50 protein-coding genes (2 of these 50 only partly in view) are annotated in these 57,671 nt (G+C 53.9%); 18 read left to right on the top strand and 32 right to left on the bottom strand.

Translation table 11 applies throughout. From position 1 onward, the window contains the following. From fadD to tsaB, 6 genes are all read right to left on the bottom strand, one after another. On the bottom strand, window positions 1–869 hold the 5' portion of the coding sequence (fadD, locus tag ACSHSR_RS09630) for a long-chain-fatty-acid--CoA ligase FadD (RefSeq protein ID WP_418070418.1). Its footprint begins 805 nt before the window's first position; the window shows 869 of its 1,674 coding nt (coding positions 1–869); it begins with the start codon at window positions 867–869; its stop codon lies beyond the left edge, outside the window. Between the two features lie 204 nt (window positions 870–1,073). Continuing rightward, complete coding sequence (locus tag ACSHSR_RS09625) at window positions 1,074–1,967, bottom strand: alpha/beta fold hydrolase (RefSeq protein WP_045283831.1); 894 nt, start codon at window positions 1,965–1,967, stop codon at window positions 1,074–1,076. A gap of 21 nt (window positions 1,968–1,988) precedes the next feature. Continuing rightward, window positions 1,989–2,834 carry a class I SAM-dependent methyltransferase gene (locus tag ACSHSR_RS09620; RefSeq protein WP_208149597.1) on the bottom strand — a complete coding sequence of 282 codons (846 nt, stop codon included), beginning with the start codon at window positions 2,832–2,834 and terminating at the stop codon, window positions 1,989–1,991. Window positions 2,835–2,960: 126 nt separating this feature from the next. Further along, entirely contained in the window at window positions 2,961–3,668 is a 708-nt protein-coding gene (locus ACSHSR_RS09615) for a M50 family metallopeptidase (RefSeq protein ID WP_071237448.1), read from the bottom strand. Next, window positions 3,655–3,957, bottom strand: a complete 303-nt coding sequence (locus ACSHSR_RS09610; protein WP_144380398.1) for a hypothetical protein — start codon at window positions 3,955–3,957, stop codon at window positions 3,655–3,657. Before ACSHSR_RS09610 ends, ACSHSR_RS09615 begins: the two co-directional genes overlap by 14 nt. A gap of 59 nt (window positions 3,958–4,016) precedes the next feature. Continuing rightward, window positions 4,017–4,733, bottom strand: coding sequence for a tRNA (adenosine(37)-N6)-threonylcarbamoyltransferase complex dimerization subunit type 1 TsaB (gene tsaB, locus ACSHSR_RS09605; protein ID WP_479631456.1), 717 nt, complete (start codon window positions 4,731–4,733; stop codon window positions 4,017–4,019). Window positions 4,734–4,902: 169 nt separating this feature from the next. Between tsaB and ACSHSR_RS09600 the strand changes: the two genes are divergently transcribed. From ACSHSR_RS09600 to hemB, 4 genes are all read left to right on the top strand, one after another. Further along, window positions 4,903–6,198 (top strand): MATE family efflux transporter, encoded by a 1,296-nt coding sequence (locus ACSHSR_RS09600; RefSeq protein ID WP_479631455.1) that lies wholly within the window; start codon window positions 4,903–4,905, stop codon window positions 6,196–6,198. Window positions 6,199–6,377: 179 nt separating this feature from the next. Next, window positions 6,378–7,313, top strand: coding sequence for a zinc dependent phospholipase C family protein (locus tag ACSHSR_RS09595; protein WP_479631454.1), 936 nt, complete (start codon window positions 6,378–6,380; stop codon window positions 7,311–7,313). 44 nt (window positions 7,314–7,357) lie between these two features. After that, complete coding sequence (locus ACSHSR_RS09590; protein ID WP_052678927.1) at window positions 7,358–7,792, top strand: hypothetical protein; 435 nt, start codon at window positions 7,358–7,360, stop codon at window positions 7,790–7,792. Between the two features lie 151 nt (window positions 7,793–7,943). Then, complete coding sequence (gene hemB, locus ACSHSR_RS09585) at window positions 7,944–8,954, top strand: porphobilinogen synthase (protein WP_062793790.1); 1,011 nt, start codon at window positions 7,944–7,946, stop codon at window positions 8,952–8,954. Between the two features lie 120 nt (window positions 8,955–9,074). Here the strand turns inward: hemB and ACSHSR_RS09580 are convergent, their stop codons facing one another. Further along, the gene (locus ACSHSR_RS09580; protein WP_096141878.1) at window positions 9,075–11,015 is read right to left on the bottom strand and encodes a DNA repair helicase YoaA; all 1,941 of its coding nucleotides are present in this window, start codon (window positions 11,013–11,015) and stop codon (window positions 9,075–9,077) included. A gap of 534 nt (window positions 11,016–11,549) precedes the next feature. Between ACSHSR_RS09580 and hisG the strand changes: the two genes are divergently transcribed. Genes hisG through hisIE form a run of 8 tightly spaced genes read left to right on the top strand, consistent with a single transcriptional unit; the run spans window position 11,550 to window position 18,903 of the window. Beyond that, complete coding sequence (hisG, locus tag ACSHSR_RS09575) at window positions 11,550–12,446, top strand: ATP phosphoribosyltransferase (RefSeq protein ID WP_025011635.1); 897 nt, start codon at window positions 11,550–11,552, stop codon at window positions 12,444–12,446. A 3-nt stretch (window positions 12,447–12,449) separates the two neighbouring features. Next, window positions 12,450–13,844 carry a histidinol dehydrogenase gene (gene hisD / locus ACSHSR_RS09570; RefSeq protein WP_479631453.1) on the top strand — a complete coding sequence of 465 codons (1,395 nt, stop codon included), beginning with the start codon at window positions 12,450–12,452 and terminating at the stop codon, window positions 13,842–13,844. Window positions 13,845–13,849: 5 nt separating this feature from the next. Next, on the top strand, window positions 13,850–14,953 hold the full coding sequence (hisC, locus tag ACSHSR_RS09565) for a histidinol-phosphate transaminase (RefSeq protein WP_479631452.1): 1,104 nt from the start codon (window positions 13,850–13,852) through the stop codon (window positions 14,951–14,953). A 43-nt stretch (window positions 14,954–14,996) separates the two neighbouring features. After that, window positions 14,997–16,064, top strand: a complete 1,068-nt coding sequence (hisB, locus tag ACSHSR_RS09560) for a bifunctional histidinol-phosphatase/imidazoleglycerol-phosphate dehydratase HisB (protein ID WP_345860662.1) — start codon at window positions 14,997–14,999, stop codon at window positions 16,062–16,064. Continuing rightward, window positions 16,064–16,726 (top strand): imidazole glycerol phosphate synthase subunit HisH, encoded by a 663-nt coding sequence (gene hisH / locus ACSHSR_RS09555; protein ID WP_208162301.1) that lies wholly within the window; start codon window positions 16,064–16,066, stop codon window positions 16,724–16,726. The genes hisB and hisH overlap by 1 nt, the downstream gene beginning before the upstream one ends. Then, complete coding sequence (hisA, locus tag ACSHSR_RS09550; RefSeq protein ID WP_479631451.1) at window positions 16,723–17,460, top strand: 1-(5-phosphoribosyl)-5-[(5-phosphoribosylamino)methylideneamino]imidazole-4-carboxamide isomerase; 738 nt, start codon at window positions 16,723–16,725, stop codon at window positions 17,458–17,460. The genes hisH and hisA overlap by 4 nt, the downstream gene beginning before the upstream one ends. Next, the gene (hisF, locus tag ACSHSR_RS09545) at window positions 17,442–18,215 is read left to right on the top strand and encodes an imidazole glycerol phosphate synthase subunit HisF (RefSeq protein ID WP_479631450.1); all 774 of its coding nucleotides are present in this window, start codon (window positions 17,442–17,444) and stop codon (window positions 18,213–18,215) included. Before hisA ends, hisF begins: the two co-directional genes overlap by 19 nt. Before the next feature lie 37 nt (window positions 18,216–18,252). Then, window positions 18,253–18,903 carry a bifunctional phosphoribosyl-AMP cyclohydrolase/phosphoribosyl-ATP diphosphatase HisIE gene (hisIE, locus tag ACSHSR_RS09540; protein ID WP_101055740.1) on the top strand — a complete coding sequence of 217 codons (651 nt, stop codon included), beginning with the start codon at window positions 18,253–18,255 and terminating at the stop codon, window positions 18,901–18,903. A gap of 195 nt (window positions 18,904–19,098) precedes the next feature. Here hisIE and ACSHSR_RS09535 read toward each other — a convergent pair whose 3' ends face one another. Then, the gene (locus ACSHSR_RS09535) at window positions 19,099–19,845 is read right to left on the bottom strand and encodes a DsbA family protein (RefSeq protein WP_479631449.1); all 747 of its coding nucleotides are present in this window, start codon (window positions 19,843–19,845) and stop codon (window positions 19,099–19,101) included. Beyond that, window positions 19,839–20,702, bottom strand: a complete 864-nt coding sequence (locus ACSHSR_RS09530; RefSeq protein ID WP_234504121.1) for an MBL fold metallo-hydrolase — start codon at window positions 20,700–20,702, stop codon at window positions 19,839–19,841. The genes ACSHSR_RS09535 and ACSHSR_RS09530 overlap by 7 nt, the downstream gene beginning before the upstream one ends. Window positions 20,703–20,811: 109 nt before the next feature. Here ACSHSR_RS09530 and ACSHSR_RS09525 point away from each other — a divergent pair, with 109 nt between their 5' ends. Next, window positions 20,812–21,693, top strand: a complete 882-nt coding sequence (locus ACSHSR_RS09525) for a LysR family transcriptional regulator (protein WP_144190645.1) — start codon at window positions 20,812–20,814, stop codon at window positions 21,691–21,693. A 54-nt stretch (window positions 21,694–21,747) separates the two neighbouring features. Here ACSHSR_RS09525 and ACSHSR_RS09520 read toward each other — a convergent pair whose 3' ends face one another. The 13 genes from ACSHSR_RS09520 to ACSHSR_RS09460 all read right to left on the bottom strand — a co-directional run bounded on the left by ACSHSR_RS09520 (window position 21,748) and on the right by ACSHSR_RS09460 (window position 42,576). After that, a complete protein-coding gene (locus ACSHSR_RS09520) occupies window positions 21,748–22,281 on the bottom strand; it encodes a cell division protein ZapC (RefSeq protein ID WP_025011151.1) in 534 nt (177 codons plus the stop codon). A gap of 186 nt (window positions 22,282–22,467) precedes the next feature. Then, window positions 22,468–23,487 carry a quinone-dependent dihydroorotate dehydrogenase gene (gene pyrD / locus ACSHSR_RS09515; protein ID WP_107004908.1) on the bottom strand — a complete coding sequence of 340 codons (1,020 nt, stop codon included), beginning with the start codon at window positions 23,485–23,487 and terminating at the stop codon, window positions 22,468–22,470. 61 nt (window positions 23,488–23,548) lie between these two features. Next, complete coding sequence (locus ACSHSR_RS09510; RefSeq protein WP_479631448.1) at window positions 23,549–28,396, bottom strand: NAD-glutamate dehydrogenase; 4,848 nt, start codon at window positions 28,394–28,396, stop codon at window positions 23,549–23,551. 265 nt (window positions 28,397–28,661) lie between these two features. Beyond that, window positions 28,662–30,971: an efflux RND transporter permease subunit gene (locus ACSHSR_RS09505; RefSeq protein ID WP_123116414.1), complete on the bottom strand. Its 2,310-nt coding sequence runs from the start codon at window positions 30,969–30,971 to the stop codon at window positions 28,662–28,664. Window positions 30,972–30,983: 12 nt separating this feature from the next. Beyond that, window positions 30,984–32,024, bottom strand: a complete 1,041-nt coding sequence (locus ACSHSR_RS09500; protein ID WP_107352035.1) for a WD40/YVTN/BNR-like repeat-containing protein — start codon at window positions 32,022–32,024, stop codon at window positions 30,984–30,986. A gap of 89 nt (window positions 32,025–32,113) precedes the next feature. After that, a complete protein-coding gene (locus tag ACSHSR_RS09495) occupies window positions 32,114–33,481 on the bottom strand; it encodes a DUF1329 domain-containing protein (protein WP_025887720.1) in 1,368 nt (455 codons plus the stop codon). 13 nt (window positions 33,482–33,494) lie between these two features. After that, window positions 33,495–35,549, bottom strand: coding sequence for a DUF1302 domain-containing protein (locus tag ACSHSR_RS09490; protein ID WP_028781454.1), 2,055 nt, complete (start codon window positions 35,547–35,549; stop codon window positions 33,495–33,497). A gap of 315 nt (window positions 35,550–35,864) precedes the next feature. Further along, window positions 35,865–36,080, bottom strand: a complete 216-nt coding sequence (locus tag ACSHSR_RS09485; protein WP_025011156.1) for a DUF2835 domain-containing protein — start codon at window positions 36,078–36,080, stop codon at window positions 35,865–35,867. 8 nt (window positions 36,081–36,088) lie between these two features. Continuing rightward, window positions 36,089–38,674, bottom strand: a complete 2,586-nt coding sequence (gene pepN, locus ACSHSR_RS09480; protein ID WP_479631447.1) for an aminopeptidase N — start codon at window positions 38,672–38,674, stop codon at window positions 36,089–36,091. Window positions 38,675–38,799: 125 nt separating this feature from the next. After that, entirely contained in the window at window positions 38,800–40,863 is a 2,064-nt protein-coding gene (gene prc / locus ACSHSR_RS09475) for a carboxy terminal-processing peptidase (protein ID WP_479631446.1), read from the bottom strand. 30 nt (window positions 40,864–40,893) lie between these two features. Continuing rightward, window positions 40,894–41,553, bottom strand: coding sequence for an RNA chaperone ProQ (gene proQ, locus ACSHSR_RS09470; protein WP_025011159.1), 660 nt, complete (start codon window positions 41,551–41,553; stop codon window positions 40,894–40,896). A gap of 263 nt (window positions 41,554–41,816) precedes the next feature. Continuing rightward, a complete protein-coding gene (locus ACSHSR_RS09465; RefSeq protein ID WP_044734609.1) occupies window positions 41,817–42,275 on the bottom strand; it encodes a GAF domain-containing protein in 459 nt (152 codons plus the stop codon). A gap of 13 nt (window positions 42,276–42,288) precedes the next feature. Beyond that, window positions 42,289–42,576 carry a YebG family protein gene (locus ACSHSR_RS09460; RefSeq protein WP_025011161.1) on the bottom strand — a complete coding sequence of 96 codons (288 nt, stop codon included), beginning with the start codon at window positions 42,574–42,576 and terminating at the stop codon, window positions 42,289–42,291. 196 nt (window positions 42,577–42,772) lie between these two features. Between ACSHSR_RS09460 and ACSHSR_RS09455 the strand changes: the two genes are divergently transcribed. From ACSHSR_RS09455 to ACSHSR_RS09445, 3 genes are read left to right on the top strand one after another with little or no spacing between them, the layout of a single operon-like run. Continuing rightward, window positions 42,773–43,420, top strand: coding sequence for a paraquat-inducible protein A (locus tag ACSHSR_RS09455; protein WP_037437264.1), 648 nt, complete (start codon window positions 42,773–42,775; stop codon window positions 43,418–43,420). After that, window positions 43,410–44,048 carry a paraquat-inducible protein A gene (locus ACSHSR_RS09450; protein ID WP_025887715.1) on the top strand — a complete coding sequence of 213 codons (639 nt, stop codon included), beginning with the start codon at window positions 43,410–43,412 and terminating at the stop codon, window positions 44,046–44,048. Before ACSHSR_RS09455 ends, ACSHSR_RS09450 begins: the two co-directional genes overlap by 11 nt. Beyond that, on the top strand, window positions 44,026–46,647 hold the full coding sequence (locus ACSHSR_RS09445) for a PqiB family protein (RefSeq protein WP_208221892.1): 2,622 nt from the start codon (window positions 44,026–44,028) through the stop codon (window positions 46,645–46,647). Before ACSHSR_RS09450 ends, ACSHSR_RS09445 begins: the two co-directional genes overlap by 23 nt. Window positions 46,648–46,709: 62 nt before the next feature. Here ACSHSR_RS09445 and ACSHSR_RS09440 read toward each other — a convergent pair whose 3' ends face one another. Further along, entirely contained in the window at window positions 46,710–47,936 is a 1,227-nt protein-coding gene (locus tag ACSHSR_RS09440; protein WP_479631445.1) for a nucleoside recognition domain-containing protein, read from the bottom strand. Between the two features lie 71 nt (window positions 47,937–48,007). Between ACSHSR_RS09440 and rsmF the strand changes: the two genes are divergently transcribed. After that, window positions 48,008–49,411, top strand: coding sequence for a 16S rRNA (cytosine(1407)-C(5))-methyltransferase RsmF (gene rsmF / locus ACSHSR_RS09435; protein WP_479631444.1), 1,404 nt, complete (start codon window positions 48,008–48,010; stop codon window positions 49,409–49,411). Window positions 49,412–49,780: 369 nt separating this feature from the next. On the opposite strand, the gene ACSHSR_RS09430 is transcribed toward rsmF, so the two are convergent. Genes ACSHSR_RS09430 through apbC form a run of 9 tightly spaced genes read right to left on the bottom strand, consistent with a single transcriptional unit; the run spans window position 49,781 to window position 56,750 of the window. Then, window positions 49,781–50,569, bottom strand: a complete 789-nt coding sequence (locus ACSHSR_RS09430) for a TatD family hydrolase (protein ID WP_025011163.1) — start codon at window positions 50,567–50,569, stop codon at window positions 49,781–49,783. A gap of 44 nt (window positions 50,570–50,613) precedes the next feature. Continuing rightward, on the bottom strand, window positions 50,614–50,940 hold the full coding sequence (locus ACSHSR_RS09425) for a PilZ domain-containing protein (protein WP_025011164.1): 327 nt from the start codon (window positions 50,938–50,940) through the stop codon (window positions 50,614–50,616). Between the two features lie 10 nt (window positions 50,941–50,950). Further along, on the bottom strand, window positions 50,951–51,862 hold the full coding sequence (gene holB / locus ACSHSR_RS09420; RefSeq protein ID WP_144161011.1) for a DNA polymerase III subunit delta': 912 nt from the start codon (window positions 51,860–51,862) through the stop codon (window positions 50,951–50,953). A gap of 25 nt (window positions 51,863–51,887) precedes the next feature. After that, complete coding sequence (gene tmk / locus ACSHSR_RS09415; protein WP_107004914.1) at window positions 51,888–52,520, bottom strand: dTMP kinase; 633 nt, start codon at window positions 52,518–52,520, stop codon at window positions 51,888–51,890. Next, a complete protein-coding gene (mltG, locus tag ACSHSR_RS09410; protein WP_054745560.1) occupies window positions 52,520–53,527 on the bottom strand; it encodes an endolytic transglycosylase MltG in 1,008 nt (335 codons plus the stop codon). The genes tmk and mltG overlap by 1 nt, the downstream gene beginning before the upstream one ends. After that, window positions 53,524–54,357, bottom strand: a complete 834-nt coding sequence (gene pabC / locus ACSHSR_RS09405) for an aminodeoxychorismate lyase (RefSeq protein WP_413735730.1) — start codon at window positions 54,355–54,357, stop codon at window positions 53,524–53,526. The genes mltG and pabC overlap by 4 nt, the downstream gene beginning before the upstream one ends. A gap of 14 nt (window positions 54,358–54,371) precedes the next feature. Further along, window positions 54,372–54,953 carry a dCTP deaminase gene (gene dcd, locus ACSHSR_RS09400; RefSeq protein WP_028781440.1) on the bottom strand — a complete coding sequence of 194 codons (582 nt, stop codon included), beginning with the start codon at window positions 54,951–54,953 and terminating at the stop codon, window positions 54,372–54,374. 30 nt (window positions 54,954–54,983) lie between these two features. Then, window positions 54,984–55,622 (bottom strand): uridine kinase, encoded by a 639-nt coding sequence (gene udk, locus ACSHSR_RS09395; protein ID WP_025887708.1) that lies wholly within the window; start codon window positions 55,620–55,622, stop codon window positions 54,984–54,986. Between the two features lie 12 nt (window positions 55,623–55,634). Beyond that, window positions 55,635–56,750: an iron-sulfur cluster carrier protein ApbC gene (gene apbC, locus ACSHSR_RS09390; RefSeq protein WP_144217002.1), complete on the bottom strand. Its 1,116-nt coding sequence runs from the start codon at window positions 56,748–56,750 to the stop codon at window positions 55,635–55,637. A 159-nt stretch (window positions 56,751–56,909) separates the two neighbouring features. Between apbC and metG the strand changes: the two genes are divergently transcribed. Continuing rightward, a protein-coding gene (gene metG, locus ACSHSR_RS09385) for a methionine--tRNA ligase (RefSeq protein WP_208135838.1) crosses the window boundary here: on the top strand, window positions 56,910–57,671 show its 5' end (the start). The gene runs 1,269 nt beyond the window's last position; only the first 762 of its 2,031 coding nucleotides appear in the window; it begins with the start codon at window positions 56,910–56,912; its stop codon lies beyond the right edge, outside the window.

Genomic DNA, 57,671 nt, shown 5'->3' with positions numbered 1-57,671 from the left:
CCCGGGATATCCCTTGGATTGGTGATCAGTAAGTTGTTGGCGCCTTTATGCAGGAACAACAAACAGTTCACCGTTAAGGCGAAAATATGGTAAAGCGGCAAGGCGGTTACCACAAACTCCTTGCCGTCGTTGAGCAAAGGGGCATAAGCACCGTTGGCCTGCAATACGTTGGCAACTATGTTGCCATGACTGAGCATGGCACCCTTGGAAACGCCAGTGGTACCGCCGGTATACTGTAAAAAGGCGATATCGTCACTCTTGACCACAGGCTTGACGTACTGTGCCTTTTTACCGGCCCGAAGCGCCCGGCGCATAGAGATGGCATGTGGCAGAGAGTATTTGGGCACCAGGCGTTTGATGTACTTCACCACAAAATTAACCAGGGTACGCTTGGGCGCACTCAAGAGATCGCCAAGCCCTGTGATAATCACGTTTTTAACCGGAGTTTGATCGACTACCTGCTCCAGTGTGCTGGCAAAGTTGGACACCACCACTATCGCCTTGGCGCCGGAGTCGACCAACTGATGTTTGAGCTCTCTTGGGGTATAGAGCGGATTGACATTGACCACGACCATGCCGGCCCGCAACACACCAAACAGGGCGATGGGATATTGCAGCAGGTTCGGCATCATGATCGCCACCCGATCGCCCTTTTGCAATTTGAGATCATTTTGCAAATAAGCGGCGAAGGCACGGCTGCGCTCTTCCAGTTTTCGGTACGTCAGGGTTGCGCCCATATTGACGAATGCGGGTTGGTCGGCATAGGTATTGACCGCTGATTCCAACATCTCCAGCAAGGAAGCATAGCGGCTGGCATCAATTTCGGCAGGCACGTCGGCAGGCAAACTGTTAATCCAGGGCTGGTCCACAAATCTCTCCTAAAATTCCGTCTTCAGCGGAAACGACTCTCTCTGTCGTTAAAGCCCGCAGCGTCTGCGGGCAAAGCACTGAGTATTTTTATAAAGTTCTTATTAAGGCCTTTGGCCTCGACTCTTGGTAGTTAACTTTCGCGCCGCAAAAATCATACGGGCGTTTAAAATTTTGATCATCATCACATAAAAGCTTTTATTTGCCTAGTCCCCCGGATTGGATTTTCTACCTTGGAGAAATCCGGCCAGAGTTTGCGCTACCTCATCGGCGTTTCCCATATGTAGATGGTGATCCCCTGGTAGTTGTACTATTTGCAAATCCCTGTACCAGGCGCGGGCCTGGGGCAAACTCTGCACCAGTCCGGGAAATCCCTGCTCACCCACGATAAGCAAGCTGGGGATGGCGATCCCCTGCATCAGGGATGCTACCTGCTCAAAACAAAGTCGCATCGGCGAGTCGAGCCGCAGCCTTGGGTCGCTGCGCCATCTGGCGCCATGTGCATCAATTTGCATATTGCGCGTCACCAATAATCGGGACCAGGGCTCGGCCAATCCGGTCAACTGCACTCTGGCTTTGATGGCCGGCTCAATACTGTCATAAACCACTTGGTTACGTTTGCTGCCGAGCATACGCTTGTGGGCAGCAAAGCTTTTTCTCAGCCTGGGTTTAGCCTGCTCCACCGCCTCATAGAGAGGAGCGAAGGCTTCAATCAACAGCAACTTATCGACTCGTTCAGGAAACGCTGCAGCATAAGCACTGGCAACGATCCCCCCAAGGGAGTGCCCCAACAGAGTGACTGGCGCATCATCGGCCAAGCTGTCCAGCAGCAGCTCAAGATCGTACAGATAATCAATCCAGTGCAGCGGATAACGCCCTGGCCTGTGTTCCGATAAACCATGTCCCGGCCAGTCGATGGCAAGAATACGATAATCATTCATCAGCATCTCGGCCAAAGGGGCAAAGCTGTTACTGTTATCCAGCCATCCATGCAATGCCAGTAACAGCGGCTTATCTTCCGCTCCCCAGCATTGGGCCGCGAGCGTGAGGTGCGGCAGCGGGATCTTCAGTGCTTTTACGGGGGCGGAAGGTTGCCACATAATGCCTCTGTTGTCAGTGTATCAGTTCGCTTTTTTGATAAATTTGAGTGTCATACGGTCACTTTCTCCTATCTTGAGATAAGTGTCCCTGTCCTGCTCACCCAGTCGCAATGTCGGCGGCAAGGTCCAGACGCCTTTGGGGTAATCCTTACTGTCCTTGGCATTAGCGTTGATCTCACTGCTGGCTTCCAAGGTGAAGCCCACCTTTTCTGCCAGTGCTATCATCTCATCCTGCATCATGTAGCCGCTGTCAGGGCCGTTACCGGCTTTGCCCCTGTGCTCAACCACACCAAAGACGCCGCCATCTTTAAGCACATTAAAGGCAGCCTGAAACACGGTTTGCAGTTGCCCCTGACTGGCCCAGTTATGCAGGTTTCTGAAAGTGAGTACAGCATCGGCACTGGCATCTTCTCCCAGTTTAACCTGCGCGGGAGGATCCAAAACCACCAGTTCGATTTTGCCAAGCTCTTTGGGGTGGGCTTGCAGCCATTCTAGATAACGCTTGCCCGCTTTGGCCCGATAACGGCTGCCCGGGTTGTCTTCTTGCGGCGCTGTGTTAAAACCGGCTGCAATATACTGCCCCTTGTCCGCCAACATAGGCGCCAGGATTTCTGTGTACCAGCCGCCGCCTGGCCAGAGCTCAATCACGGTTTGCTCCGCAGTGATCCCGAAAAAAGCCAGTGTCTGCTCTGGATGACGATATTGGTCGCGCTCGACATTGGCTTCCCGGCGGAAGTCACTGTTAACCGCCTCCAGCAAAGCCGGTTCGCCGGCCTGCACCGCACCGCTGCCAAGCAGCATGCCAGCCACCAGCAAAGCCTTGCCAAGCGGCGTTGCCAGCTTGCGATTAAATTGCTTGTATTCCATTTCCCTTCTCCTTTGAATGTAGATTTATGCTGCGGCAACAGACCCGCCGAAACGACTTTTTGGCACGCACTGGTGCCAAATAAGATTGCAGTTCAAGCTAACAGTGAGCGGCAGACTTGCCAAGGATCAGTTTGATTTTCCATCTATGCGGCGCCAGCAAAGCAGTAGCGCCAATAAGCCGGAAGCGAACCACAGCAATACCCAGACGAACGCAGGCACCCAGCTGTGCTCAGCCAGCAATACCGCATCCCCCCTATCGTCCAGCCCCAGCAACACAGCAGGACTGGCAAGCGCATTGAGCATCACCATCAAGGCCACCAGGCGCAGGCTGCCGCTGAGCAGTCGATTGCCGCCAAATTTCAGCGGCAGCAGAAACAATACACTCAGACTAATGAGGATACTCAGGGTCAGTAAGTCCCGCCCCCACAGCAGTATGGTGAGCAGCACCAAGGCGCCGATAAAGGCAAAACTTATACGGATCCCCCGCGGCCAAGTGGCCAGGTGGTAAAGCAGGCAGCCCCAAAAGGCCGCCCCCAAATAACCGCTGAATCCGATAAGGAGCGGCCAGCCGCCCTGACTGAAGCAGAAACCGGCGCCATTGGGAAAGAGTTGGATATGGCTGACAATCCCGCCGCTTAACAGCGTTGCCAGCGCATGGGACAATTCATGGAAATAGCTTTCCAACCATTTGAAGGGTACAGAGACATAGGGCAGATGAGTCAACATCAAGGCCAGCAAAAGTTCCAGCAGAAACTGGCCTCTTCCCGGCAACGGCAGTGAATGGGAAGGTTTTACAAAAGCGTTATCGGCTGCGGGACTGTCAGGCGTAGACATCTATGCCCACCATGGCTGAGATAGCATCCCGCTGCGCGGCGTGTTGGGTATTCAGATAGAGGGCGATAGCATCAGAATGACCTGCGGTTTCCCGCTTCAGCTGCTCTCTTTGTTGGTATTTGTCGTTAAGGGCTTGGCTGTCAAACTCGACCAACTGCCTGGATGAGCTGACAAGGATTTCATCCTGAGTCTCAACGGTTTGCTGGGCACGCTCAGGAGGCCTGTTGCCGGCTACCGCCTGCGACAGACTTTGAACTGCACCCGGATGTCCCGTCTGCTTGATCATCATGATACTGGTTTGATCCCCGTTTGCTCCAAGCCCTTGAGGCAGTTAACCCGCCTGAAGCCCTATTCCCTTCCCGGCAGTTTCTTCCAGGCAACTGTATCTCGCAAATACACAGGCGCCAGCTCGTCGACCAAGGTGGCCTGCCCTTGTTGCCAACCTAGGCTTGCCAAAGCAAGCATAGCACTGGCTTGAGGATATTTCACCGCATCCAGCAAGGTCAAGTTTTCGGCATGTTGTAAAAGTGCCGGGTAGGCATCAAACCCAGTGCCGCAGCAATACACCTTGTCCGTATTGGCAAAGGGCGAGGTCATTGTCTCAGGGGCGCTCACTTGCTCTATGCCAACCAGTTTGGCCATACCGGATTCCTGCGCAAACGCCGCCCAATAGATTTCGCCCATGCGGGCATCTATGGCACAAATCACCTGCTGCGCACCATGTTCAGTTATCGCTTGCTGCGCCATGGCGGCCAAGGTAGAGATGCCGATTACAGGTACATCCAGCCCCAGCGCCAACCCTTGAGTCATAGAGGTGCAGATACGGATACCGGTGAAACTCCCCGGCCCACGGCCATAGGCGATAAGGCCGATATCCTGCATCTTGAGCCCGGATTGACTCAGCAAGTTCTCTATCATGGGCAGCAATCTTTGGCTGTGCTCACGGGGCGCATCGACAGATTCCGCAATACTGCCATCTTGCCATGCCAGCGCCGCTGAGCAGAGTTCGGTACAGGTATCCAGAGCCAGAATAACAGGAGAATTGGCAAGTGTAGTCGATGTCATGGGTTCAACCTTGATGGGCGAAGGTATGGCCTTCGGCGAGTTAATAGCGGCGGGATCATACCATCAAATACGCCGAAACCAAGCGCGGATCTACCCTTGTGATCCTTATCATGGACAATGAGAACAGTTCTCAACTAATATGGAGTCCCCTTTTCGGTTAGCGTCTGTTATGTCCAGCCTCTCTCAGTTTTCCAATGAAACCGCAGTTTCGCGGTTGAAACGTGCCTTTGTCGCCGGTATTTGGGCCACTCTCATCAGCATAGCAATCGGGTTTTCCTTTAAAGTCTGGCTCGCAAGCTGGGTTCCCAAGGCGGATCTGGCTATCTACCACACGGTTATCGATATCATCTCGCTGTCACTGATCCTGATGACAGGCTTTCGCTCGTCTATGGTGGTGTCTTACAGCCAGACCCGCAACGACAGGGATATCATCAATATTTTCCGCTATGTGCTGATCCTTGTAGTGCTGCTGACCTGGGGCATCATACTGCCCTATATCAAGCACAAACTCGTCATAGATGTGGAGTACCTGCAACTGGTGGGCATCATAGTCAGCATGGGGCTCAAGGTGTACTTTACCAACCTGGTTGCCATGTATCGCCTCTATGAAATCAGCAACAAGGTAACCTGGATGGAGCCGCTGTCTTTGGTGCTGGCCTTTGCCCTGTGTTACTACGGGCTGAGTATGGCGCCGCTGGGGGCACTCTTTTACGCTACGACGCTGTCGTCTCTGATTATCGCGGCCTTTATGTATCTGAGAAGGCGGCGTCAAATCGCCACCGCGCCGCTTGCCAAGGTCAATCTGGAGCCGGCGCTGAAAAGCTTTATGAAGCGCAGTGTCACGGCCTCGCTCGAGGCAGGCTCCAGCATTCTGATGATCTATATTACCGTACTGCTGACCATACGTTATTTCAGTGTCGAAGAGCTGGGAGATTTCCAAGTGGTGGTCAGGCCGGTATTTACCTACATGACCTTGCTGTTTGTATTCCCTATCTACCGCTTCGTATTGCCGGAATTGGCGGTCTGTGTTCGCGCCCGGGACAATGAACAGATCCGCGCCATCAAACACTGGCTCTACAAGCTGGCGCTGATTGTCAGCATCAGTTTCTTTGTTGTCATGCTGCTGGGCGGCGAGAGTCTATTCAGAATGCTGTTTCCGCCCCAGTATCACGGCGCCGTGCCGGTACTGCTGCATTATGCCATTTTCTTCATCTTTCTGATGCTCAACGGTTATCAACTGGCCTATATCAAGGCCGAAGGCTACTTCAATGCCAGTTTGCTGATCCGCCTGGCCGGCATCATTACTCTGGTAGGCGCCTTCTTCCTGCTCAGGCAACTGACGGCCAATGTGGTGGCGGTGATCCTCGCCCTCGGCTGCGGTTACTTGATGATGTACCTGATAGGCGCTCTGGTGGAGCGCCATATCCGCCACAGTAAAGCCCAGGCTTCACCGGCCGTTTCCTAGCTGTTTTCGGGCGGTGACATGGTGGTTTCTAGGCCTCAACCAAGGAAAGCGGCCAGTCTGATTTACTCTTGAGTGAATTGCGCTTGATAGTAGCTTCGGGCTATGGCCGTTTTCACCTTCAGCGGCTAAGGTTAACCTCAAGGAACAGCACGCAACAGCAAAGGATTGGAGGCCAGGGAATGCCAGGCGCCTATGCACACCTCACACTGGTCAATAACCTCAGACAGCCACTTGAGCTGGAGGCGGTTACCCATATGCCCAAGGACGCTATTCGCGCCTTACTGAAGCACTTCAAGTACTGCGAGCTCGGGGCTGTCAGCCCGGATTATCCCTATCTCGCTCTCAATGACCGCCAACAGGCCAAAAGTTGGGCCGACAAGATGCATTACCAGCATAGCGGCGAAATGCTCAAGGCCGGCGTTCGTCACCTGGCCTGCAGTGAAGGGGAAGAACGCGACAAGGGCCTGGCCTGGTTGCTGGGCTATTGTGCCCATGTGATCGCAGATGTCACTGTCCATCCGGTTATTGAGATGAAAGTAGGCCCCTACAAAGAAAACGCCGATGCCCACAGGTATTGTGAAATGCATCAGGATGCCTACATCTATCCCAAGCTCAATCTCGGGGCAATAGGTCTGTCAGAACACCTGGATTCCGGTATTGCCGCCTGCTGCGATGCCACAGGTCAGAAACTGGATCCTGTCATAGAGAAATTGTGGGACAACTGCTTCAAAGATGTATATATAGAGGAATGGGCCAATAATCCGCCAGCCATCAATGACTGGCATAAAGGCTTTATCACTGTGGTGGACAAGATTGCCGAGGAAGGCAACAGACTGCTGCCGTTTGCCCGCCACCTGGGCGTCAAGTTCGCCGTCCTATATCCGGAGCAGGAGCAGATTGAAAAAACGTATTTAACCCTGACCACCCCTGAAGGCGATATGCACTATGACGCGATTTTTCTGCGCGCCAGAGAAAACGTCAAACACTTTTGGCAACTTATCGCCAGCGGTGTGCTGGAGCAAGACAGCGCCTATCTGGAAAGTATCAAAGATTGGAATTTGGACACGGGCCGGGATGCCGCAGGTAAACTGGCCTTTTGGCAGGAACAGACCTAACAGGAACTAGCACCGACCTACTATTTGTAGATAAGGATTCAAGGATGAAATCAATTTTCCATCAAGGCCCAATCGTCTGCCTGCTGCTGGCGCTGCTACCGACACTTGGTGGCTGCGGTCTCGGTGACAGGCATGATCAGGAATACCAACAACTGGCACCGGCACTGACCAAGGTGACCAGCGCGGCCGAAGCCACCATACGTTATGAAAATCATCCGGCCAACCTCGACGGCCAAACTTTATTGGCGTTGGCCACAGCCCATGACGCCTCCCTGCTCGAGCCATTCAGTCAATACCAACTGCACCTGTTTCGTATCGAGGATCATGCCCTCTTGTTGCTTTGCAGCGCAGACGGTGAGCGGGCCCTGATGGAAGACAGTGGCTGCACCGCAAAGCTCGACAAACAACATTGGCAACAGGGAACACATCCCTGTGAGACCAGTATTGCACCTGCCAACATCTGCCTGGATGAACTGTGATCCCTGTCATAGTATCGCGTTTCCTGCAAAGGGTATCCTAGGCGCACTTGGGCGCTCGCGCCCCTTTAACCTCAATAGCTTAGTGCTGGTTACCGGGTCTTGAGACAATATTCGGCAAACAGGCACCCGCCATAGCAGTAAAGGAAATCTCATGTCAGACAGTCATTGCCGTCACGGCAGCTTCACCAAACCTCTTCGTCGCCTTCGCCGTCTTCGCAGCTCAGAAGCCATGCGGGATCTGGTTCGCGAGCAGCAAGTTTCCCTGACAGATCTGGTACACCCACTTTTCATCGAAGAAGGCATTACTGAGCCTGTGGCCATCAGCACCCTTCCCGGGATCAGCAGATTGCCCGAGAGCATGCTGGCAGCTGAGATCCGTGAGCTGAAGGCCCTCGGGATCCGCTATGTGATGCCCTTTGGTATTTCACACCATAAAGATGCCATCGGCAGCGATACCTGGAACGATGACGGCCTGTTGGCACGGATGATCCGCACCATCAAGCAGGAAGCGCCCGAGATGCTGGTGATCCCGGATATCTGTTTCTGCGAGTACACAGATCACGGCCACTGTGGTGTGGTTGAGCACAATGAAGTTTGTAATGACGCGACTGTGGAAAACCTGGTCAAGCAGTCTGTCTGCGCTGCCCGCGCCGGTGCCGACATGCTGGCCCCTTCGGCCATGATGGACGGCCAAATCCGGGCCATACGCGAGGGCCTGGATGCGGCCGGTTTTGAAAATGTTGCCATTTTGGCCCACTCGGCCAAGTTTGCCTCCTCTTTCTACGGTCCATTCCGGGCGGCGGTAGATTGTGAACTCAGCGGCAATCGTAAAGGTTATCAACTGGATAGCGCCAATGGCCGGCAAGCGCTGTTAGAGGCCCTGCTCGATGAAGAGGAAGGCGCCGATATTCTGATGGTTAAACCAGGTACGCCTTATCTGGATGTGTTGTCACAATTGAGAGAGCGTACCGAGTTGCCTTTGGCGGCTTATCATGTGGGCGGTGAATATGCCGGGATCAAGTTCGCGGCTCTGGCCGGCGCTCTGGACGAAAGAGCTGTGGTTACCGAAAGCTTTGTCGGCTTCAAACGCGCCGGTGCCAGCTTGATTGTCAGCTACTACACCAAGCAATTTGCTTCCTGGCTGGCCGCAGATCGCGACTAATAGCCAGTACAGAGAGACAGAGAGCAAAAGGCGCCTAGTTTTAGGCGCCTTTTTACTATCAATTTATTTGTTCCAAAAATTGAATTAACACTCTCAAATACAGTATCTAACTGTTTTTAATCAACCTATCCCTTCAAGAAAAGACAAGGCAGATTGCAAATTGCGGGTCCTGTACATGGGAGGCAAGGAGTTGAGAAATGCCTGACCATAGCTGCGATTAACGATGCGATTATCACAGAGAATTAGCACACCGCGGTCGCTCTCGTCACGAATGAGCCGTCCAACACCCTGTTTGAGTGCTATCACAGCCTGGGGCAAGGCCAACTCCACAAAGGGGTCACCCTGTCGCTTACTGATCTCTGCGGCTCTGGCGCGATAGAGATTATCGTCCGGAGACACAAAGGGCAGTTTGTCGATTATCACGCAAGAGAGTAACTTGCCGCGCACATCCACGCCTTCCCAAAAACTGCCGGTGCCCAGCAGCACGGCATTACCCAGCTGACGAAACTTTTTCAGCAAGGTCTGCTTACCAGCGCTGCCTTGCACCAAGAGTGGATAACGGCTGCGACCATGAAGCGCCTGCGCCACCCGTTGGAGCATCCTGTGACTGGTAAACAAAATAAAGGTTCGGCCCTTGGCAGCATTAATCGCCTGCTCACACACCTCAAGCAGGCGCCGAAACTGATAATCCCCTTCAGAGCGCACATCCCCAAGCTCCCTGGGGACACACAAAATCGCCTGGCGCCGATAGTCAAAAGGGCTGTCGAGAATAAGCTCCCTGGCCCCCTTAAGCCCTAATGTCCGGCAAAAATGGTTCAGACTGCGATTCACCTGTAGCGTTGCCGAGGTAAATAGCCATCGGGTTTGCACCTCAAACAGCGCCTGACACGCCTTGGCAACATCAATAGGCGCCATTCTCAGCGTCGGCAGGCGACTGCCCTGCTCTATACTGTAAGCCGCACTTTGATCTTCACAGTTGAAAAACTGCTCCAGCTGCCTACAGTAATCTAGCCATTTTTCCAGGCAATCATCCAGTTCATCACTGCGACCGATATTGGCCAGCATCACCCGCTCCAGCGCCCGAAACTCTTCGAGCAGCTGCCAGCATTGCCTCGCAAGTTCTTTATCGGCCAACAAGGGGCGCCAGTCGCTTTGCCCTGAAGCCTGGGTCATCTGCGCCCAATCCGCCAGGCGGGAGCCGCAGCGCCTGGCGAGATCGCTCAGTTGTGAAGTATCCCTGAGTTCCTGTTGATATACCGCTTCCACCCGCTCAAGCACTCGCTGCATGGTCGCGAGCGACAGCTGGCGACCAAAGTAGGTTACGGCAATATCGGCGAGCAGGTGAGCCTCATCGAAAATCACCGCATCGGCATCGGGCAACAACTCGGCAAAGCCGGTATCCTTGAGGATCCTGTCGGCAAAAAACAGATGATGGTTAACCACGATAATCCTGGCTTCCAGGCTCTTCTGTCTGGCCTTGCGGGTAAAGCAGCTGTCATAGAAGGCGCAGCGCTTGCCGGTGCAGCGCTCTTTCGAAGAAGCCACCAGCGCCAGTGCCGGCGACTGTTCGGAAACCGTGGCCAGAGTACCGAGATCGCCATCTGTGCTGGCCGCGGCCCATTGATTTATCCTGAGCAGATCATCGAGCACTTCCGGGCTGCGGCTCTGGGCGCCATCCAACTGCTGCTCCAGCAACAACTGACACAGATAATTGTTGCGCCCTTTGAGCAGCGCCACCCGAACTTGCAGATCCAGCATCTGCAGCAAGGCCGGCAGATCTTTATAAAACAGCTGTTCTTGCAGGTTCTTTGAGCCGGTGGAGACAATCACCTGCTTGCCGGAGAGCAGCGCCGGGATCAGATAACCAAAGGTCTTGCCAACCCCGGTGCCGGCTTCGAGCACCAAAGGCACTGCAGCGCCGCTTGAGCCATGGAGTAACTGGGCCACTTCGTGGGCCATCTCCAGTTGTTGCTCTCTAGGCTTGAAGCCCCTGATATTGGTGGCCAAAGGGCCGCCCGGGGCAAAGGCCAGTGCCGTTTCGCTGACGAGTCGATTACGCATTGTGCTCCATTTTGCCCTGGGGTATGGCGTGCATTATCGCTATTTGAGTGACGGATACAAGGGACAAACCTTATCGCCAAGCCGCTCTACCCGACAGAGTTGGCATAGTTGACAGAGTTGGCATTGACATAGCTGACATAGTTAACATAGCCACGCTAACGATTCGCAAACTTATGCCCAAGCGGGCCGCTTGATGAATCCTTTTCAAGCAGCAGACATTTTTTGATTTTGGGTGTTGCAAATTCCAGTCAAAGGGATTAGCTTAAAACACACCAGCCGAATTGGCTCAGAATTGAATGTTTATGCGCTGCAAAATTACAGCGTGAAATCACAGGATTTATTACATGACACAGCTTCGCAACGCTATCCATCACCACCACGAGCGGTAGCCTTCGGAGCTGACTGCCGAAGGTTCATTCCTTCTGGCGGTTGATTCATAAGATCTGAAAACCCCTGGAAGGAATTCCGGGGGTTTTTCGTTTCCGGATTTGAGTTTTTTAACCAAGATTGAATTGACCAACAGGAATGACCACTATGACTTCAAATCGACTGCGCATCGCCATCCAGAAATCGGGCCGGCTTTCGAAAGAATCACAACAACTGCTGAAAAACTGCGGCGTAAAATTCACCGTTAACGAACAGCGTCTGATAGCCCACGCCGACAATATGCCACTGGATCTGCTGCGGGTGCGTGATGACGACATTCCCGGCCTGGTCATGGATGGCGTGGTCGATTTGGGGATCATTGGCGAGAATGTGCTGGAAGAGGAGCAGATAGAACGGCAAACACTGGGCAAACCTTCGGCCTGCAACAAACTCAGACAACTGGACTTCGGCGCCTGCCGTTTATCACTGGCGGTACCCAGTGAGTTCCCTTATCAGGATGCCGCCTCACTGGAAGGCTTGCGAATTGCCACTTCCTATCCCAACCTGTTGCGCCGTTTTATGCAAAATAAAGGCATAAGTTATCGCGACTGTATGCTCAAGGGCTCGGTAGAAGTGGCCCCCCGCGCCGGACTCGCCGACGGGATCTGCGATCTGGTTTCCACCGGCGCCACTTTGGAAGCCAATGGCTTGTACGAGACCGAAGTGATCTTTCGCTCCATGGCCTGTGTCATCCAATCACAGCAAACCCAAACCCCGGCCAAACAGGCCTTGATCGACAAGCTGATGAGCCGGGTCAACGGCGTCATCCGCGCCCGGGAAAGCAAATATATCCTGCTGCACGCTCCCACTGAAACCCTGGAGCAGATTGTTGCCCTACTGCCCGGCGCCGAGAACCCCACTGTGTTGCCGCTCAACGATGACAGCAACCGGGTCGCCATCCACGCGGTCAGCACAGAAGATCTATTCTGGGACACAATGGAAGAGCTGACCAAGCTCGGTGCCAGCTCGATTCTGGTAATGCCAATTGAAAAGATGATGGGGTGAAGCATGCAGTATCTGGTATGGGACAAACTGAGCGAAAGCGAGCAGGCCGCCGCGCTCCAGCGCTCCTCCTTGGTAAGCAGCAAAGTGCTCGAGCAGAGCGTCAGCGAGATCATTGAGGCCGTCGCCGCCAAGGGGGACCAAGCCCTCAGGGAGTACAGCGAGCGCTTTGATAATATCCCCCTTGAGAATATCGCCCTCAGTCAGGCGCAGATAAAGGCCGCTGCCCAGGACGTTAGCCCTGAGCTCAAAGAGGCCATCAAGACCGCCATGGCCAACATAGATGTGTTCCACAGCGCGCAGCAACCCCAGGCTTTGGATATCAATACCCAGGCCGGAGTGCGCTGTGAGCTCAGAAGCGAGCCCATAGACAGCGTCGGCCTCTACATACCGGGCGGCAGCGCGCCGCTGATCTCCACTGTGTTGATGCTGGCGCTGCCGGCCCGAATTGCCGGTTGTCGCCGCAGGGTCTTGATAAGCCCGGCACCAATAGACAGCGCCATCATCTACGCCGCCAGCGAATGCGGCATCGAAGAGATTTACCAATCCGGTGGCGCCCAGGCCATTGCCGCGCTGGCATTGGGCACGGAGACCATAACACCGGTGGACAAGATATTTGGCCCGGGCAACCGTTATGTCACCGAAGCCAAGCGCCAGTTGTCCCAGGATCCCAAGGCGCGAGTCAGTATCGACATGCCGGCGGGGCCATCCGAAGTGCTGGTCATCGCCGATGAGACTGCCAATCCAGCCTTTGTGGCGGCCGATCTACTGTCACAGGCCGAGCACGGTCCCGACTCTCAGGTGATATTGCTCTCTAGCTGTGAATCGCTGGCAAAAGCCGTCATCCAAGAGCTGGACAAGCAGCTTGCAGCCCTGCCCCGCGCCGATATTGCCCGCCAGGCATTGGCCGAAAGCCGTATTTTACTGCTCGATTCACTGGATAAGGCTGCAGCCGTTTCCAACCGCTATGGCCCCGAGCACCTTATCATCCAGACCCGCAGTCCTAGAGCGCTGCTGGCACAAATTCGCGCCGCCGGCTCTGTATTTCTCGGCCCCTACACCCCGGAATCTGTGGGTGATTACGCCAGCGGAACCAACCATGTGCTGCCCACCTACGGCTACAGCCGCTCGGTATCCAGCCTGTCACTGGCGGATTTCTGCCGCCGCTTTACCGTGCAGGAGCTGAGCGCCGAAGGTCTGTGTGCCTTGGGCCCCTCGGTAATGACCCTGGCCCAGGCAGAGCAACTTGACGCTCACAGCAATGCCGTTGCCCTGCGTTTGGCCTCTCTTGGGGTATCCGGCCCCGAAGGTTCAACCGAGAGTGCTTCATCCCCAAGTGCTTTATCCGAGAGTGTTTCATCATCGCGATCGAGCGCGCCGTCGGCGAGTGTAGAGGAATAACAACCATGCCTGCAGCCATTAATACCCCCACAGCGGATGCCCAGAAGGTTACAGCAACCATTACCAGCCAAAGCCGCGAGCTTGCCGCTACTCTGGCTCGCCCCGAGCTCTTGGCGCTCGAGCCCTATCAAAGCGCCAGGCGCCTTGGCGGCCAGGGGGAAGTCTGGATCAACGCCAACGAATCCCCCTTCAACCACACTGATATCGACCGGGTCAACCGCTACCCCGAGTGCCAGCCGCCAGAGGTGATAGCCGCCTATGCCGCCTATGCCGGAGTCTCAGATTTGCAGCTCATCTGCAGCCGCGGCGCCGATGAAGCGATAGAGTTGTTGATCCGCACCTTTTGCACCCCGGGGGCAGACAGCATCGCCCTCTTTGGCCCCACCTACGGCATGTACGCCATCAGCGCCGCGACCTTCAATGTCGAGGTCAAGACACTGTCGTTGGATGACAACTTTCAGTTGCCCAAAGCGTTAACCCAGGCCCAAGGCGCCAAACTGCTGTTTATCTGCAACCCCAACAACCCCACAGGCACCTGGGTAAGCCAGGGTGAAATTCTGCGGGTGCTCGAGGCCATGCCAGACACGCTAGTGGTAGTGGATGAAGCCTATATTGAATTCAGTCCCGAGCTGAGCGCCGTCTCTTTGCTCAAGGAGTATCCCAACTTAGTCGTGCTGCGCACCCTCTCCAAAGCGTTTGCCCTGGCCGGAGCCCGCTGCGGCTTTATGCTGGCCAATGAAGGCATTATCGAGATGGTAAAACAGGTGCAGGCCCCCTACCCGGTACCTGTCCCTGTGGCACGCTTGGCGGCTTTGGCATTAAGCCCTGAGGGCATAGCCAGAATGCAGGCCGATGTGGCGCTGCTCAAGACTCAGGGGCAAAGAGTGGCTGCGGCGCTGGAAAGACTCGGTGCCCGGGTACTGCCAAGTGGCGGCAACTATCTGCTGGCGTATTTCGCCGATGCCCCCAAGGTGCGTGAGCAGTTGCAGCGCTTTGGCATAGTCGCCCGCAGCTACCGGGATCCGCGTCTTGTCGACGCCATACGTTTCAGTTTCAGCGATGACTCAGATACCGAGCGGCTGCTCGCCGCCCTGAGCCAGGTGCAATAACGATAATAATCAGCCCGGCAGCGGCCGGCACAAGGAAACATCAATGAGCCAGAAAATACTCTTTATCGACCGCGACGGCACCCTTATTGAAGAGCCGCAAACCGACAAACAGGTGGACAGATTGGATAAGCTGGTGTTTGAACCCGGCGTTATTCCGGCGCTGCTCAAACTGCAAAGCGCCGGTTACCGCTTGGTGATGGTCTCCAATCAGGATGGCCTGGGCACCCCCTCCTTCCCGAAAGAAGACTTCGATGCGCCCCACAATCTGATGATGCAGATTTTTTCAAGCCAGGGGGTCAACTTCAGCGAGGTGTTGATTTGCCCTCACTTCAACGATGAAAACTGCAGTTGCCGCAAACCCAAACTCGGGTTGGTAAAAGAGTTTCTGACCCAGGGCTTGGTGGATTTCACCCGCTCGGCGGTTATTGGTGATCGGGAAACCGATATTGCCCTGGCCGAGGCCATGGGCTTGACCGGCTATCGCTATGACAGGGAAAAGCTCAACTGGGACGATATCTGTGATGCCCTCTTGAGCCGGGGTCGCCAGGCAACTGTGGTGCGCACCACCAAAGAGACCGACATTCGGGTCGAGGTGGATCTCGACCGCGCCGGCAACAGCGACATCAATACCGGCATAGGCTTTTTCGATCACATGCTGGATCAGATTGCCACCCACGGCAATTTCAAACTGGCAGTCAAGGTTGACGGCGATCTTGAGATAGACGATCACCACAGTGTGGAAGATACCGCGCTGGCGCTGGGCGATGCTTTGCGTCAGGCGCTGGGCGATAAACGCGGTATAGCCCGTTTCGGCTTTTCCCTGCCCATGGATGAAGCCCGCGGCGACTGCCTGCTGGATCTCTCCGGTCGTCCCTTCCTCAAGTTCAACGCCGTATTTGAGCGGGAAAAGGTCGGTGAGCTGGCCACAGAGATGGTAGCGCACTTCTTTCGCTCCTTTGCCGACGGCCTGCGCTGCACCCTGCACCTTGGCTGCGAGGGCGACAACGACCACCACAAGGTAGAGGCGCTGTTCAAGGTGCTGGGGCGCACTCTGCGCCAGGCCATCAAGGTTGAAGGCGATGCCTTGCCTTCCAGTAAGGGAGTGTTGTAATGACCCAAGCCGTCGCCAAGACAGTGATAATTGATACCGGCTGCGCCAACTTGAGCTCGGTGAAATACGCCTTTGAGCGCCTCGGTGCCGACGTCTGTATCAGTGATGATGCCGAGGTTATCCGCAGCGCCGAAAGAGTGGTGCTTCCCGGGGTGGGCACAGCCAGAGCCGCCATGGCGGCGCTCACTGAAAAGCAGTTAATTCCTGTTATCAAGGCGCTGAAACAGCCGGTGCTGGGAGTGTGTCTCGGTATGCAACTCATGTGTGACAGCTCGCAGGAAAGTGGCGAGGATGCCGATGAATGCCAGTGTCTTGGGCTGATCCCAGGCACTATACGCCAGCTCGACTGCAAGGGGTTGCCCAGTCCGCATATGGGCTGGGATCAACTGAGCCCCGTACTTGATGCCAACGGCCAGGCGCACCCGCTGTTTGCCGGTATCGATGAAGGCAGCTACTGCTATTTCGTCCATTCCTTTTGCGCCGCGCCTTCCGCGGCCACCATAGCCGAATGCTGTTACGGCGAGCGTTTCAGTGCCGCCATTGCCAAAGACAACTTTATGGGAGTGCAGTTTCACCCGGAAAAGAGCGCCGCTATCGGCAGCCTTATCCTGGCTAACTTTCTCACTCTGACCCAGGATAATTTTAACGGAGCTGCAGCATGATCATACCGGCAATCGATCTTATAGAAGGTCAGGTAGTGCGCCTGTTTCAGGGCGATTACCAACAGGAGACCCGCTTCAATCTGCAACCTGAAGCCCAACTGCTCGCTTATCAAGCCCAGGGCGCTTCACTCTTGCATCTGGTGGACTTGACCGGCGCCAAGAACCCTGACCGCTGCCAAAGCAGCCTGATAGCGTCACTCGCGGCCGCCCTGGATACACCACTTCAAGTGGGCGGCGGCGTGCGCAGTCAGCGTCAGCTTGATGAACTATTCAAGGCCGGGGTTTACCGGGTAGTGATAGGTTCATTGGCGGTGCGTGAGCCCAAACTGGTTGGCGCCTGGCTCGAACAATACGGCCCTGATGCCATCTGTCTGGCGCTGGATGTCAATATCAATGCCGCGGGCGAGAAAATAGTGGCGGTTCACGGCTGGCAGAGTGGCGGTGGCAAAACCCTGGAATCTCTGGTGGCCCAGTTTGCCCCTTTGGGCCTTAAACATGCCTTGGTCACCGACATCAGTCGTGATGGCACCATGAAGGGGGCCAACACGGCCCTGTACCGCGAATTGGCGCAGACCTTTCCCGATATCGCCTGGCAGGCCTCCGGCGGTATCGCCAGTCTGGATGATGTGGCCGCAGTCAGGGATTCCGGCGCCAGCGGCCTGATTATCGGCAAGGCCTTGCTAACCGGCGAATTCAGCGTAGAGGAGGCGATCGCATGCTGGCAAAACGTATAGTCCCTTGTCTCGATGTACGGGACGGTAAGGTGGTCAAAGGCGTGCAGTTTCGTAACCACGAAACCATAGGCGATATCGTGCCGCTGGCGGCCAGATATGCCGCCGAAGGCGCCGATGAGCTGGTGTTCTATGATATCACCGCCAGCGCCCACTCGCGGGTGGTGGATAAGTCCTGGGTCAGCCGGGTGGCGCAGCAGATAGACATACCCTTCTGCGTGGCCGGTGGCATCAAGACCCTGGCCCAGGCACGCGAGCTGCTGGCATTCGGTGCCGACAAGATCTCCATCAATTCACCGGCACTGTCGGATCCCAGCCTTATTCGCAGGCTGCAGGATGAATTCGGCCGCCAGTGCATAGTGGTGGGTATAGACTCTTTCTTCGATGCCAATGATAACAGCTATAAGGTGAAACAGTTTACCGGCGATGAAGCGGCGACCCACGACACCCAATGGCACACCTTGGATTGGGTCGAAGAGGTGCAACGTCAGGGCTGCGGCGAAATCGTCCTCAATGTGATGAACCAGGATGGGGTGCGCCAGGGTTATGATATCGAGCAGCTTGCCAAAGTGAGAGCCGTCTGCGATGTGCCGCTTATCGCCTCCGGCGGCGCCGGCACCATGGCGCACTTTCTCGAGGTCTTCGCCAAGGCCAAGGTCGATGCCGCCCTGGCCGCCAGCGTATTTCACAAGGGGATCATAGAGATCCAGGCGCTGAAAGCCTTTCTCAAGCAAAGCGGCGTCGCCATTCGCAGCTAATGTGGCATTACCCCACAACCTAATACAGGTATTTGATATGACAACCGAGACAAACAATACCGACTGGCTCAAACAGTTGGACTGGGACAAACAACAGGGATTACTGCCGGCCGTAGTACAGGACTTTCACAGCGGCAAGGTGTTGATGCTGGGTTATATGAACCGCGAAGCCCTGGATATCACCCTGAGCAAAGGCCTGGTGACCTTTTACAGCCGCAGCAAACAGCGGCTGTGGACCAAGGGCGAAAGCTCAGGCAATCTGCTGCAATTGGTCAGCATAGGAGTGGACTGTGACAACGACAGCCTGCTGCTGCAGGCCAACCCCATAGGCCCCACCTGCCACAAGGGGACTGACAGCTGCTGGGATAATCCGGCCTGCGGCGAAGTGCACCCCTTTATCAATCGCCTGCAAAGCCTTATAGCCTCCCGAAAGGAAGAAGACCCCAACGAGAGCTACACCGCTTCGCTGTTTCAGCGCGGTACCAAGCGCATTGCCCAGAAGGTGGGCGAAGAGGGATTGGAAACTGCGCTGGCGGCGGCCACTCATGATCGCGAAGAGTTGGTGAATGAAGCCTCGGATCTCCTCTACCACCTCTTGGTACTGCTGGAAGATCAGCAACTGTCCCTCGATGATATCCATGCCAACCTAGCCAAACGCCACACCCAGGCCAAAGCGGCACAGGATTAAAGCAAAGCCAACATAAGGCAGTGGCACAGTACCAACGAACAAAGCAAAAGAGAAGAGGATGAATGCAGCTAATAGGTATTCATCCCCTTCTGCTGTCAGCTTTTATCGCAATCTTACACTGCTTCTACTTAAGCCAAGAGTAAAATTGCAGCCCCTTCCAACGCCCTTAAGCCCGCTCGAACCCATGCGGAAAGCTTAATCGCAGCCGCCTCCCAGGGTACAAGCCGCCGGAGCGCTTGGCGCGGCTTTCGGATTACCTCTCTTGGCGCCAATCCCAGAGAGCTGTTTGGCAAAACTTGAGTCAAACCAACCCAGCATTGCCTCTATCTGGCCGTAGAAGCGGTTCAAAGGCACAGGGTGCCACTCACCGATTTCGCTTTCCAGAACCAGCGACGGAAAGCCTGCCAATCCAAGCTTTGCCATCATGGCCCGGCTCTGGGCGATATGGCTCGCCAGCGGCGATATCTGCCCGGCTGAGTTTGCTTCCATAACCGCCGTCAGATCGCTAGCCAATTTCTCGCGCCCCAGTGCCTGGAGACTCGGCAGCTCCTTCAGCAGTTGCAGTAACACTTCAGGCTCGGCAAGCCTTAAACCCTGAACATAATGGCCACGCTGCAATATCTCCAGCAGCGCCAATCCCTGCCCCGCCGCCTTTTCGGCCAGCAGGATGGCGGCAATGGCCGGTCCCGAGTCCAACACGGCGTCAGGGCATTGAAGCAAACCCTGAGTGTAATCGTCGCCAAAGGGCTGCCCGGTCAGCTTGGCAATTTTGCTGTCGTGGCTGAGGATATGTTGCCTGAGCCCCGGCGTTATTCTTGTTGCCTCCATCAGGCCGCCGGCATGCAATAATATCGGGAGTCTGGCACTCAAGGCATGAATGAGGGGCGCCGCACCATGGCACCAGCCGCACAAGGGGTCAAAAAAGTAGTGCAGCCTCACCATTTCATCTCGCCCTTGCTGACCTTGGCACCTATCTCCAATGCCATTGCAAGCCCGGCATTCGGGTACAGACGCTGCATGGTGTCAATAAGCTCAGCGCTGGTTTGCGTGTCGGCTTCGGCTTGTTCGAAATCCTGCAGGTACTTGAGTGTCGCGGCAATATTGTCCTGCTCGAGAAAAGATTCAGACAACATGTGCCCGGGGATCACCTTGGCAGGTTTAAGCGCCGCCATTTCCGCCAGCTGTGCCTTCCAGGCCGCTCGCTCACTCTGGCTCTGACTATCAGCCATCCACAGGTGCAAGCCTCCGGAGACGGCCACATTGCCGAGAATGGTTTTGCTGGAAGGTACCCAGAGGTATGGCCTGTCAGCCAGCAGTCCCTGGTCACCTTTAATCTCAATCACCTTGCCTTCAAGCATTAATTGACTGCCTTTAAATATCTCTGGCAGCTGCGCCTTGAGGGGGGCATTGCTACCCATTCTGGGGATCCAAAAGCTCAGCTTGTCTTCCAGCTTGGCCGAAATTTGTGCGTGCACCGCCGGGGTCGTCAGGTATTTTGCTTTAGGGAAAAACTGTTTGAGTGTGGCAACCCCGAAGTAATAGTCAGGATCCGCCTGGCTGACGAATACAGTGGTCAACTGCTTGCCACTGTCCAGAACCTCGGCGGCCAGTCGCAAGGCATCGGCGCGGGTGAAGCCTGTGTCGACCAAAATGGCTTCCTTGTCACCGGTTATCAGGGTAGCGTTGACATGAAAGCTGTTACCGTCGGCGTTATAGACTTTGAAGTCGAGGGCGTCCGATTCGGCGTGTAAAGAAAATGGCAACACTAAACTGGCAGCCAATACGAGTGATTTAAGCATGGTTTTACTCCGGTGAATTTCAACGTTGGCCAGTTTATGATTTCAATTAATGCAGATATACGGCTAAAATTGCGCAATATTGTTGTATAATCCGGACAAGTAATCGCAGATGGACAGATTAACCGCCGCCGAAGTTTTTGTGGATCTGGCCGCCAGTGGCAGCTTTACCGCTACCGCCGAGCGGCTTGAGATGTCGCGCGCCATGGTAACCCGCCATATCAAGACGCTTGAGGATTGGTTGGGCGCCAGATTACTCAATCGCACCACTCGCAGTGTAACCCTTACAGATGCCGGGAATCAGTGCCTGACATATTGTCGCCAGTTACTCTCGACCCGTGAGGCATTGGAAATCAGCCTAAGCGAGAGACGCAGACAATTGACCGGCAAACTGAGAATAAGCAGTAGCATGTCATTCGCACACGCACGACTGGCAGCGAGCCTCGCGCAATTCATCAGGCTTAATCCCGGGGTGGAAATCGAGTTGGATGTGAGCGATCGCGCTGTGGATCTGGTGGCGGAAAGGGTCGATCTGGTGATCCGTATTGCTTCAAGCCCGGATCCCTTGTTGATTGGCAAGCCGCTTATCAAGGTGAATTCGCAGCTGGTGGCTTCTCCTGAATACCTCAAACAGTATTCGGCGCCGCAGCACCCCAGGGATCTTCGCCAACACCTGTGCCTTGGCTACCGCCATTTCAATCGCAATCTCTGGCATCTTTCCAAGGGAGGGCAGAACGAATCTGTGGCGGTCAACTGCCAACTGGTGGCCAATGAAGCGACAGTGTTACTCAGGGCGGCTCAGGCCGGCAGCGGTATCGCCCAACTGCCCGATTATCTGCTGGCTGAGGCACTCAAAGATGGCAGCTTGCAATGTTTGCTGCCGGATTGGACACCGAGAGTCATGACGGCCTACGCTCTCTATAGCTCAAGAGAGCATATGCCGGTGGCACTGAGAGCCTTGATTGACCACTTGAGCCAGACATTCTCAGGCTGAAGACAAACCAAAAGCGGGGCCATTGGCCCCGTTCATACTCGCTGACAACCTTTGTCAGGCAGCAACTATCTGCTGCTGTGCCCTGAGCGGATGCAGACGATCGTGCATCACCTTGATGGTTTCAAAGCGGGTCAGGGTTTTGACATCGCTGAGTCGACATTCGTTGGCCAACATCATTACCAAAGAAGCCTGCAGCCCGGTCTCAACCACCATCACCAGCACACGCTCTCCACGACATTTGAGATCAAACATCTTTCCCGGCTCACTGTAAACACAGACAGCACTGGTGTCGAAGAACCATGACTTGGGCATCTGCGGTTTTTGCATAAAGTGAGCAGCGGTAGCATTCAATGCCAGTTGAACCACTTGTGCATCCGTCAATGACAGTGATTTGGTTAGACGATCAAGCAGGTCAATATAGAACTTGGCGTGCTCGACGCTGAATTCTGCTTCTTTCATTGCATCCGGTATCAAAGTCTTGGCTTTATAAGGAGTCAGAAATTCCATTTCCGAACCTAACGATACGCTAAGGACACCATACGAATCGTTATATCTCCATTGCCAATCTCTGTTTGGCATTAATAACATAACGCAATCCAATAAGACCTGTGATTTATTACAAACGGAATAATAGATGATATTTTACCCAATATCAAAAAAAGTTTTAGATATTAGATTGAGATAACAATATCTTAGACAGATCCTTTAGAACAAAAAACGATCGATTCAAATAAAAAAGGATCGCAATTGCGATCCCTTTGAGTGTTTTTTAACTTATTTGGATCTATAAGCGTCAACAATATCTTTAATTAATTTTGGCCCTTGATAGATAAAGCCGGAATAGATCTGCACCATGCTTGCTCCTGCATCCAATTTATCCAGAGCATCCTCGGCGCTATTAATACCGCCTACCCCCAGGATCGGGATCTCACCTTTCAAACACTGCGCCAGATATTTGATCACCTTGGTCGACAACTTGTTCAGCGGCTTACCGCTGAGGCCACCTGTCTCGTTGGAGTTGGCCAGGCCACTGACCCCATCACGGGTCAAAGTGGTATTGGTCGCTATGGCACCATCAAACTTATGTTTCAATAATGACTCGGCGATCTTTTCGATCTCTTCTTCGGTTAGATCCGGCGCTATTTTTAATGCTATGGGTACATACTTGCCATGCTTTTCTGCCAGTTCTGTTTGTTTGTTTTTTAAGCTCGCCAGCAAGTCGTCCAATAATTCGCCATATTGCATGGTACGCAGGCCGGGTGTATTGGGAGAAGAAATATTAACCGCGATGTAATCGGCATAGGCATAAACCTTGTCCATACAGATCAGATAATCATCTTTCCCCTGCTCTACCGGTGTATCTTTATTTTTACCTATATTGACACCGACCATGGCATTGGATTTTTTAGCCTTGAGATTAGCCACCAGATTATCCACGCCGAGATTATTAAAGCCCATGCGATTGATAATTGCCTTGGCTGGCTTAATCCGGAAAAGCCGAGGTTTATCGTTACCGGGTTGCGGTCTTGGGGTCACAGTTCCCACTTCAATATGACCAAATCCCATGGCATGAAAGGCATCGATACATTCACCGTCTTTATCCATACCGGCGGCCAAACCGACGGGATTAGGGAATGTCAGCCCCATGAATTCGACCGGGGCCGGGGTAAGATGCTGCGCATAAAAGCAGTTCAGCGGTGAGTTACCTGTGGTTCTGAGACTACTGATGGCAAAGTTGTGGGCGCGCTCAGGATCCATCTGAAACATGACTTTTTGTGCGAGTTTGTAAAACATGGTTTCTCCTAGACCTAAAAAAAGCCCCGGCGTTTGCCAGGGCTCTTATTGTTATAATAGCTTACTTCTGCCCTTCGCAGTGCAGGATCAGCAGATTCAGTTCACGTAGCGCTACTGAGAACTTCGCAAATTCATGGGTTTGCGATGTCTTGAAGTCAGCCAGCATGTGGAACCAGCGCTCCAGCAAGCCCTGATTGAGTTCGACCCATTGTTCGATAATGGCATCGGACTCACAGCTGTCGGTACAGCTACGCAGTACCGCCGATGTCAGTGCTCTTTGCTGCCAATCCAGCTCCTCACGGAAGGCTGCTCTGGCCAGTGCCTGCCAGTGGTTAGCCACCGGCTGACCACCGATCTGCTCCAGGAACCAGTGCAGATCGATTCTGGCGCCCAACTTGAAGTAAGTTTCTGCCACCAGTGAAACCGGCTTGGACTCCAGCTGAGCTATCTGGGCGATATCCAGTGCCGAGAACAGCGTACTCATGTTGGCAACCAGACTGGCCACCTCATGAGGCACAGCTTCTTTTTCCAGTGCGGCGATATCCTCTTCAATACCCGCCAGCTCATCGGCTACCAGATAAGAGCGGATATTGGCTTTCAGCTCGTCGAACACCGGCTTATAGAAGGCAACAACTTGCTCTATGCTCATGGCGCGGCTACGGTTACGCAGGAACCAGCGACAGGCACGGCGCATGTTACGGCGCAGCTGATGCAGCATCTCGCCCTGAACAACCGCGGGTACTATGCCGTTCAAGTCAGTAATGGCTTTGGTTAAATCTGCCAAACCAAACACTTCGCGAGCCATAGTGTAACAAATAGCGGCATCGGCAACTGAGGCGCCTGTCTCATCCTGCATACGCTGGACGAAATTGAGCCCCATATCGTTAACCAGTTCATTGGCCAGCGAGGTAGCAATGATCTCACCGCGCAGCGGATGCTGAGTCATCTTGTCGGCATACTTCTGCTGCAGCTTGCCAGGGAAGTAATCCACCAGCAGTTGGCTCAACCAGGCGTCATCTGTGATCACAGGTGTCAGCAGTTGCTCCTTGAGCACCATCTTGGCGTAAGCCACCAATACCGACAGCTCAGGACGGGTCAAACCACGGCCGCTGGCCAGACGCTCGGACAGCTCCTCTTCTGTAGGCAGGAATTCCAGTGCCCGGTCCAACTTACCTTCTTTTTCCAGGTAGTTGATGAAGCGGATCTGCTCTTTGAGCTGCTCGGCGCCGCGCACCTGAGTCACAGAGATGGTGCGAGTCTGATCTTTACAGTCCTGCAGCACTATCTGAGCGACTTCATCTGTCATCTCTTCCAGCAAGCGGTTACGCTGCTTGAGGGTCATCTCGCCTTCGGCCACTAGGGCGTTGAGCAGAATCTTGATGTTAACTTCGTTGTCCGAACAGTCCACACCACCCACGTTATCGACAAAGTCGGTGTTGATACGGCCACCATTGGCAGCGTATTCGATACGGCCGAGCTGAGTACAACCCAGGTTACCGCCTTCACCTATGATCTTGGCCTTAAGCTCGCCACCGTTGACCCTCAAACCGTCGTTGGCGCGGTCGCCGACTTCGGCATGGGTTTCACTGCTCGCTTTGACATAAGTACCGATACCGCCGTTCCAGATCAGGTCTACCGGCATTTTCAGCAGGCACTTGATCAGCTCAGTCGGCGTCATAGCATCCTTGTCGGTCGCCAGCATCTTCTTGATTTCCGGCGTCAAACTGATGGATTTTGCGCTACGGGCAAAGATACCACCGCCTTTGGAGATCAGCTCCTTGTTATAGTCTTCCCAGCTGGAGCGAGGCAGATTAAACAGACGCTGACGCTCGACAAAGCTGGTCGCTGAGTCCGGCGTTGGGTCAATAAAGATATGCATGTGGTTGAAAGCCGCCACCAGTTGGGTGTGCTCAGACAAGAGCATGCCGTTACCGAATACGTCACCGGCCATGTCACCTATACCCACACAGGTGAAATCTGTGGTCTGGCAATCGATACCTACTTCGCGGAAGTGACGTTTCACCGACTCCCAGGCGCCGCGGGCGGTGATGCCCATCTTCTTGTGGTCATAACCGTTGGAACCACCGGACGCGAAGGCATCACCCAGCCAGAAGCCATATTCGATGGCAATGGCGTTGGCGGTGTCAGAGAAGGTCGCCGTGCCCTTATCGGCGGCAACCACCAGGTAAGGGTCGTCTTCATCGTGACGCACCACATCCACAGGAGGAACCAGGTCGCCGTTGACGATATTGTCTGTGATATCCAGCAGACCACGGATAAAGATCCGGTAGCATTCCTGACCTTCGGTGAAGAAGGCTTCACGGCCGCCTTCGGTCGGCAGTTGTTTACAAACAAAGCCACCCTTGGCACCTACGGGCACAATCACAGTGTTCTTAACCTGCTGTGCCTTCACCAGACCCAGCACTTCGGTACGGAAGTCCTCGCGGCGATCAGACCAGCGCAGACCACCACGGGCCACTTTACCACCACGCAGATGCACACCTTCAACCCTTGGGCTGTAGACGAAGATTTCAAACTTCGGCAGCGGCTTGGGCATTTCAGGGATCTGGTTGGGGGCAAACTTGAAGGAGATATAATCCTTCGGCTGGCCGGCGGCATCTTGCTGATAGAAGTTGGTTCTCAACGTGGCGTTGATAAGATCCAGATAGCGGCGAATGATACGGTCATCATCCAGGCTGGATACGTCATCGAGACGCAGATTGATCTGCTCGATAAACTTATCCAGCGTGCGGGTCTTCAGCTTGGGATTGAACTTACGAATAAACATCTTCACCAGCGAATCGGCAATCTGCGGATAACGGCTGAAGGTTTCTTCGATGTAAGCCTGGCTGAAGGTCGCATCTATTTGGCGCATATACTTGGCATAAGCGCGCAGCACTGACACTTCGCGGCCGGAAAGCCCGGTAGCCAGCACCATACGGTTGAAGCCGTCGTCTTCCAGTTTTTTCTGCCAAACCTGAGCCAGCGCGGTCTGGAATCTGTCCTGGCTGTCTGCCAGGTTTTCAGTGGCACCGCCCTGTACTGTCATCAGGAAGTCGAGGATCCAGAAGGTTGCGCCATCTGTGCTCTTCACTTCATAGGGACGCTCATTGATCACCCTGAGACCGAAGTTTTCCAGCATAGGCAGCACATCAGACAAATGGATAGGCTCATCCTTGTGGAACAGCTTCAAACGAACCTTGTTGCTGCCGGGCGCCGCTTCCTGTGGCTGATAGAACAACATGCCCAGCTTATGGTCATCGTCCAGCGCTTCCAGTTGCTGCAGATCCACCACGGCCGACGTAGGCAGCACATCGTCTTTGTAACTCTGCGGGAATGCAGTCAGATAACGCTTGAACAGGCGAGTGCCCTGTTCTTCACCCAGTGAATTGTTGAGCGCGCTCTGAAGTTTATCTTCCCATGAGCGAGCGGCTTCAATCAGATTGTTTTCTATGGCAGCCACATCGAGTTCCAAATTATTGTTGTTGTCGACTTTAACTATGTAGTGGGTACGGGCCAAGCTCGACTCGGAGAAGTAAGTGGTAAACTCCACCTCTTCATTACTGTTAAAGGTTTGGGCGAAGATCCTTTGAGTATCTTCACGCAGACGAGTGTTGTATCTGTCTTTGGAGACATACACCAAACAGGACAGGAAGCGGCCGAAACCGTCTTTACGGACAAACAGCTTGAGTTTATCTCTATCCTGCATCTCCAACACGCCATGCGCCATGTGCGACAACTCTTCGACGCTTGCCTGAATAATCTCGTCCCTTGGCAGGTTTTCCAGAATATTCATCAACGCTTTATAGTCGTGGGAGCGCGGTGCCAGTCCTGACTTGTCCATCACCCGCTGGACTTTCTCGGCCAGCAGGGGGATCTCTTTCGGGCTGCGGTTGTACAGATTGGAGGCATACAGGCCGATGAATCTGTCTTCACCGACGACATTACCGGCCTCATCGAAACGTTTGACGCCGATATAGTCGACATAGGCGGGTCTGTGAACCCGGCTCTTGGCACTGCTCTTGGTCAGGATCAGCAAACTGTTGTCCAGCGCTTCACGGCGAGCCGATTCAGAGAAAGAAGACAGCATCAAACCGTGCTCTGGCTGCGCCTTACCGGGTTTGTTCATCAAGCCCAGGCTGCTTGCCATATCCGGCACCAGCTCAACGTCACCCTCGACTTTTCGCAGGTCGTAGCGACGATAACCCATCAGAGTAAAATGGTGGTTGTTCAAATAGTTAAGGAAGCGAGTCGCTTCTTCAAGTTCGGCTTTCTCACCGGGGAATGGGCGCTTTGGCAGCTCTTCAGCCACTTCTGCCAGCTTGTCGGACATGGCGCGCCAGTCATTGACGGCGGCGGCGACATCACCGAGCACGGACTCTATCTCTTTTTCGAGTTGTTTTATGTCCTTGTCGCTGCTTTGGCGGTCGATTTCGATCAGGAATACCGCAACCTTGTCGCTGTCTTCCTTGCTGTCGTTAACAAAGCTAACTCGCTTGATGTCTGTGCCCTGGCGCTCAATGGCCAGTGGCGTATGCAACATCATATGAGCCGTGATCCCCAAACGGTTGAGGGCCATACCCACAGAATCCACCAGGAAGGGCATATCGGGCTGCACAACTTCTATGATGGAGTGGGTTGATTGCCAGCCGTGCTTGGCCTGGCTTGGGTTAAATACCCTTAAGTGAGTTTCCCCACAAAGCGTGCTGTTCAGGGCATTCCAAAGACTCAGGACGGCACCGTAGAGATCGCTATCGTTACGGGCCAGGAGATCGTCCTTGGACATGTGAGCGTAGAGGCAGGTGGCGAACTGTTCCACCTGATTTGCTTGTGCTTTAGGGACTTTGGAGTGGATTAAACTGACTACCTTTTCAAGCAGTACTGAAGGCATTGCATCTTTCAAGGCCATTTTGCTGTTTCCTTAAGCGTCTATGGCAGCGCTTTTTTCATTATATGGATGCTTCGACGAATGACCCGGGCCTGAATTTTTTGTGACCGAGGTCATGCCGCGCAGTGTATTACTAAACACACCATAATTCGAGCAAAATTTTAGTGGTACATCCTGTACAAATCCAGCAATGACGGGATATTGAAGGGAGTGGTGAAGAAGTAATCGGAATAACAGACTAACTATGCAGCAAGGGCAGGAGAAACTTCTTCCCCTGCCCCCATCACTAACTGTGTTTGCGCCAGAAAAGTGCCGCCAGCGCAGGCAGGATAATTATGGCCCCGAGCATGTTGACCACAAACATGAAGGTAAGCAAAATTCCCATATCCATCTGGAACTTAAGTGCAGAGAAGAACCAGGTGCTCACCCCAATGGCCAAGGTCAGGCCGGTGAAGATGACCGCACTGCCCCGCTCCATCAAGGCTTCGAAATAGGCCTGCTGCACCGCCATACCATCACGCAGTTTCACGGCCATGGTCGACAGGATATAGATGCCATAGTCCACCCCGATACCCACCCCGAGGGCAATAACCGGCAAGGTGCTCACCGTCAGGCCTATATCCAGCCAAGTCATCAGTGCCTGCGCCAGTGTCGATACCACATACAGAGGCAGAATCACTGCAACCGTGGCTTTCAGTGAGCGGAAGCTTATCAGGCAGAGGATAAACACCGCGCCATAGACATACAGCATCATAGGCAGCTGCGCCTCGGCCACGGCCTCGTTGGTTGCCGCCATCACCCCGACCGGGCCGGAAGCGAGTTTAAAGCTCAGCTTGTCGTCGTCCATTTCGGCGGCCAGCAGCCTCACCTTGTTCACCACCTGCTCTATGGTTTCCGCCTTATGATCCTTAAGAAACAGATAAACAGGCATCACAGAGCAATCGCCGTTCAGCAGGCCTGTGCTGGTAGGAATTTGTGACACCAACTGTGCCAGGCTGGCCGGGCTCCTGGGCAATACCTGCCACTTGGGGCTACCCTCGTTGAAACCGGCATTCACCTGGCGTGCCACCGAGGCGATACTGGCGGTAAACTCAACCCCTGGGGTGTTGCGCGCCAACCATTCGAACCTGTCAATCTTCTCCAGCGCCGAGTGATAGGTACAGGCCTCGGGATAGGCTTCCACTATCACACTCATCACGTCTGTGGTGATAGAGAAATGATCGGTAATAAAGAAGGTGTCCTGGTTATAGCGGGAGTCCTGATGCAGCGCCGGTGCTCCGCCCTGAAGATCGCCGATTTGCATCTTGCCGGCTTGCTGCAACCCGCCCAGATAAAGCAGTGCAGTGGCAGCTACCACCACCGCAGCATATTTTGGGGTAGCAAAACAGGTGAGCTTTTGCCAAAAGGCCGCTGTCTTGGCCTCGGTGCCAGCGTCCGCTTTCGCGGCCTTTATCTGGAAGAAGGAGATCACCAGAGGCAAGAGCACCAGGTTGGTCAGGATGATCACCGCCACCCCAAGCGATGCGGAAATAGCCAGCTCGCGAATAATGCCGATATCGATTGCCAGCAAGGTCATAAACCCTATGGTATCCGACAGCAAGGCGACCCCGCCCGGTACCAAGAGGCTACGAAACGCCGAAGCCGCCGCCACCTTGGTACTCTGACCATCGGCGACCCGCTTGCGGATGGCGTTGATCATCTGTACCCCGTGGCTGACACCTATGGCAAATACCAAAAACGGCACCAGAATCGACATGGGATCCAAGCCAAAGCCCACCACGGTCAAGAGACCAAGCTGCCAGACCACGGCTATCAAGCTGCACACCAAAGGCAGCAGGGTCAACACCATAGAGCGGGAGAAGAGATACACCATCAGGGCCGTGACCAAAATGGCTATCAGGAAAAACAGCAGTACCCCTTTGGCCCCGTCTGCCACATCGCCGGCCATCTTGGCAAAGCCTATGATGTGAATCTTGATGCCGTCTTTTTCAAACTGGCCTCTGAGCTGCTCTTCCAGTTGGGCGGCAAACGCCAAAGTGTCCAATGGCTCGCCGGTTTGCGGATCAAAGTCCATCAGCTGCGCCGTCACCATGGCGGCGCTGTAGTCCTCTGCCACCAGACGGCCGACTATGCCGGCCTTTTCGATATTGCCTCTGACCCGCTCAAGCCCGGCTTCTGTCGTGCTGAAATCCGCCGGGATCACCGGCCCTCCGGCAAAGCCGTCTTCCACCACTTCGGTAAAACGTGTCGACGGCGAAAACAGGGATTTCACCTGAGAGCGCTCTACTCCGGGAATAAAGAACAGTTGATCATGCACATTCTTCAGGGTGTCGAAAAACGCCGGATTGAAAATATTACCGCTGCTGTCTTCTACCGCCACCATAATGGAGTTGGCACCGCCAAACTGCTTCTGGTGTTTGAGGTAGGTCTGCATATAGGGGTGATGCAGCGGAATGTTTTTGACAAATGCCGCATCCATTTTCAGCTGACTGGCCTGAAAGCCCAGAAATACCGTGGTCAGCGCAAACAGCAGTATCACTCCGATACGATTGCGAAAGAGAAAACTCTCAATCCCATTGACCAGTCTGTCTAACATAATAATGGCCCTTTATTGTTGTTTTAGTTCGAAAAGCCCTTTGGTTCCGGCTATCCATAACCGGCCCTTGGGGTCAACGGCAACTGCCGATAAGTTTTCCCCTCTGCGCTGGGTCACCAGCTCAGCGTGTAAGTTGTTATCCAAACGAATCACGGCGCCGCCATTGCCGACCAGCAGCAGGCCCCCTTTGACCGGCGCAGCCGCATTGAGGGTCGATTCAAGCGGCATCTTTATCTCCTGCCACTGACTCATATCTTCCGGTGCGCTGAAGGCATGTCCTCGCAAGCCAAACACATAGAGCTGTTTATCCCTTTCTATGGCATTGAACAAAGAGCCGTCATAAATAAACTCCAGTCGCTGCCACAAACGGCCGCCATCTTCGGAAATGGCTACCATTCCCAGCTCCCCGACCATAAGCAAGCGCTTATCTTCAAGGGCTATGACCCGATTGAAATGGGGCAGAATAGAGTCAGACTCGGCCTGATAAGCCTCTTCATCCTGCTGTTTGAGATCCGCCAGATAATCGGCGTCATCTTGGCTCAAGAGCTCGGGATGAAATTCTTTCTGCCAGCTTTGGCCACCATCTGTGGTGCGCAGAAATAGACCATAGGCGCCAACGGCTATTCCGTTTTGCGAGTCGGCAAACCAAACATCCAACAAGGGCCGGGCAAGCTCTGGCGAACTGAACTGTTGCAGCCAGGAGAGCCCGCCATCTTGGGTGGCAAGAATGGTGGCATCATGGCCCACGGCCCAGCCATGGTTGGCATCGAGAAAAAATACCTTGGTCAACTGCGCCTGACTCGGTGTCGCCACCTGTTGCCACTGATTGGCATCGGCGCTGAGCCTTAAGATATGACCCCGCTCACCGACCGCCACCATAGTGCTGCCGGCCTGAGCAATATCCAACATCAAAGAGTGAACCGCCAAAGGCTGCAGCTGGCCGGTCAGAGCCCCGGTTGCAGATTGCGTTTCGGCGTGAAGGGGCGAAATCGCGCCCTGGAATGTGAGTATGCCAAGGCCCAGAGCCGCTGCTTGAAGCATGCGATACGACATTACAGACTTCCTTAGGGTTGAAAGGGGCGCACGCGCCCCTGGAATTTCCAACTGGGTGACCTCAGCCTCCCATTACAGATGCCACAGGCTTAACGTATCCCTTCGCGGCGCAGCGCTGCCGGGGTGAAGTTGGCCTCGGACAACTTGGCATCGAAGTCATACATACGGCCTTCGTTATCCAAACCTATGGCGATATAGCGACGGGACTGCAGATCGTGATACACCTCGAGGGTACTCCAGTGAGTCGGCACCTCGTAGTAGTTCAGGCCATGAGCCATGGCAACCCGATACAGTTCGTCACGGTTGTCGTACAGATCGGCGATTGATACCTGCCAGGAATCCTCATCCAGATAGAAAACCCGGGTCTTGTAGATGTGGCGCATTCCCTCTTTCAAGCTGGCCTTGACCACCCAGACTCTGTGCTTTTCGTAACGCACATAGTCAGGGTTCAGGTGACCTGGCTTGAGCAACTCACTGTACTTGACCTTATCCGAGTGCAGACGGTAGTCGTTATAAGGAATGAAGATCTCTTTCTTGCCAAGCAGTTCCCAGTTGTAACGGGAAGGCGAACCATTGAACATATCGAAATCATCCGTGGTGCGCAGGCCATCGGAAACCGTACCTGGTGTGTCGAAGGCCACGTTGGGCGCCTTTCTCACCCGGCGCTGCCCTGTGTTGTAAGTCCAGGCCTGGCGGGGTTCCTTTTCCTGATCCATGGTTTCCTTCACCAATAGCGCGGTACCGGCAAGACGCGCGGGCTGGGTAACTACCTGTTTGAATTCAAACAAGATATTGTTCTTTTTCAACTCTTCGAGACTGGCATCCGGGCGTGAATATTCGAAGCGTATCTCTTCGGCCATTTCCACCAGAGTATAATCGCCGCTGGCGGTAGGCGCGGCTTGGCTACGCTCGGTTTCGATATCAATACCGCGGAATCTGAGGATATGGTTCCAGATGGCTTCAAGGCCATTGGCCGGCTCAGGGAAAGGAATACCTATGGAAGCGCCATCGACACCATTGCCCTCGGCTACCAGAGTTGCACGGGTAGCATTGGCCTTGGTGGCATCATAGACAAACTGAGGCACAGAAGCGGTACGCCGGGTCTGGTAGATGTTCATCTTAAAGCTGTCGGGATAGGTTTCGAACATCTTCAGCTGGCCAGGCGTCAAAAACTCCTTGTATTGATCCTTGTTGGCCGCGGTAACCGTCGCCAGCGGCTTGTCATCCGGGAAAGGATCGGGATGGTGCATGCCCTTTTGATAGCCCGCTGGAGGTGTGGTAATACCGCCGTCCCAAGCCGGAATACTGCCATCGGCATTGGGGCCCTTCTCAGCCCCGAGTGGAGTCAGACTGGTACCCAATTTTGCCGCATCGGCCTCGGAAATCTTGGCTTCTACAGCTGTGGTGGCCCCCAAAGCCAGGATCACAGCAGCAGACAATATAGCTATAGTTCTCATTTTATTGTCCTTATCAGATCGAAAACTTAACGTTGAAAGACACATAATCGCGATCGGCCATCGCGTTGGTTGTGCCTACCCCACCGAAGAAACTGTTATAGGAAAGATCCGCGCCCCAGCGGCTCTGGTAGTCAAAACTGAGTCCCAGTGCCACGGACTTGCGACCTTCGGTAAACAGGAACATAGGATCCGGGGTGATACCCTCAACGTCATGGGAGAAAATCACTCGAGGTGACATATTGATGCCGGAGAACACGTTGTTGAAATCGGCCTTGGCGACAATTCGGTAACCCCAGGCGAAATCTGTTGGGAACGGATTGGTTTCAGGGCCATTGTGCAACGCCTCTATGATGCCAGGCATATCCGGATTGCCGCCGCTGCGACCCGTGCCTGGACCATTGAGCCTGAGTTCATCAAAACTTGGCATATCGTGGATCCATACCCCACCGACTTCGGCGAGCATGGTCAGGTTATCGGTACCCAAGGTGGGACCGAACAAGTGGGTAAAGGTCATCTGCGCTTGAGTGGTATCGAGACGAATATAACCTTCGGCGTATTCACCCGGACCAACATCCTTGACATAGGAAGTATACTGGGACAAACCATCAAGATCCGGTCTCAGCCCTGCGTTGGCAAGCTGTTGTGGCATAGCGGCAAATAGCAGTTCCACATCATCAATCTGCAGTGGCTCATCCTGGCGGTGTGCGATTTCACCGGCTACAGAGGTATCACCAAGCAAGGTGTTAAAGCTAAAGCCATAGAGCTTGATATCTTCAGGATAAACCACCTGGGCCTTGGAGAAGCTGTCCAGGCTCAGCAGCACTTCACGGTTAATATTGCCGGCGTTTTGCCCAAGCACCGCCATATCAGACAGCAGCGCGCCTGTGCTGAAGTCCGCCGTGGTACCACTGATGAGTGGGCGACGGCTATGGTAGTTCATGTAGTACAAGCCAAACTCGGTTTCACCCAGCTCCGGAGCGTAATAACCCAGTTTGATACCGTACTGACCGGAATCGCTGGGAGCGGCTTCATCTTCCACCAATGTCACCTTGGTGGGATAAGCCAGTGCCATCTGCACTAACTGCTCGGTCGGAATATTCTGTCCGGAGGCTATCATGTTGGACAGACGGTTATATTCCTGGGTCAGGAAATCGAGATTGATATCCGGGTTGGCGTTGAAGCCGAGCTGAGCGTTTTGGTTGTAGCCACCGTAACCGACAAAGTCGTTGGTGCCGAAAATCGACCCAGGAGTCGGAACCCAGATAGGCTCCCAGTCATACTGATAGAAAGCTTCCAGCGAGAGGTTTTCGGTCACCCCAAAAGAGGCCCACACCATACCCTGCGGTCTGAAGGCTTCCTTCAATTCGGCGCCCGGCGCATTGAGTATGTTCAAATCAACCGGGTTGATCACCGCAATACCATGGGAAATCAGCGTGCTTTCCCCCCATGACACCACCTGATTACCCACACGGATAGTCAGCGGATTGGCACCATCGTTGAAGTCAAAGTTGGCATAGACGAAGGCATCCAGCAGACGGATGTCCTTACACTGCACTTCCTCGGCGCGCTTGTCGGCGCAAGGGTCGTAGCGGTTGCCGGTCAGAGGATCATTGAAATCGTAGATCCTGTCGTTCAGCTTACGATCGTAGAAATACATGCCGCGGGCGAAAATACCGAAATTCTCATACTTGAGCGACAGCTCGTGCAGCCCCTTGAAGATTTCCGAGGTAGTATCACCCTTGGAATAGAGGAGATTACTCAAGTCATTGTTACTGGAATAGGAACCGGGCTGCGCCCAGATCTCGGCAGCCGTGTACTTGGTATCAGTAAAAGCGGAATAGCCACTCCAGTCGAATCTGGGATGGTTAACTTTACCTATCTGACCATCCCAGTCACGTCCTTCCACGCGCCAACTGGCGCCCAAGGTCCAGGTCGAATCAAAGGAGCCATCCACATCGCCCCATTTGAAAGACACCGCTTCGACACTGGGGATCATCCCTAAACTCAGTGCCGACGCCACCCCCAAAGCGAGCGCCGACTTGTTAAAACGGTTTATCACTGTTTTCATTTATCGCTTCTCCGTAACCTGCTGGATTAATTGTTATAGGAGTCTCAACCAACATCTTGTTAGCTCACAGGTAACACCATTGTTACAGCAATTAATGCTGATGAGCAAGGCGGATACTGAGAAATTTATTGTGCAGATTTGAGGACTTAAGACGGATCCGTCATTCAGGAAAGGCGCAGGGATTTAAATTTTTGTTGAGTATGCAAACGACAGTGAAGGTTAACAGCTATAATCCAATTAATTTCAATGAATTAACCTTTGTTACAGCTGTAAAAAACGGCCGACTGATTTAGTCGACCGTTTTAAGTAATTACTCTAAAGTTGTTTCAAGGAAATGAACTTTCCATCCCGGTCCAATCTGAGATGGAATTCACCGTGAATACCATCGGCGGTCAGAAAAGGACGTAGACGGCGGCCGTTGATCCAGAGGATCTTGCCACCCTTTTCCCTGACCTCAACATTTTCAGCAATACCTTGATAGTAAGGTAAAAAGTCCTGATAACTCAGATTGAGGCGAAAGTAAAATTCCATCTTTAAACTCAGTCTTCCAGTGCGCGGCTGACCTTCTCATAAAGATCCCGTGACAGCTCAGGCATAGCCAACAACTCCTGCAGGCAAGCCTTCATTTTGGCCTGACGCCCGGCATCAAACTTGGCAAACTGGATCAGCGGAGTAATGATCCGTGCTGCCACTTGCGGGTTGAGGCGATTGAGCTGTTTGAGCATGGCGGTAAGGAAAGCATATCCCTTGCCGTCCTGGCGGTGGAATTGGCGCACATTGGCCGCGGCAAAACTGCCCACCAAGGAACGAACCCGGTTGGGATTATTCAGACTGAAAGCCGGATGTTGCAACAGGGTCTCGAGTCTGGCGATCACCTCATCATCTGTCGCCATCGCCTGCAGGCTGAACCACTTGTCCATCACCAGAGGGGTCTGGTTCCAGCGCTGCTCGAATGCCTGCATCAGGGTATTGCGGCAATCACAATTGGCATCATTGGCGGCAAGCAGCGCGCCCAGCGCATCTGTCATGCCAGAGGCCGATGCAAACTGCTGTTCAATCAAAGACTCATGCTCATCAGAGACTTTGGCCAGCAGCCAAAGCAGGGTGTTTTTCAAACTGCGGGCGGCGGCCTCATCCAGTGGCAGCAATTGACGATAACGGGCCAGCAGCTCATCTTCACAGCCAGTGGCGATGGCTTCAATCACAAAGTCGCGAGCCAGCAACAGGGCATCCAACTCAACCTTATCGGCCTGCTCAATCAAGGAAGACACTGAAAGCAGCTTTAGAATTTCGGCCGCAAGGCCCTTATCCAAAGCTTCGTCCAGTATCACACCTCTGAAGCCGTCGACAACCCGAGGATCCAGATGCATCCCCTGCCCTTGTTCAAGTAAAGTCACATTGGCCCAAACAGCGCGGCTGAAGAGACTCATCGCCGCTTCCCAGCGGGCCACTTCACTGCCGGCATGGCGCAGTAAGCAGAGCAGCTGCACTGTGCTGTAGTCATACTTGAGCTTCACCGGCGCCGAAAAGTCCTGCAACAGCGAAGGGATCGGACGGGCACTGATATCCTTAAACTCCAGAGTCTGCTCGGCCTGGGTAAAATCAAACACTTGGTTGACCAAGGCGTTGCCGTCATTGCCCAGCAGTTCCAGGCTGAACGGAATATGCAACGCTGCCTTGGCCGCTTCACCGGCGCGCACTGGGGTGAACTGTTTGAGGTGCAGGCGGTAAGTCTCTGTGCTTGCCTCATACTCATCGGTCACTGTCACTTGAGGGGTGCCCGCCTGGCTATACCAAAGGCGGAATTGAGTCAGATCTTTACCTGAGGCATCTTCCATAGCGGCGACAAAGTCATCACAGGTAACCGCCTGGCCGTCGTGGCGCTCGAAATAGAGCTTCATCCCTGCCTGGAAGGCCTGCTCACCCAGCAGGGTGTGCATCATGCGGATCACTTCGGCGCCCTTGTTGTAAACAGTGACTGTGTAGAAATTATTCATCTCTATCACGCTTTCGGGGCGAATAGGATGCGACATCGGGCCAGAATCCTCGGCGAACTGCTGGTTCTTGATGACCTTGATGGCATGAATACGGTTGACGGCCCGGGAGCCGAGATCTGAGCTGAATTCCTGATCGCGAAATACGGTCAGGCCCTCTTTCAGGCTCAATTGGAACCAATCGCGGCAAGTTACCCGGTTGCCGGTCCAGTTGTGGAAATATTCGTGGCCAATCACAGATTCTATACCGTGAAAGTCATCATCGGTCGCCGTGTCTTTATCCGCCAACACATACTTGGTGTTGAAGATATTCAGGCCCTTGTTTTCCATGGCGCCCATGTTGAAGAAGTCCACAGCCACCACCATGTAGATATCGAGATCGTACTCGAGATCAAAGCGTGACTCGTCCCAGGCCATCGCCTTTTTAAGTGAAGCCATGGCGTGTCCGGCCTTGTGCAGGTTGCCCTTGTCGACAAACACCTGCAGTTTGACCTCTCTGCCGGAGCGGGTGGTAAAGCTGTCTTCCAGCAGGTCAAAGTCACCGGCAACCAAGGCAAACAGGTAAGCGGGTTTAGGGAAAGGGTCTTTCCAGACGGCGAAATGACGACCATCGGCCATCTCCCCTTTTTCCAGCAAGTTGCCGTTGGAAAGCAGGAAAGGAAACGCCTTGTCGGCTTCGATACGTACCTGGTATTTGGCCAGCACATCGGGACGGTCGAGAAAATAAGTGATGCGCCTGAAACCTTCCGCCTCGCACTGAGTGCAATAGGCGCCATCGGACATGTACAGGCCTTCCAGTGCCGAGTTATCGGCCGGGCTGATGCGAGTCACCAGAGTCAATTCAAATTCGTTGAGTTCGGTTTCAAGCAGTAGTTTACCCGGCTCGAGGCGATAGTCGGCCGGTTCACCATTGACCAACAGCTGCTCCAGCTCCAACTCGTCACCGTCAAGCTGCAGAGGCTCATTGTGACTGCCGTTGCGCTTTACCCGGCTGACGGCCGTCACTCGGGTTTGCTTGGGTTCAAGCTGAAATGAGAGTGACAGTTCGGGGATCAAAAACGCCGGTGGACGATAATCGGCCAGGTGCTTGGCCTGCAGTTGTTGCGGGGAAAGGGTTTGTGCTTCAGACATAGGTCATCCTTAATTCGTTGGGCACTGGCAGTCGCTGAGTTCGTTGACTGATCTTGCCTCTGTTCGCGCTGGGAGCAAACAAAAAACGCGCAATCAGCGCGTTTTTATGTTTCCTGGAGCCAGCATCAATTTGCGCTGTTTTTTGCCAATCTCTGATAGTCCACCATATCCAGAGTGATATAGACGGCTTCATCGAGGAAGGCATCCGGAGTCTCGATTTTCTTCTCGTCTTCGGAGACATTTTCATCATCATCCAGAGACTTCAAGGGTTCGAGACCATGGTCAACCCGACGTTCGTTGAGGCGGGCCAACTGTTTCTGATCGTCCTTATCCCGCTCGGCCAAGCGCTCACTTTCCACCAGAGAAACACTCTTCTCTTTATGGTGTTTCTTGAACTCGCCGATGTCCTGCAGTATATAACCGAACTCGACGTCCTGCTTAATCCGACTCTCGTGGCGTTTCGCAAGATTGCTGACCATCTCTGCGCCGATTTCACCCAAAGGCTGGTACTTGGCTACAGGCACCTTATCCCATGGCAGTGCATTGTCTTCTTCCGCCTCACCATATTCCCCCGGCTCCAACGCACTGGGGAACGGAATATCCGGAGTCACACCTTTCAACTGAGTGCTGCCACCATTAATACGGTAGAACTTGGCTATGGTGTACTGCACATGGCCAACCGGCTTTTCATACAGGTCGTAGATACGGCCAAGGCTCTTGTGCTGCTGCACTGTGCCTTTACCGAAGGTAGACTCACCGATAATCAAGGCGCGGCCATAATCCTGCAGCGCAGCGGCAAAAATTTCCGATGCCGAGGCCGAGTAACGGTCAACCATCACTGTGAGTGGACCGTCATAATAGCTCTTGCCGTCGTTGTCGCGGTTTTCGCTGATGCGACCGTTGGCGTCACGAATTTGCACCACAGGCCCCTGATCGATAAACAGCCCGGTAAGCAAAGTCGCTTCGGTCAAGGCGCCACCACCGTTACCACGCAAGTCAATAATCACACCTTCAACCTTGGCTTCATTGAGTGTTTGCAACTCCTTGGCCACATCGCGGGATAAGTCCATATAGAAGCCGGGGATCTGGATAACACCAATTTTACGCTGAGCGTAAGGACCGGTTTCCGGCTCGACTATCTTGGAAGTCGCCGCCCTGTCTTCGAGACGAATTTTGTCCCGCACCACAGTCACATTGATGGGTTTGGCATTGGAGCCGCCTTTCTTGGGCAGCACCTGCAGAGTCACCTTGCTACCTTTAGGGCCTTTGATCAGGTCGACTACATCATCCAGACGCCAGCCGATAACATCGACCATCTCCTTGCCTTCCTGACCTACACCGACAATTCTGTCTTCAGGCGCCAGCTTCTCACTCAGCGCAGCAGGACCACCGGCCACCAGACTCTTGATAACTGTGTAGTCATCTTCCATCTGCAATACGGCGCCTATCCCTTCCAGGCTCAGGTTCATCTCCATCTGGAAACGTTCGGCATTACGGGGAGACAGGTAACTGGTGTGCGGCTCGACACTGCGGGCAAATGCATTCATCAGCCCCTGGAACACGTCTTCACTGTTGGTTTGCTTCAAGCGTTTGATGGCGTTGTTGTAGCGCTTACCCAGCACATCAACAATCTCCGGCCACTCTTTACCGGTCAGCTTGAGGTTGAGGGCATCGTACTTGACCCGCTGACGCCACAGCTCGTTGAGCTCGGCCTCGTCTTTGGGCCAGGCGGCATCTTTACGATCAAAGACATAAGCATCGCCGGCCTGATTAAAGTCAATCTCTTTGTCGAGCAGACTCAAGGCATAGGCAAAACGCTCGTAACGGCGCTGCTGCACCAGATCGTACATCTTGTACGCCGGTTCCAGATCGCCGCTGCGTACCATATCGTCAAACTGATTGGCATAAACCTTAAAACTGTCGATATCGCTCTGCAACAATACATTGCGGCGGTAGTCGAGTTGTTCAAGAAAGCGTTTGAAGATCTGCTGTGAGAAGGCATCATCCAGATCGAATCTGTGATAATGGGAGCGACTGAACAGGCCGGTTATCCGTTTACTGGCAACCTTGTGTTGCGGCTCCTGTTGCAAATGGGGTAACTCGCTGACCGGGACTGCCGGTGAGATAGCCAGCGCCTGGGCTCCCATAAAGACACTGGCGATCGATGCAGCAAGAATAAATTTTCGCATCAGCAAGTTACTCCTTTCTATTTGATGATTTTACAGCAGAATATGTTCCACGCGGACCTTAACTGACAGGCCGGAATCCAGTTGGACGTGAACATCTTCTTTATTGATGTCGAGGATCACACCGGCTACCGGTGTCATACCCAATTTGACATTCACTCGCTGTGAAGGTTTCAGCTCTTCCAATACGGCTGGTACCAATTCCACGGCTGGAGCGGCAGGCTTGCCAGGCTTACGGGCCGCCTTTTTATCGCTGCGTGGGCGCTCGTTGCGGGGCTTGTCCCCTTGAGGACGAGGCTTACGCGCAGGCTTGGCTTTTTTGGCTTCACCTTCTTTGGCTGGCTCGGCAGCACGGCGGGCCTTGGCTTTTTCCTGACTCTCTTTCAGCGTCGCCTTGGCATGTTCAATATGCTCTGGGTCCAGTTCGCCGCAAGGGTTACCATCGAGATCCACCCTCTGAGCGCCTTCCTTGATGCACTTCAGATAGCGCCAACTGTTGGTGTAGCGTCTCAGGGCGACCCTAAGTTGGGTCTTACTGACTTTGGAATCATCAGCCAACCTTTCAGCCAAATCCTGAAACAGTCCTATCTTCAGTGGTTTGGTTTCTCCTTCGGCAATAAAGCACAAAGGGAATGTTTCATACAAATACGCCAGAATAGCGTTGGTGTCGGTCAACTTTTCTGTTGATTCCATCATTACTTCCACAGTTAACAGGGGACGTCAGTGGTCAGTTAGGTCTGCTGTACTCACGGCGTCGTTCATCTTCGTTAACCCCTTGGGGGATAACGTACAAATTAGCATGCATTCGGCCATTGCCAAAGGCATTACACAAAACTTAACATTTCAGCCTGATACGGCCAAGCACCACAAACGGTCATTTGGCCCTCAAAGCGGCCGCCTATTATAAGCTGCACGCGCCTTAAAGCGACCACCAATTGTGGCAGATTGTACGGGAATTAACCAAATAAGCACTTTTCCAGACTCTGCACCAGGGTCTCCAGCCCGGTTTGATCCTCTTTATCGAAGCGCGACAGGCTGGGACTGTCGATATCCAGCACGGCAATCAGTTCGCCCTTTTGGTAAACAGGGATCACAATTTCAGAGTTGCTGGCGGCATCACAGGCGATATGTCCGGCAAACTGATGTACATCCTCAACCAACTGAGTCTCGGCCTTGGCGGCCGCGGTGCCACAGACACCTTTACCCATTGGAATTCGGGTACAGGCCAGTTTCCCTTGAAAGGGCCCAAGCACCAGTTGCTCACCCTTGAGCAGATAGAAGCCCACCCAATTGATGTCTTCAAGGTGTTCATTCAGCAAAGCTGAGAAATTGGCCATGGCACAAATGACATCGTCTTCACCGGCAAACAGTGCCTGTACCTGACGGTTGAGCGTATCGTAAAACTGAGCTTTCATCTGTATTCCCGGGTTATGCCTTTTCTGGTTCTGTCTTCTTCTTACTGCTCTTGGCGGGGGCCGGTGCTTTTACCGGGGCGCCCTTGAGCAGATTCGCCAGTGTATCTTTATGAGAAGCTAAATAAAAAGCAAGTTTTTCCGCTGTATTATCATCCAGTTCCAATTCACTGGCTTGAATAAAGGGGATTAAGTTATCCGCGATGTCGAGCATCTTATCGTAGGCGTCTGCCTCCTTCTTAGATGTAAATGTCATCTTCTCAACCCCTTCTCTGACCACAACGTACTGAGTTATAACGGCCATGACCTTCCTCACACTGTTTAAATATACAGTACATAGAGTGACATAAAATGCGCTATAGATGCAAGAGACGCGCTCTTTCTGATAGTATTTGCGAGTTTGTTTTGTCGATTAACTCCAATGGACCCACGCGCAACGCAGTTAGTGTGTTGACGACTAAGTTTGGGTCACCATGGCCAGAACAGGACATATCCAGCATTTGAAAGCTTATACTCCAAGCGACAACAAACCGGACTGCAGCATAGTGCTCTGCCGCGCCTGTGATTTGGCTGTGAGTAAACGCGCCTTGCCCTCCGGCGTCAGAGCGCTTTGTCCCAGATGCCATACAGCGCTTTATGATGCGCCCTATTGTTCTATCAATGGCATGCTGGCGTTATGTATCAGTGCCCTGCTGTTTTATCTGCCCGCCATGCTGCTACCTGTATTGGAAATGCACTTTCTCGGCAGTGTCAGAACCACGACCGCATACCAAGGTGCCCTGGCGGTAATTGACCAAGGTTATTGGATAGTGGGGATTGCCGTATTGGTGGCGGCAGTAATAGCCCCAGGAGTACTCAATCTGTCGATTTTTGTTCAGGTACTGATCATCAAGACAGGTCTGGTGCAGCATCACTTCTGGCGAGGGGTTCTCACCTGGTTGCTCAAGAAGCAAGGCCTGCTGTCGCAAATGACCATGCTGGAAATTTATGTGATCAGTTTCCTGGTTTCCGCCTTTCAGTTGTCCGACTTCTCCGATGTTTACTTTGGCATGGGAACCTTTTGTTTTACCATGCTGTTTTTGGTGACTCTCTTCCTGCAGCGCGAATATAACCTGGAGCATATGTGGAGTTTTCTCGATGAAAGCTAGAAAGCAGATCCAGGGCAAAGACATGGGCCTGTGCACCTGCCCTGCCTGCAAGAAACTCAACCTGATAGAGGATGAGTACTGCAGCCGCTGCCAAAACCCACTCAGGCTAAGGGACGAAACCAGTCTGCAAAAAAGCTGGGCCTTGCTGATCACGGCGGCCATCTTGTTGATCCCGGCCAACATCTATCCCATTACCATGCTCACCAAACAGGGCAAGGTTACCTACGACACCATTTTTTCCGGCATCACCCATCTGGTACAGTCGGACATGTTACCCATCGCCATCATAGTCTTTACCGCCAGTATTCTGGTGCCCTGGCTGAAGATTATCGGCCTGGCTTTCTATCTGACGGCGATCAGTTTCAACCTGCCTATCCCCAAACGGCCACTGATGGCCGGGTTTCATATCATAGAATGGATTGGACGCTGGTCTATGCTGGATCTGTTTGTCATATCCATTACCGTTGCCCTGGTTAATATGGGGCAATTGCTGGACGCCAAGCCGGCGCCGGCAGCAACTGCGTTTGCCTTGGTCATCCTCTTTACCCAACTTGCGGCCAAGGTGTTGGACACACGTTTACTTTGGGATCAACTGGACACAGAAGATGACGCAAATCGAAAAGCCTAAAATAGTCAAAAAGAAGCTTTTTTCCCCCATCTGGCTGTTACCTATAGTGGCGTTGGCCTTGGGCGCTTGGCTGGGGCTGAAGAGCATCAAGGAATCCGGCATTGAGGTGCGGATCCACTTCCCCAGTGCCAGTGGTATGGACGTAGGCAAGACACTGGTGCGCTATCAGGGCCTGACCGTCGGCAAGGTGGTGGATATCTCCATTGATGAAGAGCTGCAGGGCGTTAACGTCGATGTATTGATGGACTACCGTGCCGAGCCCTTCCTCAGGGATGAAACCAAGTTCTGGCTGGTGACCCCCAAGGCATCCATCACAGGTGTCGAAGGTTTGGATGCCTTGTTTTCAGGAAACTATATAGGCATTCAACCCGGAGACGGCGATTCACGTTACCGCTACGAGGCCGAGCGCTCTGCCCCGGCCGTGCTGCCCAGTAACGATGGCTTAGTAGTTGAACTGAGCGCCGATCGCCTCGGCTCACTGGATGTGGGCTCTCCGGTATTCTATCGCCAGGTACCGGTTGGCAGTGTGGTCAGCTATCGACTCGACAACAGTGACAAGCTGCAGCTGAGTGCCTTTATTCAGGAGCAATATGCCTATCTGGTCAAGAAAGATTCCCGCTTTTGGAATGTCTCCGGCATAGAGATCAACGCCTCACTTTCCGGCGTTAAGGTCAGCGCAGAGAGCCTGGCGGCGATACTCGCCGGCGGCATCAACTTTGATTCCCCCGAAAGCTCAAAGAACGCAGTAAACGGCGATAGTTTCACCCTATATGACAATGAAACAGAAGCCAGTGGCGGCGCCAGCTTTATTCTGTCGGCAAAAAACGCCGATGGCCTCAACAAGGGCAGCCCCATTCTCTACCGCGGTTTGCCTATAGGGGAAATCGAAGAGATAGTGCTGGCCGATGACGGCGTGGCGCTGCATGCCCGCCTGGACGCCCCCTACTCGAGTCTTTTGACCGGCACGGCGCAGTTTTGGCGTGAAGGCGCCGAGCTGTCACTGTCAGGCATAAAACACCCGGGCCGATTGCTGAGCGGCGATGCCATCGCCTTTCTCCCGGGTACGGGCGAGGCCCAAACCCGTTACGCCTTGGCCGAGCAGGCGCCGGAACTCAGCAAGGCCAAGGCGCTAAAGATAACGCTTAGAGCCGATGAAAACCCCGGCATCAGCCCAGATGCCGAGCTGAGGTACAAGAAGATCGCCATAGGCAAGGTCACTTCAGTTGCCCTGAGTCAGGACTTTAACTCGGTAGAATACCAGGCCGAGGTGTTGCCCGAGTTTGCCCCGCTGCTGACCCAAGGCAGTGACTTCATCGCCGAAGCCGCGCTGGACTTCAACGCCTCACTGGACGGAGTCAGCCTCAAGAGCGGCGATTTTACGACCCTGACCAAGGGCAGTGTCAGCTTAAGACGCGGCCAAAGCCGCAAGGGCGCCGATCTTTCCAAGCCGTTGCCGCTGTTTGCCTCGAGTGCCGAGGCCGGCCACTATTACCAAGGCATGGAGCAGCTCAACTGGCAGCTCTACAGCGATGATGGCGCCGACTTGAGCCCAGGCGCACCTGTCTACTACAAGAAGATGCAGATAGGACAGGTGAAACAGGTCAGCTGGCAGAGCCAGGATGACAGATTTGCCATTGCGCTCGCCATAGACCATACCTTTGCGCCCCTGCTCAAACCCAATGCCGTGTTTTGGCGCAACCAGGCGGTGTCAATCGATGCCGGGCTTTCGGGAGTCAAGCTGGATGTCGCGCCGCTGGCCGGTGCCATCAAGGGCAGTATCAGTTTGGGCTTTTTGGAGCAAGGCGAGCCCAACAATAAGCAGCTTTATGCTTCCGAGTCACTGGCGCGCAATCAAGCCGTTGCCATTGGGCTGAGTTTCCCGGCCAGTGCCACTATCAAACCAGGTGCCGCTATCCGCTATCAGGGTCATCAGATAGGTGAAGTCACCCGGGTAACCTTGAGTGACGATCTCAACAGCCAGCAACTCAGTGCCTTCCTCTATGGCCGCTATGCCGAGCCGTTTCTCAAAAGCGATAGTCGCTTCAGCCTGGTCAATGCCGAAATATCCCTTAAGGGCATAAAGGCACCGGAAACCCTGCTGACCGGCGCCTATATCAGTGCTCTTCCCGGCCAGGCCAGCAAAGTGAGCCGGCAGTTCAACGGCCAAGTACATACGGCGGTAGCCCCAGAGGCCGATGCGCTGCAACTGGTGCTGAGCAAGGCCAGCCTGGGCTCGGTCAACATAGGCACAGGGATCTTCTTTCGCGGCATTCAAATTGGCGATGTAACCAGCTATCGACTGGCGCCCAAGGGCGATGAAGTCTGGATCCAGACCCAAATTGCTGCGCCTTATCGGCATCTTATCAACCAGAGCAGCAGGTTCTACGACTTGTCCGGTATTCGGGTCGATTTGGGGCTGTTTTCCGGAGCCCAAATCGAAACCGGCTCATTGGAAACCATACTCGCCGGCGGCATAGGAGTGGTCACTGAGCTCGACAATCAAAGCAGCAAACCGCTTGAAAACCAGAGTCTGATGCCACTTCATGACAAACCCGAGCGCGACTGGCTCAACTGGCGCCCAAGACTCAGCCAGCCATAAAACCCAAACGGGGCTCGTCTGAGCCCCGTTTTTTAACTCTGTAATCCTACCTATGTATCGCCTCAGCCATAAAACCAATAGCACACGGCGATAGCAGTGCAGATACCCGCCAGATCGGCAAACAAGCCACAAGCCAGTGCGTGGCGGCCATTGCGGATACCGACGGCACCCAAATACACTGCCAGCACGTAAAAAGTGGTTTCAGTACTACCCTGGAAAATGGCCGCCAGCCTACCGGCAAAAGAATCGACGCCGTAATGGGCCATGGTTTCCAGCATCATGGCTCTGGCGCCTGAGCCGCTCAAAGGCTTCATCAGTGCGGTTGGCAAGGCATCGATAAAGCGGCCATCCATCCCCATATGACTCACCAAAACAGCAATGACACCGAGCAGATAATCCAGCGCGCCGGAGGCGCGCAGTAAGGCTATCGCCAACAGCATGGCCAGCAGATAAGGAATGAGGCGCACCGACTGCTCAAACCCCGACTTGGCGCCTTCAATAAACTCATCGTAAACCGGCACCCGCCTAAGCAGCGCCACCAGCACAAAGGCAAAGATGATCCCCAGCAGCAAACCGTTCCCCAACACGGCGGAGACTTCGCCGATCCGCTCGGCTCCCAGGGTCAACAGGTACATCACTCCGGCACTGAGACCGCCGAGCAGTATTGCGCCATAACCCAGCACCACCCAATCCAGCAAGCGTATCCTTTGCACCAGCGCCACCACACTCAAACCCGCCAGGGTCGAGCCCAGGGTAGAGAGTAAAATCGGCAGGAAAATGTCGGCAGGATCAGCCGCCCCTTGCTGCACCCGGTACAGAAAAACCGTCACGGGTACCAAAGTCACGGAAGAGGTGTTGAGCACCAAAAACAGGATCTGGGCATTGGTGGCGGTCTTCTTGTCGGGGTTCAGGCTTTGCAGATCCGCCATCGCCTTAAGTCCCAATGGTGTGGCGGCATTGTCCAACCCCAGCATATTGGCGGTCAGGTTCATGGTGACGCTGCCATAGGCGGGGTGGCCTCTTGGCACTTCCGGCATCAACTTGCTGAGCAGCGGCTCAAATACCCAGGCGATGGCTGCAACCACTCCGGCTTTTTCCCCAAGGCGCATAAGCCCCATCCACAGGGTCAACACCCCAATCAATCCCAGGGCTATTTCCGCGGCCAATTTGGCGCTGTCAAACATCGCCGTGACAGACTCATTGAGAACGGTCGCATCGCCGCTCATCAAACGCAGCAAAATCGCTCCCAGCGCGATAATAAAGAACAGACTCCAAACCCGGTTCAACACCTAAAACACCCCACAGTCGCCGCGCCCGAGTGTGCTATACTGCCGCCATCCCGGGGTCACCCTTTTTGTTTATGGTTCAATTAAATCAGAATTTTATCAACAGTATCGCCAAGGATCTGCCAGAACATCTCAAGCTCGAGGATTTTATTCACTTTTGCAGCTTACCACTGAGAGCCGCCTTGCGGGTCAACACCCTCAAAATCAGCGTCGATGAATTCCTCTCGCGAATGCGGGCCAAAGGCTGGCAGTTCGAAACCATTCCCTGGTGCCCTGAGGGTTTTTGGTACCAAGCGGGCGATAGCCAACCCGGAAACTGTATCGAACATCAGCAAGGGCTGTTTTACATTCAGGAGGCCAGCTCCATGCTGCCGCCCATGGCGCTGCTGGAGCCTGGAATGGAGCGGGTGCTGGATATGGCCTCGGCGCCGGGCTCCAAGACCACACAAATGGCGGCCATGATGGCCAATGGTGGTGTGCTGATCGCCAACGAATACTCCTCCAGCCGCGTCAAAGTGCTGCATGCCAATCTACAGAGAATGGGGGTCAGCAATACGGCCCTGACCCACTTCGATGCCAGGGTGTTCGGCCAATACCAGTATGAATCCATGGATGCCGTGTTGCTCGATGCCCCCTGTAGCGGTGAAGGCACGGTACGTAAGGATCCGGATGCCCTCAAACACTGGGATCCACAGGAGATAGCCGACATTGCCGCCACTCAAAGGGATTTGATAGATTCCGCCTTTCTGGCACTTAAGCCAGGCGGGGTAATGGTGTACTCCACCTGTACCCTCAACAGCCAGGAAAACCAGGCCGTACTGCAACACCTCAAGCAAAAATATGGCACTGCGGTGGCCTTTGAGTCACTTGAGTCACTGTTTGCCGGGGCGGAAAAAGCCTGCACTGCCGAGGGCTTTCTGCATATTTGGCCGCAAATCTATGACAGCGAAGGTTTCTTTGTTGCCAAGGTGCGTAAGCTGAGTTCAGTGGCGCGCGAAAGCGATGAACCCAAACGGCAGAAGCAGTTTCCGTTCAGCCCCGCCAGTGCCAAACAGCAACAGGCCATCGCCGCCGAGCTGCAGCGGTTGCTCGGCAAAACACTTCCCGAAGGCAGCCTCTGGATCCGGGATCAGGAGTACTGGCTGTTTCCCAGCGGCTTTGAGCCCTTTATCGGCAAGATGCGTTATCAGCGTATCGGTCTTAAGCTCGCCGATGACAGTAAGCATGGGTTGAAACTGCGCCATGAAGGCTTAATGGCCTTGGGAGTAACCGCCGACAAGGGTTATGAAGTTACAGAGCCTGAGGCTCAGGCTTATCTGATGGGCCGGGATATCGCGCTTGATGGCAGTGAAAAGGCCCGTGGTGAGCGGGTATTGACCTGGGGCGGGCAAGTGCTGGGGTTGGGTAAACATCTGGGCAACCGGCTGAAGAACAACTTGCCGCGGGAGCTGGTCAAAGACAAGATCTGCCTATCCTGAAAGCCTTGGCCGTCCTGAAAGCATTAGGTAAACGCCGCTGCAGACACGCCTTCGATTAAACTTGCCTGAATGCTTAAAAGAGTGGCTTGTTAAGTCATTCTTTTAAGTGCCCTTACTTAAATCGACCTCTATTTTTGTTATATCTTATATTAATTGGTGCTAACAAATCTGCCGGCCAAATACCTCTTTTAGCGGCGTTCGGCTAATATTTAGTCAGAGATAGCCAATCCTGTCGGATCTCAACATTAGCGCACGGCTCAACCATGAGCCATTCCCCTAGGCCCAAAACAATTGGAATAGTTTTGGGCCTTTTTTTATCTGCAGCTTTTTTGCAGATGACCAGTGGCTGGATATCCCTAAGCCTCTAGCCTATCTTGCCGCAAGTTTGGCCGCATCCTTGAACAGGGTAAAAAAGTTGTCTGTGGTGTACTGGGCCAACTCTTCAAAGGACTCACCTCTGAGCTCGGCAACAAACTCGGCGACATCACGAACAAAGGCCGGCTGATTCTCTTTTCCCCGATGAGGCACGGGTGCCAGATAAGGCGAATCGGTTTCGACCAGCAACCTGTCTTTGGGGATTTTACGGATAACACTTCTTAGCTCACCGGCATTTTTAAAGCTGACGATACCAGAAACCGAAATATAAAAGCCCAGATCCATAGCCGCCTTGGCCATTTCCCAGTTCTCGGTAAAGCAGTGCAGTACCCCGCCGCACTGTTCGGCGCCACCGTTCTTCAGTATGGCTATGGTGTCTTCTCTGGCATCCCGGGTGTGAACAATCAAAGGCTTGGCCACTTCTCTGGCCAGTGCCACTTGCTGCTCAAAGCATTGTTGCTGCAATGCCTTGGTATCATCGGCATAGAAATAATCCAGCCCTGTCTCGCCAATGGCCACGACTTTCGGGTCGGCGGCATAACGCTTGAGTTCATTGAGATCCAATCCCTCTTTCACATCCAAAGGATGCACCCCGGATGACAGGAACACCTGCTCAAACCCGGCGACTTTGGCCTTCATCTCTGCAAAACCTTTTTGCCGGACATTGACACAAAGAAAATAGTCTACCCCCCGAGCCTTGGCGGCATCGAGCAACTGACTGAGGCTTTCGGGATCCGGCGCGGCTTTGAGGCGATCGAGATGGCAATGGGAATCAACTAACACTTGGAAATCCACCCACAATTGAAAAGGACGGCAAGGATAGCGCCCTACATAGTGCAGGTCAAATCACCCGAGGCCAGCTCTCTGGAGAGGAGTTTTTCGATATGATGCTTGTGGGATTCGGGATCCGAGAGAATTTTAACCCCTATACCGGCCGGGCGTCCTCCGGAAGCACCGAGCGGGTTGATCCACACCACGACCCCCTGAAACTCATTGACATGAGTCGAGCCCGGCAAACGATAACCTATCTGGATCTCCTGACCGAGGAAATGCCCCTCGGTAGTTGCCACAAACAGGCCCGCTGGCTGAATAAAAGGCATGTAAGCACGATACAACTGGTGCAGGGTGTCAAAATTCACTGTCAGATCGACCATAGGATACTTTTTAAGTTTTCAGTCTCTTATATTCTAAGACATAATTCTGGCAAAGCGCCAAGTAGTTGACACTCGGCATCTGGCTCAGACGATTACAGGTATCCATCACCTTGGCAGCCAGGGTCGCTATTCGCGCCCGCAGCAAGGGGTCCTCCCCTTCGGTGGTTAACAGCTCTCTATGTAACACCAAGTATAAAACTCTAAGTACATCAGAGATTTGTTCTTCACCTACTGTTAACAAACTAGCACACAGATGGCCCGTTAACAAACTGGCGCGCCAATCGCGGCGATAATCCAATAAGGTCTGGTATCTGCCAGACTGCAAAACCTCTGCCAACTTTAGCGGCCCGCCGACGACGGGCAAACACCAGGTAACATCGGCCGGCAGCGGCAATTGCTGCGCCAGCCAGGACTGAATGGCACTATTGTCCGGCAGTTTTACCTGCACTCTCTGACAACGACTGGATATGGTCGGCAGCAGCCCGGCGGTGCTGTCGGTCTGTAGAATAATCAGCGTCCCCTGCCCCGGCTCTTCCAGGGTTTTCAGCAGGGCATTGGCCGCAGCTTGATTGAGGCGCTCACTTTGGGCGATAAGCGCCACACGCCGCCCACCTTGCTGCGCCGTGGAGGTGAGGTCCTGACAAAGCGCCCGCACCTGATCCACTTTTATCTGTTTACCATCGGCTTCGAGAAGATGAAAATCGGGATGGTTACCGGCGAGCACCAGCTGGCAGCTCTTGCAATGACCGCACTCTCCCCGAGCTGTGGGTTCGCTGCACAGGGCCGCCGCGGCTATCTCTTCGGCTAGCTTCATGCCGCCATAGCCTTGGGAAAGTCCCAGCAGCAACGCATGAGGCATCTGAGCCGAGTGCAGTTGCTGCATAAAACGGGCTTTGGCGTCACTCAACCAGGGCATGTCCATCTTCATCACTCCTTATGCCGCGTGCTTACCAATCTTTGGTTTGCAACACAGCCAGAATATCTTTATGCACTTCGGCCATGCTCTGACTGGCGTCGATAACCGCTATGCTGTCGTCCTGTTGTGCCAGGCTCAGATAGGTGGCACGGGTACGTTCAAAGAAGGCCAGCTCCTGCTGCTCGATTCGATCCAGCTCACCACGGTTGGCGGCGCGGGTTAGCCCAAGGCTTGGCTCTATGTCGAGATACAGGGTCAAGTCCGGTTTAAAATCCCCAAGGGTGGCGGCGCTGACCGCGCTGACCAAGGGCATCAACCCCCGACCACCCCCCTGATAAGCCAGGGACGACAGGTTGTGTCTGTCGCCGAGCACCCAACTGCCCTCGGCCAGCGCCGGCTTGATCACTCGGGCCACCAGCTGCGCCCTGGCGGCATATAGCAGCAGGCATTCAGATTCATCACACAGAGGGTCGCTTGCATCTGCCACCTTCACCAAGTCGCGGATCTTCTCCGCCAACGGGGTGCCACCCGGCTCACGGGTACAGACAGGTGCCCTGCCGGTATGTTTTTCGATAAAGTCTCGCACCAATGCGATGGCACTGGACTTACCGGCGCCTTCCAGGCCCTCGATAACGATAAATTTTGCAGTGGCTTTTTGTGGCATTATCTCTTTCTCTGATACTGGTTCACGGCGCGGTTATGTTCGGCCAGTGTACGGGAAAATACATGACTGCCGTCATTGCGGGAAACGAAGTAGAGATACTCCACGGCTTCCGGGTGTGCGGCCGCCAGCAGGGCTTCCCGCCCGGGCGCGGCAATAGGTGTCGGCGGCAGTCCAAAAATACGGTAGGTGTTAAATGGCGTTTCTTCGCGCAGATCTTTACGGGTGATATTGCCATCAAAGCGCTCACCCATGCCGTAAATGACTGTGGGATCTGTCTGCAAGCGCATGCGTTTTTTCAAGCGATTAACAAATACTGCCGCTATCTTGCCGCGCTCCTCTGCCAGGCCGGTTTCCTTTTCTATGATGGAGGCCAGGATCAAGAGTTCATAGGGACTCTTGAGCGGAATGCTCTGATCCCGCTGCTGCCAGATACTCTCCAGTTGTTGCTGCATCTTGATAAAGCTTTGGGTCAACAACGTATTGAGCTCAGTGCCGGCACGATACTGATAGGTATCCGGGAAAAACTTGCCTTCAGGCAAGCCGCTGCTATCCCCTTGGGCTTCGAGCACATCGATAAACGGCTTGTCGCTGACCTTGAGATGCGCCAAGGTCTGCAGATACGCTTGCCACTCACGAATAGTCTTGCCCTCTACCAGCGTCAGGGTGAAAGTCTTCTCGTCACCGGCCACCAGCCGCTCCAGCAAAGACACAGGTGTGTCGCCGGGTTCAATCTGGTAGAGACCGCTGCGAATAGCAGTCATCTGCGGGTAAAGCTTACCCCAGAGCTTCCAGTGCCAGTCAAACTCCAACAGCTGCTGATTTTGCAGCTCTTGCCCCAACTGGTAAAAGGAGGTGCCTCGTTTCAGCAGTAACTCTCTGGGTTCGTCCAGTTTCAGCTCGGTGACCGCAAAGCGGTTGAGCTCGTTGTAACCCCAAAAGCCGACGCCCAGCGCCAGAGTCATCAGGGTAAACACAAAGGCCAGGGCCGCAACTAAGCATTTTTTCATAATTGGATAGCAAGTGCCTTGCGAAGAGGTGTGCTGCCGGGCCAGAGTTCAAAGCTGTGTTGATCCACAGCAATAACATCGACCAAACCCAACAGGCTGTTACTGATAAAGAGGTGCCGCGCCCGTTGCAGCATCTCTGTGTTGATAGGGCACAGCTGTACATCAATGCCCTGATCGAGCAAGGCCACGATCAACTGCTGTCGCATCACTCCGGAGACACCGCAGTAATTCATGGCCGGTGAATACGCCGTCAGTTTACCTTGTTCATTGGGCAGCAGCAGAAACAGATTGGCCATTGAGGATTCGAGCAGTAAATCGTCGCAATCCAGTACCAACCAATCATCAAAGCCTTCAGGCAATGGCTGCGCCTTGATAAGCACCTGTTCCAGACGGTTGAGATGTTTAATACCGGCAAGCCTAGGCTGTTTGCCAAGCCGGATGGCCGAGGTCTTGAGGGCAATCCCTTTTTGCTGCCAATCTGGGTAATGCGCCGGCAATGGCGCCAGGCTGATGACTTCGGTGATTAAAGCGTCTGCCGGCGGCGTATAACCACGGCCGCCCTCTCCCCGGGTGAGCTGCAACTTAAGGCAGCTATGGGGATTGGCGACGGCGATGCGCTTGAGGCTTGAGCGCAAGGCATCGGATGCCTGCCAGACAAAACCCAAGCGCAGCGCTCCCTGAGTCAAGCGGGCAAGATGCTCGGTCAGAAAGGCTATCTGTCCCTTACCATCCACCGCCATGGTTGCAAACAGGCCATCACCATAGGTAAAGCCCCGATCGCGAACGCAGACGCTATCCTGCTCTTTGCCCTGAACCCAGACGCCTGTCATGCGCAGCCCAGGGCTCAGTCCTGGCTGATCCGACTGGCGACCGCGTCCTGCTGATCGCGATACTTGGCATTCTTGCGGGTGTTGTAGGGTCTGGCCACAGGGCGGGCCAGACGCTCAAAGTTCAGTGCCCCTATGGTCATCATGGGACGAAGTGCCAGCGGTAATTTACCACTGTTGTAAAACTCGAGCACAATCCGCCCCTGCCAGCCCGGATCGATACGATGCGCGGTCACGTGCACCATCAAGCCCAGACGTGCCAGTGATGAGCGGCCATCGAGCCAGCCGACTATGTCGGAAGGCAGATGAACACTCTCATAGGTCACCGCCAGCGCCAGCTCGCCCGGATGCAGAAAGAAGGCTTCGCCATCGGCAATATCAATCTGCTCGCTCATCACTCTATCCAGTGCAGCCTGCACTTCGGCCTTGGGGCCACTGAGATCTATATAAGGCGCAGTGTGATCCTTGAACACCCGAAACTGGTGACCCAGACGCACATCAACACTCACGCCACTGATGGCCTCTATGCCGGGACGGGGATCTATGACTATGCTGCCCTCGTCCAGACATTGTTCAATTTCGATATCAGTTAATCGCATCTCGCCTTCTAGCTCCCTGGATACTTGTAGTTATTTCGCCAGCAAATGCTGGATTCTGGCCTTGAGAATATCGGTGGCAATCCGGTTCTTGCCGCCCCTTGGCACTATGATGTCGGCATACTGCTTTGAGGGTTCGATAAACTGCAGAAACATGGGTCTTACCGTTTTCTGATACTGGCTGATAACAGATTCCATGGTGCGGCCACGCTCGGCCACATCACGGGTCAGACGCCGCAGCAGACAGATATCCAGCGGCGTGTCCATAAACACGCTGGCATCCATCAGTTCACGCAGCTTAGGGTCGGTCAGCAGCAAAATACCTTCGAGAATAATGACCTTTTTAGGGGTCATCTTCAAGGTATCACTGGTGCGGGTATGCTCGGCGTAGCTATAGCAGGGAATATCCACTGCCTGCCCCTGCTTGAGCGCTACCAGGTGAGTACCGAGCAGTTCATGGTCCAACGCCTTGGGATGGTCATAGTTGGTCTTGACCCTCTCGTCCATGGACATATGGCTCTGATCCCGATAGTAGGCATCTTCGTTGATAACCCCTATCTGATCTGTCCCTAAGTCTCGGCATAGCTCTTCAAATATGGTCTTGGCGATCAAACTTTTACCTGACGCCGAAGCCCCTGCTATCCCGATAACGACACACTGTGGCGAATTCATGCTGCTAAAACCTTACTCATCATCTGCTATTGCGATTGAAATACTGCTGTGATTCTTTTGTTTTGCCAGTTGGGCACCCACACGGCGGGCGATATCCCGGTAAATGGCGGCGACTTCACCCTCAGGTGCGGCCACCACAGTCGGCTCACCGTTATCCATATCCTCACGGATATTGATATGCAGAGGTAAGGCGCCCAGCAAAGGCACTTGATAACGTTCGGCTATCTTGCTGCCGCCGTGAGTACCGAAAGGATGCTCTTTATGGCCACAGGCAGGACAGAGATGGAAGCTCATGTTCTCCACGATCCCCAACACAGGGATATTCACCTTCTGGAACATGGTGATGCCCTTCTTGGCATCGGCCAAGGCGATATCCTGAGGCGTAGTGACTATCACGGCGCCGCTGACAGGCACTTTCTGTGACAGGGTCAGTTGGATATCCCCCGTGCCAGGAGGCATGTCAATCATCAGGTAATCGAGCTCAGGCCACTGGGTTTCGTTGAGCAGTTGCGCCAAAGCGCCGGCGGCCATGGGGCCACGCCATACAGCGGCCTGATCATCGGTCAGCATGAAACCTATGCTCTGGGCGCTGATACCATGGGCCGTGGCGGCTGTCATATGCACACCATCAGGGGAAACGGGTCTGAATGTCGGGATCCCCAGCATCAATGGAATGGAGGGGCCATAGATATCGGCATCCAGAATACCCACCCTGGCGCCTTCGGCCGCCAGGGCCAAGGCCAGGTTAACCGCTGTGGTTGACTTACCCACACCGCCCTTGCCGGAAGCAACGGCAATCACCTGCTTCACATTGGGAATAGGCGCAATATTGCCTAAGGCCGAGTAACTGAAAGGCTCAAAGCCAATCTCACACTCCACCTCGTCGATGGCATCGAGCTTGGACAATTCATTGGTCAGCGCGATCACTGTGTCGCGATATTGGGTCTGACAAGGATATGGATACAAGATGGTCAGCAGCAGCCTTTTACCATCCAAATCCAACTTACGAATACAACCGGCATCGACTAAACCCTGGGCCAGGTATGGATCCTGAAACGCATTGAGAATGGCAAGAACCGGACCGAGCAGATCGTCACTGAGACGATAGTCCTGAGAAGCAGAAGACAAAACGCAATCCCCTTTTGATAAATTTGGCCAAGTGTACCAGATAATGATGCGAATATTAGAGTAGAATTAACACACTCATGTCAGGTTTTGATGAAAAAGCCGGATTAATCGGTTAGTATCTATGCCATTCTTTCAGGGCCTAGATTTAACAGAGAAAAGATGGCAACTACACAACGTAAAATCCTTGTTACCAGCGCGCTTCCATATGCCAACGGTCCCATTCACCTGGGCCACATGCTCGAGTACATACAGACAGATATCTGGTCCCGCTTCCAAAAACTTCGTGGCCATGAGTGTCATTATATCTGTGCCGATGATGCCCACGGTACACCTATCATGCTCAAGGCTCAGCAGATGGGGATCCAACCCGAAGAGATGATCGCCAAGGTCAATCAAGAGCATCAGCAGGATTTTGCCGAGTTCAATATTGCCTTTGACAATTACCACAGCACCCACAGCGAAGAGAACCGTCAGCTGGCCAGTGAGATCTACCTCAAACTGCGCGACAACGGTTATATCAAGAGCAAGACTATTTCCCAGCTGTTCGATCCGGAAAAGTCCATGTTCCTGCCGGACAGATTCGTCAAGGGCACCTGCCCCAAGTGTAAGTCTGAAGACCAATACGGCGACAACTGTGACGCCTGTGGCGCCACCTACAGCCCAACCGAGCTGATCAATCCGCGCTCGGCGGTATCCGGTGCCACACCTGTCATGAAAGAGACAGAGCACTTCTTCTTCGATCTGCCCGCCTTTGAAACCATGCTCAAAGAGTGGACCCATTCAGGTTCACTGCAGAGTGAAATGGCCAACAAACTGGATGAATGGTTCGAGCAAGGCCTGCAGCAGTGGGATATCACCCGTGATGCGCCCTACTTTGGCTTTGAGATCCCCGATGCGCCGGGCAAATACTTCTATGTTTGG

The sequence above is a fragment of the Shewanella sp. VK101 genome (assembly GCF_056497865.1).
This window is presented reverse-complemented; position numbering and strand designations above follow the sequence as displayed.

Coding starts and splice junctions, on each gene's coding strand:
- ACSHSR_RS09625 (WP_045283831.1), bottom strand. CDS start 1,967: ATGTGGCAACCTTCCGCCCCCGTAAAAGCACTGAAGATCCCGCTGCCG.
- ACSHSR_RS09620 (WP_208149597.1), bottom strand. CDS start 2,834: ATGGAATACAAGCAATTTAATCGCAAGCTGGCAACGCCGCTTGGCAAG.
- ACSHSR_RS09615 (WP_071237448.1), bottom strand. CDS start 3,668: ATGTCTACGCCTGACAGTCCCGCAGCCGATAACGCTTTTGTAAAACCT.
- ACSHSR_RS09610 (WP_144380398.1), bottom strand. CDS start 3,957: ATGATGATCAAGCAGACGGGACATCCGGGTGCAGTTCAAAGTCTGTCG.
- tsaB (WP_479631456.1), bottom strand. CDS start 4,733: ATGACATCGACTACACTTGCCAATTCTCCTGTTATTCTGGCTCTGGAT.
- ACSHSR_RS09600 (WP_479631455.1), top strand. CDS start 4,903: ATGTCCAGCCTCTCTCAGTTTTCCAATGAAACCGCAGTTTCGCGGTTG.
- ACSHSR_RS09595 (WP_479631454.1), top strand. CDS start 6,378: ATGCCAGGCGCCTATGCACACCTCACACTGGTCAATAACCTCAGACAG.
- ACSHSR_RS09590 (WP_052678927.1), top strand. CDS start 7,358: ATGAAATCAATTTTCCATCAAGGCCCAATCGTCTGCCTGCTGCTGGCG.
- hemB (WP_062793790.1), top strand. CDS start 7,944: ATGTCAGACAGTCATTGCCGTCACGGCAGCTTCACCAAACCTCTTCGT.
- ACSHSR_RS09580 (WP_096141878.1), bottom strand. CDS start 11,015: ATGCGTAATCGACTCGTCAGCGAAACGGCACTGGCCTTTGCCCCGGGC.
- hisG (WP_025011635.1), top strand. CDS start 11,550: ATGACTTCAAATCGACTGCGCATCGCCATCCAGAAATCGGGCCGGCTT.
- hisD (WP_479631453.1), top strand. CDS start 12,450: ATGCAGTATCTGGTATGGGACAAACTGAGCGAAAGCGAGCAGGCCGCC.
- hisC (WP_479631452.1), top strand. CDS start 13,850: ATGCCTGCAGCCATTAATACCCCCACAGCGGATGCCCAGAAGGTTACA.
- hisB (WP_345860662.1), top strand. CDS start 14,997: ATGAGCCAGAAAATACTCTTTATCGACCGCGACGGCACCCTTATTGAA.
- hisH (WP_208162301.1), top strand. CDS start 16,064: ATGACCCAAGCCGTCGCCAAGACAGTGATAATTGATACCGGCTGCGCC.
- hisA (WP_479631451.1), top strand. CDS start 16,723: ATGATCATACCGGCAATCGATCTTATAGAAGGTCAGGTAGTGCGCCTG.
- hisF (WP_479631450.1), top strand. CDS start 17,442: ATGCTGGCAAAACGTATAGTCCCTTGTCTCGATGTACGGGACGGTAAG.
- hisIE (WP_101055740.1), top strand. CDS start 18,253: ATGACAACCGAGACAAACAATACCGACTGGCTCAAACAGTTGGACTGG.
- ACSHSR_RS09535 (WP_479631449.1), bottom strand. CDS start 19,845: ATGGTGAGGCTGCACTACTTTTTTGACCCCTTGTGCGGCTGGTGCCAT.
- ACSHSR_RS09530 (WP_234504121.1), bottom strand. CDS start 20,702: ATGCTTAAATCACTCGTATTGGCTGCCAGTTTAGTGTTGCCATTTTCT.
- ACSHSR_RS09525 (WP_144190645.1), top strand. CDS start 20,812: ATGGACAGATTAACCGCCGCCGAAGTTTTTGTGGATCTGGCCGCCAGT.
- ACSHSR_RS09520 (WP_025011151.1), bottom strand. CDS start 22,281: ATGTTATTAATGCCAAACAGAGATTGGCAATGGAGATATAACGATTCG.
- pyrD (WP_107004908.1), bottom strand. CDS start 23,487: ATGTTTTACAAACTCGCACAAAAAGTCATGTTTCAGATGGATCCTGAG.
- ACSHSR_RS09510 (WP_479631448.1), bottom strand. CDS start 28,396: ATGGCCTTGAAAGATGCAATGCCTTCAGTACTGCTTGAAAAGGTAGTC.
- ACSHSR_RS09505 (WP_123116414.1), bottom strand. CDS start 30,971: ATGTTAGACAGACTGGTCAATGGGATTGAGAGTTTTCTCTTTCGCAAT.
- ACSHSR_RS09500 (WP_107352035.1), bottom strand. CDS start 32,024: ATGTCGTATCGCATGCTTCAAGCAGCGGCTCTGGGCCTTGGCATACTC.
- ACSHSR_RS09495 (WP_025887720.1), bottom strand. CDS start 33,481: ATGAGAACTATAGCTATATTGTCTGCTGCTGTGATCCTGGCTTTGGGG.
- ACSHSR_RS09490 (WP_028781454.1), bottom strand. CDS start 35,549: ATGAAAACAGTGATAAACCGTTTTAACAAGTCGGCGCTCGCTTTGGGG.
- ACSHSR_RS09485 (WP_025011156.1), bottom strand. CDS start 36,080: ATGGAATTTTACTTTCGCCTCAATCTGAGTTATCAGGACTTTTTACCT.
- pepN (WP_479631447.1), bottom strand. CDS start 38,674: ATGTCTGAAGCACAAACCCTTTCCCCGCAACAACTGCAGGCCAAGCAC.
- prc (WP_479631446.1), bottom strand. CDS start 40,863: ATGCGAAAATTTATTCTTGCTGCATCGATCGCCAGTGTCTTTATGGGA.
- proQ (WP_025011159.1), bottom strand. CDS start 41,553: ATGGAATCAACAGAAAAGTTGACCGACACCAACGCTATTCTGGCGTAT.
- ACSHSR_RS09465 (WP_044734609.1), bottom strand. CDS start 42,275: ATGAAAGCTCAGTTTTACGATACGCTCAACCGTCAGGTACAGGCACTG.
- ACSHSR_RS09460 (WP_025011161.1), bottom strand. CDS start 42,576: ATGGCCGTTATAACTCAGTACGTTGTGGTCAGAGAAGGGGTTGAGAAG.
- ACSHSR_RS09450 (WP_025887715.1), top strand. CDS start 43,410: ATGAAAGCTAGAAAGCAGATCCAGGGCAAAGACATGGGCCTGTGCACC.
- ACSHSR_RS09445 (WP_208221892.1), top strand. CDS start 44,026: ATGACGCAAATCGAAAAGCCTAAAATAGTCAAAAAGAAGCTTTTTTCC.
- rsmF (WP_479631444.1), top strand. CDS start 48,008: ATGGTTCAATTAAATCAGAATTTTATCAACAGTATCGCCAAGGATCTG.
- ACSHSR_RS09425 (WP_025011164.1), bottom strand. CDS start 50,940: ATGGTCGATCTGACAGTGAATTTTGACACCCTGCACCAGTTGTATCGT.
- holB (WP_144161011.1), bottom strand. CDS start 51,862: ATGGACATGCCCTGGTTGAGTGACGCCAAAGCCCGTTTTATGCAGCAA.
- tmk (WP_107004914.1), bottom strand. CDS start 52,520: ATGCCACAAAAAGCCACTGCAAAATTTATCGTTATCGAGGGCCTGGAA.
- mltG (WP_054745560.1), bottom strand. CDS start 53,527: ATGAAAAAATGCTTAGTTGCGGCCCTGGCCTTTGTGTTTACCCTGATG.
- pabC (WP_413735730.1), bottom strand. CDS start 54,357: ATGACAGGCGTCTGGGTTCAGGGCAAAGAGCAGGATAGCGTCTGCGTT.
- dcd (WP_028781440.1), bottom strand. CDS start 54,953: ATGCGATTAACTGATATCGAAATTGAACAATGTCTGGACGAGGGCAGC.
- udk (WP_025887708.1), bottom strand. CDS start 55,622: ATGAATTCGCCACAGTGTGTCGTTATCGGGATAGCAGGGGCTTCGGCG.